Source organism: Leifsonia shinshuensis (assembly GCF_013410375.1).
In the GTDB taxonomy this organism is placed as follows: Bacteria; Actinomycetota; Actinomycetes; order Actinomycetales; family Microbacteriaceae; genus Leifsonia; species Leifsonia shinshuensis.
This window is the reverse complement of sequence record NZ_JACCFL010000001.1, coordinates 2,698,962-2,754,834: the sequence shown is the minus strand read 5'-3', so window position 1 is coordinate 2,754,834 and position 55,873 is coordinate 2,698,962. Positions and strand designations below refer to the sequence as shown.

Sequence of the window (55,873 nt, the reverse complement as noted above, 5' to 3'; positions counted from 1 at the left end):
TTCGTGAACACCGACGTGATCGGCACCGAGTTCGGCGGCGTGCTCAAGAACCTCATCGCCGTGGCGATCGGGATCGTGGACGGCGTCGGCTACGGCGAGAACACCAAGGCCTCGATCATCACCCGCGGCCTGGTCGAGATGACCGACTTCGCGGTCGCCTACGGCGCGGAGGCGGTCACGCTCTCCGGGCTCGCGGGACTCGGCGACCTGATCGCCACCTGCGAGTCGCCGCTGAGCCGCAACAACACCGCCGGGCGCCTGCTCGGGCAGGGCTACAGCTTCAACGACGTCGTCAAGCAGATGAACCAGACGGCGGAGGGCCTCGCCTCGGTCGCGCCCATCCTGCGTCTCGCCGAGGCGCGGGGCGTGGAGATGCCGATCGTCCGCCAGGTGAGCCAGGTGCTCGCCGGCACGCTCGACCCGAAGGACATCGCCCCCCATCTGACCACCGATGACGACGAACCGCAGGGAGAGAGGACAACGGATGACGGACAAGGTCGCAGTCGCACTTCTGTTTGGAGGTCGCTCAAGCGAGCATTCGATCAGCTGCGCGACGGCGGCGGGAGTACTGGCGGCGATCGATCGTGACCGGTACGACGTCATCCCCGTCGGCATCACCCACGAGGGCGCCTTCACGCTCCAGCCGGACGACGCCGCCCGCTTCGCGCTGAACACCGAGGCCCTCCCAGAGGTCGAGGACAACGGCTCCCGGATCGTCTGGCCGGAGTCGTCGACGTCGCGCGAGCTGGCCGTGGTCGCCGCCGACGGCACACGCTCGACGCTCGGCGCGGTCGACGTCGTGTTCCCGATCCTGCACGGACCGTGGGGCGAGGACGGCACCGTGCAGGGCATGCTCGAGCTGGTCGGCCTCCCGTACGTGGGCAGCGGCGTGCTCGCCAGCGCTCTCGGGATGGACAAGCACTTCACGAAGACCGTCCTGCAGCAGGCGGGCATCCCCGTCGCGCCGTGGCGGACCGTGACCGCGTACGAGTGGCGGACCGACGCCGACGCGGTGCGCCGCGAGGCGGAGGCGCTCGGCCTCCCGGCGTTCGTGAAGCCCGCCCGCGCGGGCTCCAGCGTCGGCGTGTCCAAGGTGACCTCCTGGGACGACCTCGGCGCCGCCGTCGAGACGGCCCTCGCCGAGGACGACCGCGTGCTCATCGAGTCGGCGGTCGTGGGACGCGAGGTGGAGATCGCCGTGCTGGGCGGCCGTCCGGGCGAACCGGCGCGCGGCTCCGTGGCGGGCGAGATCGTCATCAGCGGACGGGAGTTCTACGACTTCGCGGCCAAGTACCTGGACGCGCCGGGCATCGACCTGGTCTGCCCGGCCGACCTCACGGACGCCGAGCTGGCCGAGATGCGCGAGCTGGGCGTGCGGGCGTTCGACGCGATCGGCGCGGAGGGCCTCTCCCGCGTGGACTTCTTCCTCACGGCCGACGGGTTCGTCGTGAACGAGATCAACACCATGCCGGGCTTCACGCCGATCTCGATGTTCCCGCGCTGCTGGCAGGAGTCCGGCCTCGCCTACCCGGCCCTCATCACCGAGCTGCTCGAGGTCGCGCTGGCGCGCGCCTAGCACTCGCGATTCGTGCCGAATCGCGAGAACGCGCGTCCGTAACACGACATTCGTGCCGAATGTGAGCGCTGCTGCGCGACGCACATTCGTGCCGAATGTCGCGTATCGCGGCGCCTAACGCGGCATTCGTCACGAATGTGCGCAGCTGTTCACGCCGCGATTCGGGTCGAATGTCGTGAATGCGTGCGCGTAACGCGACATTCGTGCCGAATGTGCGAGGGGTCAGCGCGACGGCGTCGGCGTGGGCGCCGGCGTCGCCGTCGGAGGCGTCAGGGTCGTGTCCAGCGTGGAGAGGCACTTCTCCGTCTGCTTGACGCTCGCGATCGCCGAGGCGAACTCGGGCAGCACGGCCGCGTCCGAGGCCCCGGAGACGTGGTCGATGACGACCTCGGTCGCCGGCGTGCGACCGAAGGTCTGGTAGACCACCTGCTTGGCCGCCGGGTCCGACATCAGCACCCAGTCGATGCCGCTGACGTCGACGCACGGCTTGGTGGTCGGCCCGATCGGCGGGACGCCGCAGCGCAGCAGCACGGCGGCGGGGTCGCCCCACGCACCGGTGGCCTGCGCGTCGGTCTGCCTGCGGTCCTTGTCCGCCACCGAGTCCGGCAGCCGCACGGAGATCTCGGCGCAGCCCGGGTCGTTCGCGTCGGCCGCGGGGTCGAGGGAGACCGTGGGCGCGCACCCGGTCAGGGCGAGCGCTGCAGCGGCGAGCACGAGGGCGAGGGCGGAGCGGCGAGCGGACATCAGGATTCAGGCTACCGTTGTGAGTCATGGTGGATTCTGGGAGCGCGGCGGAGACCGTCGCCGACGCGTCGGAACGCGAGGCGCTGAAGCGCATCTTCCCGCGCCTGCCCGAGTCGTCCGCGACGATCGTGGGCCCGGGCGACGACGCGGCGGTCCTCACGGCGCCCGACGGCCGGTTCGTGGTGACCACCGACATGATGGTGCACGGCCCGGACTTCCGGCTGGCCTGGTCCACGCCGGAGGACCTCGGCTGGAAGGCCGCGGCGACCAACCTGTCCGATGTCGCGGCGATGGGCGCGGTGCCGACCGCGCTCGTGGTCGCGATCGCGGCGCCGCAGACGCTGCCGGTGTCCGCGCTGGAGCACATCGCGGACGGCTTCCGCGCGGCCTGCGCCGAGCTCGCCCCCGGCTGCGGCGTGGTCGGCGGCGACTTGTCGGCCTCCGACACGCTGACCCTCGCGGTGACCGCGTTCGGCGACCTGCAGGGGCGCGCACCGGTGCTGCGCAGCGGCGCCCGCCCGGGCGACGTCGTCGCGGTCTCCGGCGCGCTCGGGGCGGCCGCGGCGGGACTCCGGCTGCTGTTCGCGGAGGCGGTGGATGTGGACGGCGTGCCCGACCGCGTGCGCTTCGCCGCCGTCGCCGCCGCGCATCCCGACCTGGTCGGCGCCCAGCTGCGGCCCCGGCCTCCGGTCGCCGACGGCCCCCTCGCGGCGGAGGCCGGCGCCACCGCGATGCTCGACCTCAGCGACGGCCTCGCGCTCGACGCCCGCCGGGTGGCCGAGGCGAGCGGCGTCGCCATCGACCTCGACCGCACCGCCCTCGGCGACGACCCGCTCACCGCGCTGACCGGGGGAGAGGACCACGGCCTCCTCGCCTGCTTCCCACCCGGAACGCCGCTGCCCGGAGGCTTCCGCCCCGTTGGCACAGTCCGCGAGGGCGCCGGCCTCCTGGTCGACGGCCACCCCTTCGACGAGCGCGGCGGCTGGGACCCGTATCTGGAGTGGGACGGGCACAGCGGCTAACGGAGGAGATCCGATCCGACACGCCGGGCGAGAGCAGTCAGCGGAGGAGATCGGGGACAGCGGAGGGCGGAAGTCCTCCGGTGGCGACCGCGGCGGGGGCGCGGTCAGGCGGGGGACACGTAGTGCACGGCGGTCTCGCCGTAGGCGCGGGTGCGGTCCAGCGCCAGGCCCTCGGGGAGGCTCGGCACACCGTCGCGGGTGCTGCGCTCGACGCAGACCAGCGCATCCTCGGCCAGGTGCGGGACCAGCGCCGTGAGCACCGCGAGCAGCTCGCCGTCCGGGAGGTCGTAGGGCGGGTCCACGAAGACCAGGTCGAAGGCCGCCGCCGTGCCGCCGGCGAGGTACGGCTGCACCGCCGCCGCGCGCACGTCCACCTGCGGCCGGGCGTCCTTCGGCGCCGCGCGGACGACCGCCTCGGCGTTCCGGCGGCAGATCACGGCAGCGGCCGCGGACTTCTCGACCAGCACCACCCGCGCCGCGCCGCGGCTGGCGGCCTCCAGCCCGAGCGCCCCGGAGCCGGCGAACAGGTCGAGCACGTGCGCCCCGCGGACGGCGTCGCGCGCGTCCAATCCGGAGAACACGGCCTCGCGCACGCGGTCGCTGGTCGGTCGCGTGCCGCTCTTGGGCACCTGCAGCGTCAGCGAGCCGGCGAAGCCGGAGACGATTCGGGTCATAGCCATCCGAGCCTAGCGGTGCCGCCGCGCCGTCAGCAGAATAGAAGGATGGACGAACGCCTCCAGCAGGCGGAACTCGACGCCCTGTGGCGGTACGACGACCCCATCGCCTCCGCCGAACGCTTCGCGATCGCCGCTTCCGAACCCGACCGCCCCGAACTGGTGCGTGCTGAACTGGAGACCCAGCGCGCCCGCGCGCTCGGCCTGCAGGGCCGGTTCGCCGAGGCCGACGGCCTCCTCGACTCACTCGAGCCGGCGCTCGGGACGCTCGCCGTGCGCATCCTGCTGGAGCGCGGCCGGCTGCGCAACACCGAGGGCAGGCCGGCCGAGGCCGTCCCGCTGTTCGAGAGCGCTCTGCTGGCGGCGCGCCGCGACGCGGACACCTTCCTGGCGGTCGACGCCGCCCACATGCTCGCCATCGCCGACCCGGCACGCTCGGAGCAGTGGACCGAGGAAGGGCTCGTGGAGCTCGCCGGGGTCACCGACCCGCGGACCCTGCGCTGGGGCGTCGCCCTGCACAGCAATCGCGGCTGGGCGCTGTTCGAGGCCGGCCGCTCGCACGAAGCGCTCGGCTCATTCGAGGCGGCGCTGGAGGCGGCGGAGCGTTACGGCACGCTGGATCAGCAGTTCGCCGCGCGCTGGTCGCTCGCCCGCAGCCTGCGCGAGGTCGGGCGCTGGCAGGAGGCGCTCGACATCCAGCACCGGCTCGCCGCCGAGCGGCCGGGGGAGAGCGAGGTGGCCGCGGAGCTGGCGGCCCTCGCCGAGGTCGAGGCGCACGTCCGCGACGCGGCGACGGAGGCGGCCCCTACGATCGAACCATGACGACCAGCACCGCACCGGCCTCCGACGGCGCCGTCGCGCTCGAGACCCGGCTCACCGGCGTGCTGGGCGGGCGGACGGCCTCCGCGTTCGAGAAGGCGTTCGGGATGCGCACGGTCGCCGACCTGCTCGCGCACTACCCGCGCCGGTACGCGACCCGCGGCGAGCTGACCGCGCTGGCGAACCTGCCGCTGGACGAGCACGTCACGATCGTCGCCGAGGTGCTGCGGGTGCAGGAGCGCCCGATGCGCGCCAGGCGCGGCTCCATCCTGGAGGTGAAGATCTCCGACGGCGAGGGCGTCCTGACCCTCACGTTCTTCAACCAGGCCTGGCGGTCGAAGGAGCTCTCGCCCGGCGTCCGCGGCATCTTCGCCGGCAAGGTGTCCGCGTACCGCGGCGCGCTCCAGCTCGCGCACCCCGACTACGAGCTCTTCGCCGACGACGCGGAGAACGCCGTCGCGCCCGGCAGCGCCGCCGCGAAGGAGTGGGCGCAGACCCCCATCCCGATCTACCCGGCGACCGGAACGGTGGCGAGCTGGCAGGTGCAGAAGGCCGTCGGCCTCGCCCTCGACGCGCTGGGGCCGTGCCCCGACCCGGTGCCGGCCTCCGTCGTCGCCGAGCGCGGGCTGCTGCCGTTCCGCGAGGCGCTGGAGGGCATCCACCGACCGCAGAAGAACGCCCAGTGGCAGCGCGCCCGCGACGCCCTGCGCTTCCAGGAGGCGTTCGTGCTGCAGGCCGCCCTGCTGCAGCAGCGGGCCGAGGCGCGCTCGGTCGCGGCGACTCCGCGGAAGGCCGTGCCCGGCGGGCTGCTGGAGCGGTTCGACGCCATCCTGCCGTTCACCCTGACCGGCAACCAGGCCGACGTCGGCCGGGAGATCGCCCACGACCTCGGCACGGCGGAGCCGATGCACCGCCTGGTGCAGGGCGAGGTGGGCTCGGGCAAGACCCTGGTCGCGCTCCGGGCGATGCTCGCCGTGGCGGACAGCGGCGGCCAGTCGGCGCTCCTGGCGCCGACCGAGGTCCTCGCGGCGCAGCATCTCCGCTCCATCGTGGACATGCTCGGCCCCGACCTCTCCGCTGAGCTGATGCCCACTCTGTTCACCGGCCAGCTCAGCACCGCGGAGCGCAAGCGCGCGCTGCTGCGCACCGTGAGCGGCCAGTCCAGGATCGTGGTGGGGACGCACGCTCTGCTCGGCGACGCCGTCACCTTCTTCGACCTCGGCCTCGTCGTCGTCGACGAGCAGCACCGGTTCGGGGTCGAGCAGCGCGAGGCGCTGCGCGCGAAGGGCGGCACGCCTCCGCACGTGCTGGTCCTCACCGCGACGCCGATCCCGCGCACGGTCGCCATGACGGTGTTCGGCGACCTGGAGGTCTCGACCATCGCCCAGCTCCCGGCGGGGCGGCAGGGGATCGAGAGCTTCGTGGTCCCGCTCGCCGACCGGCCGGGCTGGGAGCGCCGGATCTGGGAGCGGGCGTCCGAGGAGATCGCCCGCGGCAGGCAGGTCTTCGTGGTGTGCCCGGCGATCAGCGCCAAGGAGGCCGAGGACGACGGCGAAGAGGCGCCGGCTCCCGAGGAGGACGCGGGACCTCCGCGTCCCACCGCGAACGTCGAGTCGGTCGCCGCCCAGGTGCGCGCCGACCCGCTGTTCGCGCAGACCCGCGTCGGCGTGCTGCACGGGCGGCTGTCCTCCGACGAGAAGGACGCGGTGATGCGCGCCTTCGCCGCGGGCGACCTCGACCTGCTGATCGCGACCACCGTGATCGAGGTCGGCGTCAACGTGCCGAACGCCTCCGCCATGATCGTGCTGGACGCCGACCGGTTCGGCGTCTCCCAGCTCCATCAGCTGCGCGGCCGGGTCGGCCGCGGCGACATCCCCGGGCTCTGCCTGCTGGTCACCTACGCCGAGGAGGGCTCGCTCGCGCGCGAACGGGTCGACGCGGTCGCCGCGACGCTCGACGGCTTCGAGCTCGCCAACGTCGACCTGGAGCTCCGGCGCGAGGGCGACGTGCTCGGCAGCCGGCAGTCCGGCGGCCGGTCCTCCCTCAAGCTGCTGCGCGTGGTCTCCGACGGCGAGCTCATCTCGGAGGCGCGGGTCGCCGCGGCCGAGACCCTGGACGACGGCGGCCTCGCCGCGCATCCCGCCCTGGCCGCGGCGCTCGCCCGTCGGCTCGACGAGTCCGAGCGCGCGTTCCTCGGCAAGTCCTGAGCGGGCCGCCGGGCCACGCGACACCCTGCCCTGTGAAGATAACGGATTCACAACGAATAGCCGGGAATCGCGTAATAGTCTGGTGCCCTATGAACAGGATCGCCGTAGTCCCTGGATCGTTCGACCCGGTCACTCTCGGGCATCTCGATGTCATCGAGCGGGCCGCTCGGCTGTGGGACGAGGTCCACGTGCTGGTGGTCCACAACCCGGACAAGTCGGCCCTGCTGCCCATCGCCCAGCGCGTCGCGCTGATCGAGCGGTCGATCGAGGACGCCGGGATCGAGGGCCGCATCGTGGTCGCGTCCTGGTCGGTCGGCCTCCTGGTCGACTACTGCACCGATGTCGGGGCGGACGTGCTGGTCAAGGGCATCCGCTCGCAGGTGGACGTCGCCTACGAGACCCCGATGGCGATCGTCAACCGGCACCTGGCCGACGTAGAGACGGTCTTCCTGCTTCCCGATCCGGCGAACGCGCACGTGTCGAGCTCCCTCGTGCGCCAGGTCGCCAACCTCGGCGGGGACGTGAGCCCCTACGTGCCTCCCGCCGTCTCCGAACTGCTGTCAACCACATGACCCGGGTGGAGAGATGAACAGTTACGCGACGCGCCAGCCCACGGAGTCCTCCGTCGCCCCGGAGGAGGTGGGCCTGCCCGCGCCGGGGATGGACCTGGACGAGCTGAGGGGCGCCGCGGAGCAGATCACCGCCAATGTGGAGTCCGTCATCGACGGCAAGCACGACGCGGTGCAGACGGCGCTGGTCGTCCTGCTCGCCGAGGGCCACCTCCTCATCGAGGACGTGCCGGGCGTCGGCAAGACGATGCTCGCCAAGTCGCTGGCGAAGTCGGTGGACTGCTCGGTCAGCCGCATCCAGTTCACGCCCGACCTGCTGCCCAGCGACGTCACGGGCGTCTCGGTCTACAACCAGGCGGAGCGGCGCTTCGAGTTCAAGCCGGGTGCGGTGTTCGCGAACATCGTCATCGGCGACGAGATCAACCGGGCCAGCCCGAAGACGCAGTCCGCGCTGCTGGAGTGCATGGAAGAGCGCCAGGTCACCGTCGACGGCTCGACGTACCCGCTCGCGGCCCCGTTCATCGTCGTCGCCACGCAGAACCCGGTCGAGATGGAGGGCACCTACGCGCTCCCCGAGGCGCAGCGCGACCGGTTCATGGCCCGTATCGCGATGGGCTACCCCGACGAGGACTCCGAGCTCGCGATGCTCACGACGCGCGACACCTCCAGCCCGCTCTCCCGGATCGGGCCGGTGGTCACCTCCGACGAGCTGCGCTCGATGATGACGACGGCCCGCGCGGTGTTCGCGTCGACGCCGGTCAAGCAGTACGCGGTCGACCTCGTGCGCGCGACGCGCGAGGACCGCGACCTCCGCCTGGGAGGCAGCCCGCGCGCGACGCTGCAGCTCGTCCGTGCGGCCAAGGCGATGGCGGCGCTCGACGGCCGCGACTTCGTGCTGCCGGACGACATCGACGCCCTGGCCGTCCCCGTGCTCGGCCACCGGCTGCTGCCGACCAGCCGCGCGCTCGGCCACCACCACGAGAGCGCGCCGGTGATCGCCGACATCGTCCGCCGGATCGTCGCGGCGACGCCCGTGCCCGTGGGCTCCGGCGCGATCGGCGGGGCGGCGAACGACACGCCTGCGTCCGGCCGCGGCCGCGCCGTCTCCGGAGCGGTCCGCACAGGCGGGGAGTAGGCCGTGGCAGGACGCGGGGGGCCGTCGCCCCTGAAGAAGCCGCGTCCGACTGCGCGCGGATGGACCTTCGGCGCCATCGGGGTGGTCGCGCTGGTCGCCTCCGCCTTCTTCGGGCGCACGGACGTGCTCTTCGTCGGCGTCTTCCTCACCGTGCTCCCGCTGGCGGCGATGATCTCGGTCACGCTGGACCGGCCGCGGCTGACCGTGGCCCGCAGCTTCCACCCGGATGTCGTCGCGGTGGGGGAGCAGGCGACGATCGTCACGACGGCCCGCAACCAGGCCGCCCGGCCGAGTCCGCCGGCGCGCTGGCGCGAGTACGCCCCGGCGGGGATCGACGTGCAGGGGTCGGCGCCGTTCCCGCGGCTCGGCGCGCACCAGGTCAACGTCGCCCACGGCAGGGACACCGTGGTGCTGCGGCAGGACATCGTCGCCCGCACACGCGGCTCGCACCCGGTCGGGCCGCTCATCGTCAGCCGCACCGACCCGTTCGGCATCGCGTACGCGGAGTACGCCGTCGGCCAGCCGCGGCAGTTCCTGGTGACCCCGCGGGTGGTGCCGCTGTCGAGCGGCGAGCTGGACGTCGCGCACAGCGAGGGCGCGGAGCACGAGCTGCAGCGGCACAGCATCCCGAGCGCCGACGAGCTGATCGCGCGCGAGTACCGGCCCGGCGACCCGCTGCGCCGCGTGCACTGGCGGGCGACCGCCCGCCACGACAAGCTGATGGTCCGGCAGGAGGAGCAGCGGAGCAACCCGGAGGCGTGGATCCTGATGGACACCCGGCCCGCGCCCGCGACCGCCGTCGTCATCCGGCCACCGGCCGCGCCCGGCGCCGCCGAGCCGGAGGACGCGCTGTTCGAGACGCTCGTGGAACTCGTGGCCTCCGTCGGCGTCCATCTCCTGGACGAGGGCTTCGTGCTCAGCGTGGTGGAGACCGCGCCGCGGCAGCTCTCGGGCCGCAGCGGCGCGGGCAGGACGGGCACCCTCGGATCCATCACCCCGACCTACGACCGCGGCACCGCCGACCGGCTGCTCCTCGCCGACCTGGCCGCGGTGGACGCGACGCCGGCCGCGCGCGACGACGCGGTCGCCGAGCTCGCCTCCGGCCTCCGGCGCGCCGGGCGCGCGGTCCCGATCTTCGCGGTCCTCCTCGACGGCACGCCGGAGCTCGGCTCGCTCGCCGGACTGCGCGGCATGGGCGACCCCGCCGTGGCGTTCATCGGCGCGGGCGCGGCGCCCGAGGTGGAGGAGGTCCTCGCCGACGCGGGCTGGCTGTGCGTGCCGTTCGCGGCGGGCGACGACCCCGCGGAGTGCTGGCAGCGCGCCCTGGACCGGCAGCGGACGGTGGCGGGTCATGGTTAGCGAAGCCGTCGCGCTCGGGATGACCGGCGTCCGCCGCAGGCGGCAGGCCTACTGGCGCATCACCGGTGCGCTGGTGCTGCAGGTGCTCGCGCTGAGCTTCGCGCTCGGCGGGCTCATCCAGGGGCCGACCTGGTGGTTCGCATTGATGCTGACCAGTTCCTTCCTCCTGGTGAGCGGGGCGGCCCTGCGCGCGGTCGGCGTGCACCGCCGGCTCGTCCCCGTGCTGGAGTTCGTGCTCGCCCTGATGATCATGACCGCGGCGTTCGGCAACGGCACCGGGCTGCTCGGGCTCATCCCGACGGCCGGGACCGTGCAGCGCTGGGGCGTCTACCTGCAGCAGGCGCAGCTCTCGATCTACCAGCAGGGCACGCCGGCCGAGAGCCTGCCGGAGTTCATCTTCCTGGTCGTCGCCGGCGCGTGCCTCATCGCGATCGTGCTCGACATCCTGGCCGTCGCGTTCCGGGCGCCCGCCTTCACCGCCCTCGGCGTCGTCGCGGTGCTCGTGGTGCCGGGGACGCTCCTCGGCGACGGGCTGGACCCGATCGCGCTGGCCGCGTCGGCGGTCGCGTTCCTCTGGCTGCTGCGCTGCGACGTCCGCACCCGCCGGCCCGGGTCGCCGCGCCCGGCCGCCGCACTGTCCGTCGGCGCCGCCGCCGTCGTGGTCGCCATGCTGCTGTCCGGCACGGCGCCCGGGTTCGACAAGGGCGGGGCGACCTCCTTCACGGCCGGCGGCATCTCGATCGGCGGAACGGTGACGCCGCTGATCGACCTCGGCAAGGACCTCCGCCGCCCGGCCGCGGTGCGGGCGCTGACCTACACGACGACCGCCTCGGGCGGCCCCTATCTCAAGCTCGCCTCGCTGGACCAGTTCACGGGCTCGGTCTGGAAACACAGGGAGCGCGACACCAAGCGGCTCTCCGACGGCGTCGCGATCGGACCGGTGCCCGGGCTGTCCGACGCCGTGAAGCGGTCCAAGATCACCACCTCCGTGGAGATCGACGACATGACCAGCCGCTGGCTGCCGGTGCCCGCGCCCGTGCAGTCGGTGAAGGGCCTCAACGGCACCTGGTCGTGGGATCCCGACGATCTGACCCTCGGCGGCATCAACGTCACGACCCAGGGCCAGAAGTACACCGTGACGAGCCTGACGCTCGCACCGACCGCCGACCAGCTCAAGGCGGCGGGCGGCTTCGTGCCCGCCGACATCCAGCGCGACCTGTTCCTGCCCTCCAACATGCCGGCGATCATCGGGCAGACCGCGCTGACGGCGACCGCGGGAGCGGTGTCCGAGTACGACAAGGCGGTCGCGCTGCAGGACTACTTCCGCGACAACGGCTTCGTCTACTCCACGCAGACCCCGCTCAAGCAGGGCTACGACGGCGACGGCACGCGGGTGATCGCGAAGTTCCTGCAGGTCAAGAGCGGCTACTGCGTCCACTTCGCCTCGGCGATGGCGCTGATGGCCCGCAGCCTCGGCATCCCGGCCCGGGTGGCGGAGGGCTACCTGCCCGGGACCTCCAGCGGCGGCACGGCGAACAGCCCGGGGACCTACACGGTGACCAGCGACGACCTGCACGCGTGGCCCGAGCTGTACTTCGCCGGCGTCGGCTGGGTGCCGTTCGAGCCGACGGTCGGCCGGGGCACGATCCCCAGCTACACCCGGCCGAACACCACGCCCGACCAGGTCGTCCCGACGACGGGGCCCGGCTCGTCCGCCGCGCCGAAGCGCCTGGTGCCCACCGACCAGCCCAACGTCGCGGGAGCGGCGGGGACCACACCGCCGTCGCCGCTGCAGCCGGTGCTGTCCGGGCTCGGCGTCGCGCTGCTGGTGATCGCGGTGCTCCTGACGCCGGCGGTGCTGCGCCGGATGCGGCGGCGGGCGCGTCTGAGGCGGCTCTCCGAGTCGTGGGGCGGCGCGGCGGTCGTCTGGGACGAGCTGCGGGACACCGCGCGCGACCTCGGCTGGTCCGCGCCGGACACCGAGACCCCGCGCGCCTTCGCGCGGCGGATCGCGGCGGCGGTCGAAGGGACGCCGGGGGAGGAGGCCGTGCTCCGCCTGCTCGACGTGCGCGAGCGCGACGCCTTCGGGCCGCCGACCCGCGCGGTCGCCGTCGGCCTGGCGGACGACCTCCGGCGGGTCATCGACGCGCTGGAGGCGCAGGCGGGCCGCGGGCTGCGGCTGAAGGCGGCGCTGATTCCTGTGTCGTTGCTGCCAGCCGGCTGGCGTTCGCCTGCGAGCGTCGGCGGTCCCGCGTAACATAGCCGTTCGTGAGCAGCTTCAGAACCACCCCGTACACGGTCAGTGTGTACGACCTCATGCGTCGTCCCGGCGAGATGCGCGAGCAGCACCTCAGCATCCCGGTGACGGAGAGACTGGGGGAGGGACTGCTGTCCGTGCCCGAGGGCGCGACCATCGACCTCGACCTCCGGCTGGAGTCGATGCACGAGGGCATCCTGGTCACGGCGGAGGCCGAGACCACCGCCACCGGCGTCTGCGGACGCTGCCTGATCGACATCGACCAGCCAGTCGAAGTCGATTTCCAGGAACTTTTCGCGTATCCTTCTACGGAAGCTTTTGATTATGAGGTTCACGACGACCACGTGGATCTTGAACCTCTGATCAGGGATGCGGTGGTGCTGTCACTGCCGTTTCAGCCGGTGTGCCGGCCGGACTGCCCGGGTCTCGATCCAGAGACCGGGGAGAGGCTGGCGGATGTACCGGACCGCAAGCCGAACGAGACCGTCGATCCTCGCTGGTCCGCGCTCGCGGCGTTCCAGGCTTCCGACACCGAGTCCACCAGCAACAACGCCCCGGCCGCCGGGGCTGGAGAAGAGAGATAGTCATGGCCGTTCCGAAGCGGAAGCAGTCTCGCGCCAACACCCACGCCCGCCGTTCGCAGTGGAAGGCCGAGGTCCCCACGCTCGTCAAGTCGATCGAGAACGGCAAGGTCGTCTACAGCCTCCCGCACCGTGCCAAGGTCGTCGAGGACTCCGCGGGCACCGCGCTGTTCATGGAGTACAAGGGCCGCAAGGTCGCCGACGTCTGATCCGCCCACCGGGCCGATCAGCGCACGAGGCACTGAAGTAGGGGGAAAGCAGGAACGTGGTCGGGGAGAACACTGACCACGCCGCCCTCATCGAGAAGCTCGGGGTCGACATCGACCCCGAGCTTCTCGTGCTTGCCCTGACCCATCGCTCGTACGCGTACGAGAACGGCGGAATCCCCAACAACGAGCGTCTGGAGTTCCTCGGCGACTCGATCCTGGGGCAGGCCGTCACGGTCAAGCTGTTCCGGGAGAACCCGGACCTCGACGAGGGCGAGCTCGCGAAGCGCCGGGCCAGCCTGGTCAGCTCGGTCGCGCTGGCGGAGGTCGCGCGCGGCATCGGCCTCGGCCAGTACCTGCGGCTGGGCCGCGGGGAGAACCAGAGCGGCGGCCGCGACAAGGCGTCCATCCTGGCCGACACGGTCGAGGCGCTCATCGGAGCCGCCTACCTCGACGCCGGCGGGGAGGAGGCGACGGCGCTCGTGCTGCGCCTGGTCGACCCGCTGCTCGCCGACCCCGACCGGTTCGGCGCGGCGATGGACCCCAAGACCAGCCTCCAGGAGGCGGCGGCCCATCGGGGCGCCGGCCTGCCGGTCTACACGGTGACCAATTCCGGCCCCGACCACTCCAAGACCTTCCACGCCACCGTCTCGGTCGGCGACATCGTCACCGCCACCGGCGAGGGCACGAGCAAGAAGCAGGCCGAGATGGCCGCGGCGCTCAACGCCTGGACCGAGCTGACCCGCCGCCGTGCCAGAGCTTCCCGAGGTTGAGGTCGTCCGCGCCGGGCTGGCCCCGGCGGTCACGGGCGCGACCATCCTCGGCGTCGAGGTCTTCGAGCCGCGTTCGCTGAAACGCCACGACCCGGTCGCCGGCGCGTTCGAGACGCTCCTCACCGGCCGGGTGATGGAGGAGCCCGCCCGCCGCGGCAAGTTCCTCTGGATCCCGCTGCAGGGCACGCCCCGCCGCGCGATCGTGGCCCACCTCGGGATGAGCGGGCAGATCCTGCTGCGCGAGCCGGGCTGGGACGAGCCCGGCCTGCTGCGCATCCGCCTCCACATCGAGACCGCCGCGACGCTTCCCGGCGACCACCGCGAGCTGTGGGTGCACTTTGTCGACCAGCGCATCTTCGGCTCAATGGCGGTCGACACGCTGGTCCCGACCGCGGACGGCGCCGCCGCCGGGCTGGGGACGTCGGAGCCGCTGATCCCGACCCAGGTCTCCCACATCGCCCGCGACCCGCTCGACCCGGCGTTCGACGACGCTGCGTTCTTCGCCGCGCTGACTCGCAAGAACAGCGGCATCAAACGCGTCCTCCTCGACCAGACAGTGGTCAGCGGCGTGGGCAACATCTACGCGGACGAGGCGCTCTGGGCCGCCCGCATCCACTACGAGCAGCCGGCGTCGTCGCTCAGCCGTGCGAAGGCCCGCACGCTGCTGGCGGAGGTCCGCCACGTCCTCGAGAAGGCGCTGGCCGAGGGCGGCACGAGCTTCGACGCCCAGTACGTCAACGTCAACGGCAACTCCGGCTACTTCGCCCACAGCCTCAACGCCTACGGCCAGGAGGGGAAGCCCTGCCCGCGGTGCGGGACCGCGATCGTGCGGGAACGGTTCATGAACCGGTCGTCGCACTTCTGCCCGCGGTGCCAGCGGCTGCGGTGAGTACCAATCCTTGGTAGCCAGGGCTGAATGGCCATGAACACGTCGAACAGCCTGGACGACCACTTCGCCGGTTTCCTCGCGCACGAGGTCGCGACCGGTCGCTACCGCTCCGCGAGCGAAGTGGTGCGCGCCGGGCTGCGCCTGCTGGAGGACCAGGAAACGCAGATGTCCCGCACTTCGAGCCGCGCTGGTCGCCGGCGAGGAGAGCGGAGAGCCCGAGGCGTTCGACTTCGACGCGTTCATAGCCTCCAAGAAGTCGTGACGCGGTTCCGGCTCACCCCGGCCGCGCGGCGCGATCTCTCCTCGATCTGGGACTTCGCCCAGGAGAACTGGGACGCGCGGCAAGCCGAGACAGACGTGACCGAGATCCGCGCGGCAATCGAACGCGTGGCGGACAGTCCGGCGCGTGGCCGTGCCTGCGACGACATCCGCGCGGGCTATCGACGCTACGCGATCGGCAGCCATCTGGTCTTCTACGTCGAGAACGGCGACGGCGTCGACGTCATCCGAATCCTGCATCAGCGCATGGATCCGACGCGGCACCTGTAGGCGGAGCCCCTCACCCCAGCGTCTTCTGCCAGTGCCCCGTCAGCGCGTGCAGCTGGAACCCGAACGCCCGGTTGATCGCCAGCATCGGGGCGTTCTCGTCCGCGTTCCAGGTGAGCAGGCGGTGGATGTGCGGCGCGTGCTGCGCCAGCTCGTGGATGTTCTGCAGCTTCACCAGCGTGCCCAGCCGGTGGCCGCGGTGGGGGATGGCGACGAGGGTGTCGTACTGCTCCGCCTTGTCCCCGTCGGCCGGGACGGCGATCTCGGTGTAGGCGGCCAGCTCGCCCGTGGCCAGGTGCTGGGCGGCCGTGACCAGCAGCGGCTCCCCGCGCTCGGCGAGCTCGCGCTCCTGGGCGCGCACGCGCTCGCCCGTCCACTCCTCGCGGTCGACGGCGATGCCGCTCTGCGGGATGTCGGTCGACATCCGCGCCTTCAGCGCCGCGAACCGCTCCAGGAGGTCGTCGGGGGCGTGGCCCAGCCACGACACGGCGCGGTAGCCGGTCGCGGACGCCGCCGTGCTCGCCAGCCCGGCCTCGCGCGCCCGCGGCAGCGGTAGCACCAGCTCGCTGGAGCGCTCGATCTGGCCGAGCTGGTAGCCGTGCCGGAGGGCGAAGCGGACATCGCGCGACTCCGCGGGCAGCCCGGCCGAGCCGGCACGCGCCCGGACGACCGACACGCTGTCGCCGAGCGTGCGCGCCGGATGCTCGGTGTAGGCGCTGACGACGCGCCGGCCGCCCTCCGCCGCGAGCTCCTCGCCCGCGGCGAGCAGCGCCGACCCGATGCCGCGGCCGCGTGCGGCCGGCGCGACGTCGACGAGCAGGCTCATCGTCTCGGCGCGCTCGTCGAGGGGGAAGTCCGCCTGCACGCGCCCGACGACGACTCCGTCCTCGATCGCGACCAGGATGATCTTCTCCTGATAGTCCTGCGCGCGGAAGGAGGCGAGGGCCTCCTCGGCGGTCTCCACGAAGTCGTCCGCCTGCCACAGCGCGACGCTGATGCCGTTGAGGACGCCGACCAGTTCCTCGAACACCAGCGACCCCCCGGTGCCGAGGGCGGCGGGGGGCGAGAGCCGCTCGATGCGCACCGCTGCCTCCCGCTGTCGTCGTTTCCGTAGTGCGGCGAACTACTCAATCTAACCCCGGTTCCTACGCCTGTGAAGTGCAGCGAACCGTTTGGTTTCGATCGTGTAAATCTGGGCGGAAATGTCGGGTGCAAATGCTTGCATCGCATGTAGTCTCAGCACACATATTCGTGGTGCGACGAGGCAATCACGCCGCGTTCGACACGGATTCACGTCGAGAGGCAGAAGATGCTAGGAAAGAAAGTCACGATCGGTGCGGCTGTTGCAGCGTCAGTCGCACTGTTCCTCGTTGGATGTGCCAACCAGCCGTCCACCGGAGGATCCACGAACACCAACTCGAAGGTGAACATCCCGGCGATCACCTCGGTCTCCACCCCCAAGGACGCGGTCCTCCCCGCGGGCGACGGCAAGGCCACCTGCCCCTCCGGGCTCACGATCGCGTACGTCGGAGCCGAGACCGGCCCGAACGCCCAGCTCGGTATCAACATCTTCAACGGCATCCAGCTGGCCATCAACCAGCACAACCAGGCCAACAAGGGATGCCAGGTCGGCTTCAAGAAGTTCGACACCGAGGGCGACCCGAACAAGGCGACCGGCCCGGTCACCCAGGCGGTCAACGAAGCCGACATCGTCGGGGTCGTGGGCCTGCCGTTCTCCGGCGAGTCCAAGGCGACCGGCAACATCTTCGAGCAGCAGGGCCTGGTGCACATCACCCCGTCCGCGACCAACCCGGCGCTGACCCAGAACGGCTGGAAGACCTTCTTCCGCGGCCTCGGCAACGACGCCGTCCAGGGCCCGGCGGCGGCGAAGTTCCTGACCGACAAGCTGCAGGCCAAGAAGGTCTACCTGGTCCAGGACGACTCCGACTACGGAATCGGCCTCGGCACGACGACCTCCAAGGCGCTCGGCAGCGCACTGGTCGGCACCGACAAGGTGACGACCGGCCAGAAGGACTTCTCGGCCGTGATCTCCAAGATCATCAACGCGAAGCCGGACGCCGTGTACTACTCGGGCTACTACGCCGAGGGTGCGCCGTTCGACCAGCAGCTGGTCAACAAGGGCTACACGGGCACGTTCGTCGGCCCCGACGGTGTGAAGGACGACCAGTTCATCAAGCTGGCCGGCGACGCGTCCAGCAACGCGTACTTCACCTGCCCCTGCATCCCGGGTGAGCTGATCCCGTCGTTCGAGTCCGCCTACAAGACGCTCGCCAGCGCCGAGCCGGGCACCTACTCGATCGAGGGCTACGACGCCACCACTGTCCTGCTCGCCGGCATCGACAAGGGCAACACGACCCGCGCGAAGCTCGTCGACTGGGTGAAGAACTACGACGCCGACGGCCTGAGCAAGCACTACAAGTGGGACTCCACCGGTGAGCTGCAGGCGCCGACCGTCTACGGATACAAGGTCGAGGGCGGCAAGATCGTCCCGATCGGAACCATCGGATAACGCGACACGCGAAGGTGCCGCGGGCCACCGTGGCCCGCGGCACCTTTGTTTCGACTTACGCTCGTAAGAACTGAGCCGGACCAACGACGATCCGGCACTGAACCCTGGAAGCTCGAATGCTCGAAACCCTCCTCCTCGTCCATCCGGTCCTCGACAACTCGTGGATCAACTTCGACGTCAACGCGCTCGTCCAGAACTTCTGGAGCGCCACCTTCGACGGCCTCACCTTCGGGGCCATCTACGGCCTGATCGCCGTCGGCTACACGCTCGTCTACGGCGTGCTGAACCTGATCAACTTCGCCCACTCCGAGGTCTTCATCGTCGGCGCCTACGGCGTCGTCATCACCCTCACCTCGCTCGGCTTCGGCCCGAGCGCCCCCAACCTGAGCCCGGCGGCGATCGTCGGGGACCTGGTGCTCGCCCTGCTCGTCGGCATGGTCGCGTCGGCGTTCACAGCCTGGGTGCTGGAACGCGTGGCCTACCGCCCGCTCCGAAGACGGAACGCGCCACGCCTCGTGTTCCTCATCACGGCGATCGGCGCCTCGTTCACGATCCAGTACCTGATCTTCCTGATCCGGGGCGCGAACGCGGAGCCGGCGGTGACGATGTTCATCCCGCAGCCGATCTTCGACGTGTTCGGCACCATCGTGAACAGCCAGCAGATCATCATCGTCGTCGCCTCGGTGATCCTGATGATCGCCACCGACTACTTCATCCGGCGCACCCGCACCGGGCGCGGGATCCGCGCCGTCGCGCAGGACGCCGACACGGCAACGCTGATGGGCGTGAACAAGGAGCGGATCATCCAGATCACGTTCATCACCGGCGGTGTCCTCGCCGGCGCCGCTGCACTGTTCTACGTGATGCTCGTCCCGTCCGGCGTGATCTACAACGGCGGCTTCGTGCTCGGCGTCAAAGCGTTCGCCGCGGCCGTCCTCGGCGGCATCGGCAACGTGCGCGGCGCCCTGCTCGGCGGCCTCCTGCTCGGCGTGATCGGCAACTACGGCCAGATCCTGCTGGGCGACTCGCAGTGGACCGACGTCGTCGCGTTCGTCGTGCTGGTGCTCGTGCTGCTGGTCAAGCCGACCGGCATCCTCGGCACCTCCCTCGGAAGGAGCCGCGCATGAGCACCACGGAAGGCCCCAAGGTCCTGCCCGACGGACGCTCGGAGCAGGCGGCCGACGCCCTGGAGGCGGCCCGCGCCGGCAAGAAGAAGGGACCGCTGCAGCCGCTGCGCGACTACTGGAACGGCCTCCCGCGGGCCGTGCAGTGGGCGTGGCTGCTCATCGTGGTCGCGCTGGCCTACGCGCTGCCGTACCTCAACTTCTTCCCCCTCACCACCGAGCCCGGCAACGACTGGCCGCTGGCGTGCTTCGCCATGGCCACGTACGGCCTGATCGCGGTCGGCCTGAACGTGGTGGTCGGCTACGCCGGCCTCCTCGACCTGGGCTATGTCGCGTTCTTCGCCGTCGGGTCGTACACCGCCGCGATGCTCACCAGCCCGGACTCGCCGTTCCTGAAGATCCCGTACCTGTGGACGATCCCGGTCGCCATGGCCGTGACGATGACCTTCGGCGTGATCCTCGGTGTGCCGACGCTCCGCCTCCGCGGCGACTACCTGGCCATCGTCACGCTCGGCTTCGGTGAGATCGTCCGCATCCTCGCCACGATCATCCCGGCGATGAAGGGCCAGGTCGGCTTCCAGAACGTCGGCCACCCGCCGGGGACGGACGCCAAGGGCATCCCGATCTTCTCCAACTCGAACGGCGTGCCCTGGTACTGGCTGACAGTGACGGTGATCATCATCATCCTGCTGCTGGTGGGCAACCTGGAGCGCAGCCGCGTCGGCCGCGCCTGGATCGCCATCCGCGAGGACGAGGACGCCGCCGAGATCATGGGCGTGCCCACCTTCAAGTACAAGGTGTGGGCGTTCGCGATCGGCGCCGGCGTGGGCGGCCTCTCCGGCGCGCTGTTCGCCGGGCAGGTCGGCTTCGTCAACAACCAGAAGTTCGACGTGCAGACCTCGATCCTGTTCCTCGCGGCCGTCGTGCTCGGCGGCGCGGGCAACAAGGTCGGCGCGATGATCGGTGGCGCGATCGTGGCGTACATCCCGCTGCGGTTCACGGCGATCGCCGACTACAAGTACCTGATCTTCGGCATCGCGCTCGTGCTGATCATGATCTTCCGCTCGCAGGGCCTGTTCCCCGCGCGGCAGAAGCTCCTGGCGTACGGGCGGCTCGCATACCGGAGAGTGGCCCAGACCGCGAAGGGAGGCGCGCGATGAGCGACGGACCCACCACACCCCCCACACCCCCCACCCCGTCGACCGCGGAGACGCCGGAGGAGGAGCCCGTCCTCGGCGCGAACGAGGACGAGCTGGAGGCGGCCGGCGTCGACCTGGACGTCGCCGAGGCGGCGGCCCCCGACCGGGAGATCGCGGTCGAGGTCGGCGAGAACATCGTCGAGGTGCGCAACCTCACGGTGAAGTTCGGCGGCCTGCTCGCCCTGGACGATGTCTCGTTCAACATCCGCCGTGGCGAGATCCTCGGCCTGATCGGGCCGAACGGAGCGGGCAAGACCACCTGTTTCAACGCGATGACCGGCGTCTACAAGCCGACCAGCGGCGACGTGCTGCTGGAGGGCCAGTCGATCAAGGGGCAGAAGCAGCACCGGATCACCCGGCTCGGCCTCGCCCGCACGTTCCAGAACATCCGTCTGTTCGGCGAGATGACGGCGCTCGAGAACGTCGTCGTGGGCCTGGACGCCCGGCACCGCACGTCGGTGCCCGGCGCGCTGCTGCGGCTCCCGCGGCACACCAGGGAGGAGAAGTCCTCGATCGAGCGCGGCATGGCCCTGCTCGAGTTCGTGGGCATCGCCGATCACGCCGCCGACCTCTCCCGGTCGCTGCCGTACGGCTCGCAGCGTCGCCTGGAGATCGCGCGGGCTCTGGCGACGGACCCCAAGGTGCTCTGCCTGGACGAGCCGGCCGCCGGCTTCAACCCCGCGGAGAAGGAGGACCTGATGGACCTCATCCGGACCATCCGCGCCGACGGCTACACCGTCCTCCTCATCGAACACGACATGAAGCTGGTCATGGGCGTGACGGATCGCATCGTGGTGCTGGAGTTCGGCCGCAAGCTGGCCGACGACGTGCCGCAGGAGATCCGCAACGACCCGCGCGTGATCGCCGCCTACCTCGGGGAGCCAGAAGATGACGTTGCTTGAACTGAAGAACATCAGCGTGTCCTACGGCCGCATCGAGGCGATCCACGACATGTCGTTCTCCGTCGAGGAGGGCGAGATCGTCAGCCTGATCGGCGCGAACGGCGCGGGCAAGTCGACCACGATGAAGACCATCTCGGGCATCCTGAACCCGTCGAAGGGCTCCATCCTGTTCGACGGCCAGGACATCACCAAGATGAAGGCGCACATCCGCGTCATCCGCGGCATCTCGCAGGCCCCGGAGGGCCGGGGGATCTTCCCGGGGATGACCGTGATGGAGAACCTCGACATGGGCGCCTTCGGCCGCAAGGACCGGTCCAACATGGGCCCGGACTTCGACCGGGTGTTCTCGCTGTTCCCGCGCCTCGCCGAACGCAAGACGCAGGTCGGCGGCACGATGTCCGGCGGCGAGCAGCAGATGCTCGCGATCGGGCGCGCGCTGATGTCGAGCCCGCGGCTGCTGCTGCTGGACGAGCCGTCGATGGGGCTGGCCCCGCAGTTCATCCGGCAGATCTTCTCGATCATCACGGAGATCAACAAGCAGGGCACCACCGTCCTGCTGGTGGAGCAGAACGCCAACCAGGCGCTGGCGCGCGCCCACCGCGCGTTCGTCCTGGAGACCGGCAGCATCACCCGCTCCGGCACCGGCCGCGAACTGCTCGCCGACCCCGCCATCAAGGAGGCCTACCTCGGCGTCGGCTGACGCCGGGCACCTGCCGAGTACGCGAAAAGTCCGCCGTTTCCGCCCGGAACGGCGGACTTTTCGCGTACTCGGCAGTCGCTCTGCCGGCGACTCGAGCGATTCGCGTGCATCGACGCGGCCCTCGGCACCTCCTAATATGACGACCACGCAGACGAAGGTGGCCACAGTGGCGGACAACACGAACAGACCTGTCAGGGTGGAGCCTCACCGCCGCCGCTACGGCACCGACCGGATGAAAGCCCTCAGCGACGGCGTCTTCGCGTTCGCGATCACCCTGCTCGTGCTGGACCTGGTCGTGCCCAGCGGGTCCGGGCGTGATCTGGTGGGCGCGGTCCTGCAGCTGTGGCCGCACTACTTGGCGTACGTGGTCAGCTTCGCCACGATCGGCGCCATGTGGCTGGCGCACACCGCAATCACGGATCGTCTGGACCACGCGGATTCCACCTTCATGCGGCTGAACCTCCTGCCTCTGCTGTTCGTGGCCTTCCTCCCGTTCCCCACCGGTTTCCTCGCGCAGTACGTCAACTCCGAGCAACCCGAGCGGATCGCCATCCTCCTGTACGGAGGAGCTGTCGTGCTGCTCATCGTGGCCCTGGCCGTGGTGCGCTCCTACGCCTCCCGCGAAGGCTTGTTCACCGGGGAGGCCGATGCGGGCGATCGCAACCTCGACCGTCGACTGCTCATCGGACTCGTGGGCTATCTGGTCCTGATCGGGATCGGCATGATCTTCCCGATCACCGGGGTCTTCGGGTTCCTCGCCCTGGCGGTCTTCATCATCGTTCCGCTCCGTGTCCGGCGGGCGTGAGAGAAAATCGCTTCCGGGTTGACTCCTGCACGGCTTGGGGAAAGGGGGTCGGGGCGGGCGTCGGGTAGATTCTCCACGTGTATTTGAAGAGTCTGACGCTCAAGGGCTTCAAGTCGTTCGCCACGCCGACGACTTTCGCCTTCGAGCCGGGCGTCACCTGCGTGGTCGGGCCCAACGGCTCCGGCAAGTCGAATGTGGTCGACGCCCTCGCCTGGGTGATGGGCGAGCAGGGCGCCAAGACGCTTCGCGGCGGCAAGATGGAGGACGTCATCTTCGCCGGCACCTCCACCCGCGGGCCGCTCGGCCGCGCCGAGGTGCAGCTGACGATCGACAACAGCGACGGCGCGCTCCCGATCGAGTACACCGAGGTCACCATCTCGCGCACGCTGTTCCGCAACGGCGGCAGCGAATACGCCATCAACGGCCAGTCCTGCCGGCTGCTGGACGTGCAGGAGCTGCTCAGCGACTCGGGCCTCGGCCGGGAGATGCACGTCATCGTCGGCCAGGGCCAGCTCGACGCCGTGCTGCGCGCCACTCCGGAGGAGCGCCGCGGCTTCATCGAGGAGGCCGCCGGCATCCTCAAGCACCGCCGCCGTAAGGAGAAGACCCTCCGCAAGCTGGAGGCCATGCAGACCAACCTGACCCGGCTGAGCGACCTCGCCGGGGAGGTGCGCCGCCAGCTCAAGCCGCTCGGTCACCAGGCCGAGATTGCGCGCGAGGCGCAGTCCATCGCCGCGATCGTCCGGGACGCCCGCGCGCGGCTGCTCGCCGACGACGTCGTCGGGTTGCGGCGCTCGCTGGACGACCACACCCGCACGGAGGCCGAGCGGCACAGCGAGCAGATCGTCCTCCAGGAGCAGCTGGAGCAGAAGCAGCTGCGCCGCACCAGGCTGGAGCAGGCGCAGATCGGCGACGCCGTCGACGTCGCCCGCAGCACCGCCTTCGCCCTGGAGCAGGCGCAGGACCGGCTGCGCAGTCTCTACTCGCTCGCCACGCAGAAGGTCGCGCTGCTCGGCAGCCAGGCGGACGCGACCGACGACGGTCCGCGCGTCAGCCCGCAGCAGGTGCGGGACGCGGCCGACGAGGTCGAGCGGCTGCGTGGCGCCGTCACCGAGGCCGAGGCGGCCTGGGAGGCGGCGCAGACCGCGACCCGCGGGGCGCGGGCGCGGCTGGACGCGGTGGACGACGAGATCGCGGCGCAGAGCGCGCTGGTGTCCAAGCACGACCTGGAGATCAGCAAGCTGAACGGCCAGGCCGAGGCGGCCGGGCAGCGGCTCGCCGCCGTCCGTGGCGAGGTGCTGCGGCAGCAGAACGCGCTCGACGCCGCGACGGAGCGGCTCGAGAAGGCGCGCGCCGAGTTCGCGGCCCGGGAGGCCGACGCCGCGACCACCGACCTCGGCGAGGGCGCGCTCGATGAGGCGTACGAGCTCGCCCAGGCCGACGTCTTCGAGGCAGAGGGCCTCATCGAGAAGCTGCGCGACGACCTCCACACTCTGGAGCGCGAACGCGACGCACTGGCGGCGCGCACCTCCGCGCTGTCGCTCGCTCTCGACCAGAAGGACGGGTCGGCTGCGCTGGTCGGCGCTCGGCTCTCCGGTGTCCGCGGCCTCGTCGCCGAGCACATCCGCGTGCACCCCGGCTACGAGGCGGCGATCGCCGCCGCCCTCGGCACGCTGGCCGACGCCGTGCTCGCCGAGAGCAGGGACGCCGCGTTCGATGCCGTCGCGCACGCCGCGGCCGACGACCTCGGCCGGGTGGAGGTCATCGTCGCCGACGCCGTGGCGCCCGAGGTCGACCTGACCGGCGTCGCCGGAGTCGTCCCAGCACGCTCGGTCGTGGACGCTCCGAGCGGCGTGCTCGGCCTGCTCGCGTTCACCGCCATCGCGGATGATGTGGACGCCGCGCGCGCTGCGGCGGACGCGTTCCGCTCGCGCACGCTCGGCGGCCCCGTCACCCTCATCACCCGCGCCGGCGACGTGCTGACCGAGTTCGTGCTGCGCGGCGGCTCGGGCGCGAAGCAGAGCCGCATCGAGCTGATCGCCGACCGCGACGCCGCCGAGGACCGCCTCGGCGAGGTGACGTCCCTCATCGACCGCGCCCGGTTCGCCCTCGCGGAGCAGCGTGGAGTGCTGCAGGTCGCCAAGGAGCAGTCCCAGACCGCGCTGACAGCGCTGCGCGAGTTCGACGCCCAGCTCGCCGCGCAGACCGAGCAGCTGAACCGGGTGAAGGTCCAGCTGGAGGCCTCCGTCGCCGAGTCCGACCGCCTCGGCCGCGCGCTCGAACAGGCCGCCGAACGCGTCGCCGACGCCGAGAGCGCCGCCGAAGCGGCGAAGTCGGAGCTGGAGGTGGCCCGCTCGCGGCCCCGCCCCATCCTCGACGTCTCTGCGCGCGACGCGCTGTCCGCCGAGCTGGACGCCGCGCGCGAGGCCGAGGTCGAGGCGCGCCTCGCGGTCGAGACGGCGAAGGAGCGCGTGCGCGCGGAGCAGGCCAGGGGAGAGGCCCTGGCCCGGCAGCTGGAGGCCGAGCGCGCCGCCGCGGAGGAGGCCGCCCGTCGCGCCGTGATCCGCCGCCGGCAGCTGGAGGCCGCGCAGGGCGTCCTGGACGTCCTCCCCGCGGTGCTCGCCTCCGCCGATCGCTCGGTGTCGCAGGCGCGCCTGGAACTCGCCGCCGCCGAGGCCCGACGTGCGAGCCAGAACGAGGAGCTCGCCACCGTGCGCCGCGAGGAGGCCGCTCTCCGCGAGCGCCTGCACGGCATCACCGAGTCGGTGCACGGCCTGGAGCTGCAGATCTACGAGAAGAAGCTGCACCTGTCCAGCCTGCTGGAGCGGGCGGGCAGCGAGCTCGGCCTCGTCGAGGACGTGCTGGTGGCGGAGTACGGGCCGGACGTGCCCGTGCCGCCGGACACCCGCGACGACGATGGGACGCCCGATGAGGCGTCCGACGGTGCGGAGGCCGCTGAGCGTCCCGGCACCCCGTTCGTCCGCGAGCAGCAGCAGAAGCGCCTCGCCGCCGCCGAGCGGAAGCTCGGCCAGCTCGGCCGGGTCAACCCGCTCGCGCTGGAGGAGTTCGCGGCCCTGGAACAGCGCCATAAGTTCCTCACCGAGCAGCTCACCGACCTTACCAACACGCGCAAGGACCTGGTGACGATCATCGAGGAGATCGACGACAAGATGCAGACCATCTTCGAGTCGGCCTTCGCGGACACCGAGGCCGCCTTCGAGCGGGTCTTCCCGATCCTGTTCCCCGGCGGGTCCGGCCACATCGCCCTGACGAACCCCGACGACTTGCTCACCACCGGGATCGAGGTGTCGGTCAAGCCCGCCGGCAAGAAGATCGAGCGGCTGTCGCTGCTCTCCGGCGGCGAGCGCTCGCTGGCGGCGGTCGCGCTGCTGATCGCGATCTTCAAGGCCAGGCCCAGCCCGTTCTACATCATGGACGAGGTGGAGGCGGCGCTCGACGACGCCAACCTCGGCCGGCTGCTGACGATCTTCGAGGACCTGCGCGAGAACAGCCAGCTCATCGTCATCACCCACCAGAAGCGGACGATGGAGATCGCCGACGCGCTCTACGGCGTCTCCATGCGCCAGGACGGCGTCTCGGCCGTCGTCGGCCAGCGCGTCGCGCAGGAGAAGGCCTCCGCCTAGGCGCTCGCCCCCTCGAAGGCGATCGCGGCGAGTTTGGCGTCGAGGCCGTCGAGGGCGTCCGCGGCGCGCCGCTCGCAGCGCATGGCGAGGCCGACGTGGCCGAGCTCGCGCAGCTCGTGCGCCAGCAGGAGGTCGTCGCGGTTGTCCCCGAGCGCATCCTGGGCGGCCTTCGCCGCCGAGGACAGCCGCACGGCCTGCCTGCCGAGGTCGTCGGCGACCGCGTCGGCGGCGTAGCGCACCTTTCGCGCCGCTTTGCGGGTGGCGTGGCGCTCCTCCAGGCTGTCCCCGCGCTCCCGGTGCACCTTCACCACGGCCTTCTCGAGGCCGCGTGTCGTGACGCGGCCGGGATGCTTCCGGCCCTTCCGGGAGAGCGGCGGCTCCGCCGCGAACATCTGCAGGTCGGCGAGCAGGGCGCGGACCGTCCCGCCGTGCACGTAGCGCAGCAGCGACGCCAGCGCCGCGCCGTGCTCGGCCCGGGTCGCCTCCGCCTCCGCGGTGACCGCGTCGACCACGTCCGGCGGATCGTCGACCTCCAGGAGGTCGTCGAGTGTCGTCGCCTTCACCTCCAGGTCGCGCACGGTCCCCAGCCGGTCGCCGAGCGTCTTCAGCCTCGTGCGCATGGCGAGGGCGGCTTCGGCGTCGAACGCCGCCCGGTACACCCGGAGGATGCTCCGCAGCCTCCGCACGCGGATGCGCGCCTGGTGGACCGCGTCCTCGCCGTCCTCGTCGAGCGCGACGAGCTGCTCGGCGAGCTCGGCCGACACCGCCACGAGGGAGAACATGGCGCCACCGTACCAACTAGTCTGAGTGCATGGCAGACCGTACCCCCTGGTCCTTGTCGGGCGCCCTCCGCGGGATGTTCGCCAAGAAGACCATCGACGACACCACCTGGGACGATCTGGAGACGGCGCTCATCACCGCCGACTTCGGCCCGGACGTCACCGAGGCCGTCATCGACGATCTGCGTGCCAAGGTCGAGCGCTACCACACCACCGACCCGAAGGACCTCCAGCGCATGCTGCGCGAGACGATGGAGGAGCGGCTGTCGAAGCTCGACACCACCCTCAAGCTCAGCGAGCGGCCCGCGATCGTCCTCGTGGTCGGCGTGAACGGCGTCGGCAAGACCACCACCATCGGCAAGTTCGCCAAGTTCCTGCGCACCTACGACCGCTCGGTCGTCGTCGGGGCGGCCGACACGTTCCGCGCCGCCGCGGTCGAGCAGCTGGCCACCTGGGCGGAGCGCGCGGGGGCGGAGATCGTCCGGCCGCAGCAGCAGGGCCAGGACCCGGCCTCCGTGGCGTTCCAGACCGTCGAGAAGGCCAAGCGCGACGGCACCGAGATCGTCATCATCGACACCGCCGGGCGCCTTCAGACCAAGGGCGGCCTGATGGACGAGCTGTCCAAGATCAAGCGCGTCGTCGAGAAGCAGGCGCCGATCGCCGAGGTGCTGCTGGTGCTCGACGCCACGACCGGCCAGAACGGCCTCGCGCAGGCCGAGGCGTTCCTGGAGCACGCCGGCGTGACCGGGCTGGTGCTGACCAAGCTCGACGGCTCCGCGAAGGGCGGCTTCGTGCTCGCTGTGCAGGAGCGCACCGGCCTCCCGATCAAGCTCATCGGCCAGGGTGAGGGGATCAACGACCTCACCGGCTTCACCCCGCACGTCTTCGCCCAGCAGCTGGTCGGCTAGGCGCGCCATGGCCATCGAGCACGACTACTTCGGCGTCATCGACGAGACCGCCTCCGGCGGCCTCGCGTGGAACGACACGGTGGAGCTCGCCGACCAGACCGTCGAGGTCGAGCTCCGCGCGGACGACGAGCAGGCGGTGGGCGAGTACGCGCTCGACGCGGCCGCGGCGCTCATCCAGGCGCTGGAGGGCTTCGACGCCCGGGCCAGGGACGCGCTCGTGGCCGAGCTGAGCTCGCGTCAGTCGGCGACCAGCAGCTACATCGACGAGCACGTCGACAAGCTGGGGGAGTCGCTGCTCGACCTGCTGGTCTACAACTCGGGGGACATCGCGATCGACGTGCTGCGCTCCCTGCAGCTGCTGACCGTGGCGATCCAGGCCGACCAGGCGGGCGAGGACGAGGTCTTCGCGACCTTCGACTACTCGATCAGCCCGGACGAGACCGACGCGATCCTGACGGTGTCGTTCGACGTGCGCGGCGACGTCGTCGCGGTCGAGACCCAGGGCTGAGCCGGGAAGGCTTCCGCCTGCGGTTCCGCCCTGCGCGGACACGGCGCACGCTCGGCGGGCGCCCGGTGTCGCCCGGTAGACTTGCACGATCATGGCTACTTTCGGCTCGCTGTCCGACCGTCTCACGGACACCTTCAAGAACCTGCGCACCAAGGGCAAGCTCTCCCCGTCCGACGTGGACGGCACCGTGCGCGAGATCCGCCGCGCGCTGCTCGACGCCGACGTGGCGCTGGACGTCGTCAAGGACTTCACCGGCAAGGTGCGCGAGCGCGCCCTCTCCGACGAGGTCAACAAGGCTCTGAACCCGGCGCAGCAGGTCGTCCAGATCGTCAACGAGGAGCTCGTCGCCATCCTCGGCGGCCAGCAGCGCCGCCTCCAGTTCGCCAAGAAGCCGCCGACGGTCATCATGCTCGCCGGCCTCCAGGGCGCCGGAAAGACCACCCTCGCGGGCAAGCTCGGCAAGTGGCTGGCGAAGGACGGCCACACGCCGCTCCTGGTCGCCGCCGACCTCCAGCGCCCCAACGCCGTCACGCAGCTACAGATCGTCGGCGAGCAGGCCGGCGTCCCGGTCTACGCGCCGGAGCCCGGCAACGGCGTCGGCAACCCGGTGAAGGTGGCCAAGGACGCGATGACGTTCGCCGAGACCAAGCAGTACGACACGGTCGTCATCGACACCGCCGGTCGCCTCGGCGTCGACGCCGAGCTCATGAAGCAGGCCGCCGACATCCGCAAAGCCACCGATCCGGACGAGGTGCTGTTCGTGATCGACGCCATGATCGGTCAGGACGCGGTCGCGACCGCCAAGGCGTTCCAGGACGGCGTCGACTTCACCGGCGTGGTCCTCTCCAAGCTCGACGGCGACGCGCGGGGCGGCGCGGCCCTCTCGGTGGCATCGATCACCGGCCGCCCGATCATCTTCGCCTCCACCGGTGAGGGCCTGGACGACTTCGAACCGTTCCACCCCGACCGCATGGCGTCGCGCATCCTCGACCTCGGCGACATCCTCACCCTCATCGAGCAGGCCCAGGAGGCCTTCGACGAGGAGGAGGCGCGCAAGGTCGCCGAGAAGTTCGCGACCGACAGTTTCACGCTCGACGACTTCCTCAAGCAGATGCAGCAGCTGCGCAACATGGGCTCCATCAAGAAGATGATGGGCATGCTCCCGGGCGCGGGACAGATGAAGCAGCAGCTCGACAACTTCGACGAGCGCGAGATCGTGCGCACCGAGGCGATCATCCAGTCGATGACCAAGGCCGAGCGCACCACTCCGAAGCTGCTCAACGGCTCGCGCCGCCTGCGCATCGCCAAGGGCTCCGGCACGACGGTCACCGAGGTGAACCAGCTCGTCAACCGGTTCGAGCAGGCCGCCAAGATGATGAAGACCGTCGCTAAGGGCGGCGTCCCGAACGTCCCGGGCATGGGGCCGATCCCCGGCGCCGGCTACGCGGGCCGCGGCAAGCAGCAGCCCAAGAAGAAGGGCTCGCGGTCCGGCAACCCGGCCAAGCGCGCCGCGGAGAACGCGGCCCTCGCCGCCGGCGTCAAGCCGGGAGCGACGGGCGCGCCCGCGGGCACCGGCTTCGGCCTCGGCTCCGGCAGCAAGGCGAAGGCCGGAGGCCCCACCGAGGAGGAGCTGGCCGCCCTGCAGAAGTTCATGGGCCGCTGAGGCCTGACGCTGTCCGAGACCGCTAGGACGTCACGCCGAGCGGAGCCAGCCGGTCCTCGATGACCTTCGCGACGGCGCGTTCCCCGGCCGCGTTGGGGTGGATGCCGTCCGCCTGCACCAGCTCCGGGCGCCCTGCGAGCGGGTAGCCGATGTCGAGGAAGGTGCCGCCGACGCCGGTGACCGCCCGCTCCACGATGCCGTTGACCGTCGCGACCGTCGCCGGGGGAGCGTCGGCGCCCCACACGGTCGTGATGCCGATGATTCTGGCGCGCGGGAAGGTGTCGTGCAGCTCACCCAGCAGCTCATCCGCCGAGGAGGCGACGAGGGCCGGGTCCTGCGTGCGGTCGTTGCGGGTGGCCGCGATCAGGATGTAGTCGGGGTGCAGGCCGAGCGCGGTGGCCACCTGGTCGCGGTAGGTGTCGCCGTTCCAACCCGGCTTGACGAACCCGGACCCGGAGACGGCGAGATCGGTGAGCGCCCAGCCGTGCTGCGCCGCGACGAGCGCCGGCCACGCCTGATCGGGGCGGACGCCCTTGCCGAACGCGATCGAGTCGCCGATCGCGACGACCTGCGGCTTCGAGCGCGCCGCAGGGGCGGCGACCGCAGACCCGTCCGCGGCGACCGGGCGCGCGGCGACGGCCGAGGAGCAGCCCGCGAGGACGACGGCGGCGACGGCGGTCGCGACGACGGCGATCAGGCGGACACGGGTGGGCACGGAGTGAGGGTAGACCGCCGAGACTGACAGATCGCTGTGGAGGCGGCCCGGGCGTGGCCGCTGCCGTGACGGGCGGTCAGCTCTGGGCCGGACCCGGCTCGATCCGGGCGTGCGCGATCGCGTCGGCGACCGCCTTCGCGAGCAGCAACTGGCCCGCGCTGTTCGGGTGGATCCCGTCTCCCTGCAACAGGTCGGGGTGCCCGAGGAAGGTCTGGCCGAGACTGAGCCAGTGGCCGCCCGCCGCGAGCACGGCGTCCTTCAGAGCGCCGTCGAGCACGTTCGCGGCGGCAGGTGCCGGCGTCGCGCCCCAGACCGAGCCGAGACCGATGATCGTGCTGTCGGGGAGCGCTGTGGCCAGCCGGTCGATCGCCGCCCGGGTGGCCTGCCTCACCGTCGATGGAGCCGCTGCCGCGGTCGCGGCGTCGTTGCGGGTCGCGGCGATGACGACGACCTGCGGGCGCAGCCGGATCGCCGCGCTCACCTGGTCGTCGAACTCGTGGCTGTTGACGCCGGGCTTGGTGAACCCGGCGCCGCCCTCGGCGAGGTCGGTGAGGTTCCAGCCCAGCCGGCCCGCCGCGAGGAGCGGCCAGGCGTCGTCGGCCGGGACGCCGAACCCGATCGCGATGGAGTCGCCGATCGCGACCGCGGTCGGCTGCGTCGGCGTGGCGGTCGCCGTCGGCCGGGCCGCGGGCGCCGCCTCCGAGAACGCGGAGCAGCCGGTCAGCGCGAGCGCCGAGGCGACCGCCACGGCGGCCGCGAAACGGCGCGCACGACCGTCACGTCGTGACGGAGCCGTCATACGATCCCGTCGAGGCGGGACAGCACGACCGATGCGATCGCCTGCTGGCCTTCGAGCGTGGGATGCTCGCCGTCGTCCTGCACCAGGCCGAGCTGGCCGCGGTACGGCTGGCCGAGGTCGATCCACGTGCCGCCCGCCGCGGTCACGGCCTGCTTCAGGGCGTCGTTGAGGGGAGCGAGGTCGCTGTCGCTGGCTTCGCCGGTGAGGGCGTTGTAGCCGACCAGGTGGGCCTTCGGCAGCGCGTCGCTGAGGCGTTCGACCGCTGCCGACATCGCCTTGGCGACGGTGGCGGTGTCCTGGCCGAGGTCGTTGTCGGACGCGCCGATCAGCACGACGTTCGCCTTTGCGGCGATCGCCTGATCGATCTGGCCGTTGAAGTCGGTGTTGCTCGCGCCGATCGCGACGAAGCCGGCTCCCGGCTCGCTGAAGTTCTCCAGGCCCCAGCGCCGGTCGACGGCGACGAGGGCGGGCCAGGCCTCGAACGGCTCCAGGCCCATCCCGGACTCGATGGAGTCGCCGACGATCGCGACGACGGGGTGCTTGCCGGCCGGGACGGTGGCGCCGACCGAGAGTTGCGAGGAGGCGGACGCGCATCCGCTCAGGGCGACCGTCCCGAGCAGCAGCGCGGCGAGCGCTGTGGCGACGGTGGCGAGGGGCCTGTGGTGGAACATGCCTCCGAGCCTAGGGGAGAAGTCTATGGATGCCCTATGCACGCTTATGAGCCTCCTGCGCCTGTCGAGTTTCCCGTACCCACTGCGTCTCCCGGGCCGGACCCCCGCGGTGTCCGGTCCAGCCCGCTGCGCAGCTCGTGGGTGAGCGAGCTCACCACGGCCTGCAGGCTGCCGCCGTTCGCCTCCGCCACGGCGAGCTGCCGCTGGTAGCTCGCCCCGGCGTCCAGCACGTCGGCGACGGCCGCGAGCTCGGCCGCGCAGCCCAGCCGCTCGGCCGTGTCGCCGAGCTCGTCCACGAGCTGGAGGAGCTGGTCGCGCACCAGGCGCTCCGTCCCGTCCGGGGCGACGATGATCTCGGCGTCGAGCCCGTAGCGCGCCGCGCGCCACTTGTTCTCGCGCACGAACCAGGGCTGCAGTGTGACGGGCTCCACGCCGTCGTCCAGGTCGCCGGACATCCGGTCCGTCAGGCAGTGGATCAGCGCGCCGACCGCCCCCACCTCGTCGGCGGTCGACAGCCCGTCGCAGGCGCGCATCTCGACGGTGCCCCAGCGCGGCGACGGCCGGATGTCCCAGCGCACCTCCGAGTGATCCTCCACCACGCCGGTGGTGACGAGGTCCTGCACGTACTCCTCGTAGTTCGCCCAGGTGCCGAACTGCCAGGGCAGGCCTGCGGTCGGCAGCTGCTGGAACATCAGCGCGCGGTTCGACGCGTAGCCGGTGCGCGCCCCCGCCCAGAACGGGCTGGACGCGCTCAGCGCCTGCAGGTGCGGGTAGTAGGTGAGCAGGCCGTTCACGATCGGGAGCGCCTTCTCTCGGTCGTCGATCCCGACGTGCACGTGAATGCCCCAGATCATCATCTGCCTGCCCCACCACTGCGTGCGGTCGAGCAGCCGGTCGTAGCGCTCGTTCGGGGTGACCTTCTGGTCGTACCACTGGGCGAAGGGATGCGTCCCCGCGCACATCAGCTCCACACCGAGCGGGTCGGTGACCTCGCGGGTCAGCGCCATCAGCTCCTGGAGATCGGTGATGGCGGCCGGCACCGTGCGGTGGACGCGGCTCACCAGCTCGATCGTGTTGAGCAGCAGCTCGTGCGTGATCTGCGGGTGCTCCCGGCCGTCCGGCGTGCCGAGCTCGCGCAGCACCTCGTCGGCGATCTGCACCAGGTCGCCCGTCGCGCCGTCGACCAGCGCCAGCTCCCACTCGATCCCGACAGTGGAGCGCTCGGACTCTGCGAATTGGATCTGCATCCTGGTGACCCCGTCCGTCCGATTGTTCATTGCGAGCGCTTTTCTGACAGAATATCTAGTTGAGTTCGACGTGCCCGACCCTCTATCCGGCACGGCGGACGAACAATAGACCTCCTGCCGCGTGTGCCCCCACGCCCACGGCAGTCAGTTCGACAACGAATCCACCGGAACCCCAGCGGGGTCCCGGACGTCAACACAGGAGAATTGTGGCTGTCAAAATCCGTCTGAAGCGCCTGGGCAAGATCCGCGCTCCGTACTACCGCATCGTCGTCGCCGACTCGCGCACCAAGCGCGACGGCCGCGTGATCGAGGAGATCGGTCTGTACCACCCGACCGAGGAGCCCTCGCGCATCGAGGTCGACTCCGAGCGCGCGCAGTACTGGCTCGGCGTCGGCGCCCAGCCGTCCGAGCAGGTGCTCGTGCTGCTGAAGCTCACCGGCGACTGGGGCAAGTTCAAGGGCGACAAGGACGCCGTCTCGACCGTGAAGACGGCCGAGGCCAAGGAGACCTTCGTCGCCGACGAGAAGAAGAAGCCGGTCCTCAAGCCGAAGAAGGACGAGACCGTCGCCAAGGCGGAGGCCGTCGTCGAGGCCGAGGTCGAGGCCGAGGTCGAGGCCGAGGAGGCCGCTGAGGCCGAGGTCGTCGCCGAGGCGGAAGAGATCACCGAAGAGGCCGCAGAGGCCGACGGCGAGAACGCGTAACACCGTGCTCGCTCCCGCTCTCACGCACCTGGTCAAGGGCATCGTCGACCACCCGGACGACGTGCACGTCGTGGCCAAGGGTTCGCCGCGTGGCGAGGTCCTCGAGGTTCGAGTGAACCCCGAGGACCTCGGGCGGGTCATCGGCCGCTCCGGCCGGACCGCCAAGGCCCTCCGCACCATCGTGGCAGCGCTGGCCGACGGCCGCCGCGTCCGCGTCGACGTCGTCGACGACTGAGGTGGCGGACCACAAGCTGCCCCGCAAGGAGGTCGCTCCGCGGCCGGGTCAGACCGAGCTGCGCGTGGGCCGGCTGACCAAGGCGCACGGCCTGAAGGGCGCTCTCAAGCTCGAGCTGTTCACGGACGAGCCGGAGCGCCGCTTCATTCCCGGCGCTGTGTTCACCCTCCAGGTGCCCACGGCCTCAAAATGGCACGGCAAGACCATCGAGCTCACCGAGCTCCGCTGGTACAACGGTCACCCGGTCGGCTTCTTCGCCGGCGTGGACGACCGCACCGAGGCCGAGACGCTGGTCAAGGCCATCCTCTGGGTGAGCCAGGACTCCAAGCAGCTCCCCGAGGAGGAGGACGCCTGGTACGACCACCAGCTGGTCGGCCTGAGCGCGCGCCGCGACGGCGTGGAGGTCGGCACCGTGGCACGGGTCGACCACCTGCCCGCACAGGACCTGCTGGTCGTCCGCACCTCTGACGGGGAGGTCCTCGTGCCGTTCGTGAAGGCGATCGTCCCCGAGGTGGACATCGCCGCCGGGACCGTCACCCTCACCCCGCCTGCCGGGCTGTTCGAGGAGCTGCCCGACGACGACGAGCCTGCTCCCGGGGACGCGGCCGAACCGGCCGAGTCGGCCGAGCCGGCTGCCGATCAGGAGACCGACGAGGACTGATCGTGGCGCACTACGTGATCGACGCCTCCGCCGCCCTCGAGCTGGCGGAGGCCGGTTTCGTCCCGGCGGCCGGCGACGAGCTCCTGGCGCCCACGCTGCTGCGCTCCCAGGTCCTCGCGCTGCTGCGCGCGTCCGTCGTGTCCGGCGACCGCGACGACCGCGCGGCCCGCACGCTGATCGCGGCCGTCGACCGGCTCCCGATCCGGCTCCTCGGCGACCGCGTGCTGCGCAAGACCGCCTGGCGGCTGGCCGCGGAGCTCGACCTGCCGGACACCTATGCCGCCGAGTACCTCGCGCTCACCGTCCTGCACGGCGACGCGCTCGTCACCGACGTGCCGGAGGTCTACGTCGGCGCGACCGTGCCGCTGCGCACCGGGGCGGACCTGCTGCGCTCCTAGCGCTGTCGCGCCTACCGTTGTGGCATGCCCTTCGCGCGCAACGGCGGCGTCCGCATCCACTTCGAGGTGAGCGGTTCGGGGAGACCGCTGCTCCTTCTCCTCGGTCTGGGGGTGTCGATCGCCGACGCGGCTCCATTCATCGAGGCCTTCGCCGAGCGCTTCGCCGTGATCGCGGTCGACAACCGGGGCGCCGGGCTCAGCGACAAGCCCGACGAGCCCTACTCCATCCCCGTCCTCGCGGAGGACGCCGCGGCCGTCGCGGAGGCCGCCGGCGTCGTGCCGGTCGACGTGCTCGGCTACTCGCTCGGCGGCAGGATCGCGCTGCAGCTCGCGCTGGACAGGCCTTCTGCGGTGCGGAGCCTCGTGCTGCTGGCGACCGGCGCGCGCCCGCCGGAGCGGCGGCGCTCCCTCCTGATGGCGGTCGCACCGTACCTCCCGGTCGGTCCGAAGCCCCGGCAGCCTGCGTTCGCGTTCCGGCGTCAGCGCGCCGCGTCGCGCGGCTATGATGCGCGCGGGAGGCTTGCCGAGGTGCGGGCGCCGACACTCGTACTGGCCGGCCGGGCCGACACGGTCGCCACGCCGGCGCTGGTGGAGGAGCTGCGCGCGGGGATCCGCGGCTCGCGGCTCGACTGGTTTCCCGGCGGCCATCGGGCCCCGCTGACGTCGGCGCGTGCGGTGGTCGCCGACCGGGTCGCGGCGTTCCTGGCCGAGGTCGGCTGAGGCCCGGGCTCCCCGCCTGCGCGCTACTCCGCCCGCGGGCCCACGATCGCGAGCCCGCGCGCCCGCAGCAGCCGGGCGTCCGCGTCCAGGGCCGCCAGCAACCGCTCGTGCGTCCCGACGATGTGCCGGTGGATGCTGTCCGCTGCGGCGTCGGCGTCCCGCGCCGCGAGCTGGTCGACGATCGTGCGGTGCTCCTCCCGCGCCGTGCGCCTGGCGTCCGCCGTGCGGACCTCCAGCCACCGGGTGCGGGCGAGCCGGGTCATCGCGGACGAAACCGTGTCGGCGAAGAAGTGGTTGCCGCTGAGGGCGGCGAGGCGCACGTGGAAGTCCGCCCCCGCGCCGACGGCGTCCTCGTTGCGCCGGTCCGGGTCATAGGCGCCGAGGTCGTCGCGCAGTGCCCGCAGTGCGTCGTCCGACGCCCGGGCGGCGCTGAGCCGCACCGCCGCGCTCTCGACCGCGTCGCGGAGCTCGCTCAGCCGGGCGATCTCGCCGAGGTCGATGGGGGAGACCTCCCAGGCGCGGCCGTCGCGCCGCACCAGCCCCTCGGTCTCGAGCCGCATCAGCGCCGCGCGCAGCGGGGTGCGGGAGGCGCCGAACTCGGCCTCCAGTCCGCGCTCGGTGATGCGGGAGCCGGGCACGCGCTCCAGGTCGAGGATCGCGGAGCGGAGGCGCTCGTAGACGTGGGGCTGCTCGGGCATCGGGCTCCTTCGTTGGTATACCAAGCCGGTATACCGTTAGGGTATACCGCATGAGCCGAAATGTGCGAGAAGAGACCGAGCAGCCGACCAGGACACCCCGCCCGTGGCTCATGCTCGCTCTCGGCGTGCTCGGCCAGGCGAGCTCGACGGTGTTCGTCTCGACCCCCGCCTTCCTGATCCCGCTGCTGCACACCGAGCGCGGGCTCAGCCTCGCCCAGGCCGGGCTGCTGGCCTCCGCGCCGACGCTCGGGCTGGTGCTCGCCCTGATCGCCTGGGGAGCGCTCAGCGACCGGATCGGCGAGCGCTGGGTGATCGCCTCCGGCCTCGCGCTGACGGCGGCCGCCGCGGTCGGCGCCATGTTCGTCTCGTCCTACCTCGCGCTCGGCGCCCTGTTCCTCGTCGGCGGGATGGCCGCCGCCAGCCCCAACGCGGCGAGCGGCCGCGTCGTCATCGGCTGGTTCCCCAAGGAGCGGCGCGGCCTGGCGATGGGCATCCGGCAGATGTGCCAGCCGCTGGGCGTCGCCATCGCCGCGATCAGCGTCCCGCTGCTGGCCGCCTCCGCCGGGATCGCGGCGGCACTCGCCGTCCCCGCCGTGCTGTGCGGTGTCTCGGCCGTGCTCTGCGCGGTCGGGATCGTCGACCCGCCCCGGCCGCCGCGGCGTGCCGCTGAGGGGGAGGAGACGCACCCGCAGGCCGCATGGCGGCCGTACCGCGAGACCTCCCTGCTCTGGCGGATCCACGTTGTGTCGATGCTCCTGGTCGTGCCGCAGTTCACGGTGTCCACGTTCGGGCTGGTCTGGCTGGTCACCGAGCTGCACTTCGGCTCGCTCGCCGCCGGCGTCGTCATCGCGGTCAGCCAGTTCGCCGGGGCGCTCGGCCGGATCGGGATCGGCGTGCTGAGCGACCGGGTCGGCTCGCACCTCGTTCCGCTGCGCTGGGTCTCGGTCGCCGCCGTCGCGGTCATGCTGTTGATGGGCGCCGCCTCCGCGCTCGGATCGGTGGCCGCCGCGGTCATTCTGATCGTCGCCGCCGTCGTGACCGTCGCCGACAACGGCCTCGCCTACACCTCGGTCGCGGAGATCGCCGGGCCGTTCTGGTCCGGACGGGCGCTCGGCGCGCAGAACACCGGACAGTTCCTCGCGGCGTCGGTCGTCGGACCGGCCGTGGGCGCGCTCATCGGCTGGATCGGCTTCCCGCTCGCGTTCGCCGCGGTCGCCGTGTGCCCTGCGATCGCGGCCCCGCTGGTCCCGCGCGATCGGGAGCTCGCGGTCGTCCCCGAATAGAATTCCCTCCATGCGCATCGACATCGTCACGATCTTCCCGACCTTCTTCGATGTGCTGGACATCTCGCTGCTCGGCAAGGCGCGGCAGGCGGGCATCATCACGCTCGGCGTGCACGACCTGCGCGACCACACCCACGACCGGCACCGCACCGTGGACGACACCCCGTACGGTGGCGGCGCCGGCATGGTCATGAAGCCGGAGCCCTGGGGCGAGGCGCTGGACGGGATCCTCGACGGCGCCGACGACCCGGTGCTGGTGTTCCCGTCGCCGGCCGGCGAGGTCTTCACCCAGGCGACCGCCCGCGAGCTCGCGGCGGAGTCCCACCTCGTGTTCGGCTGCGGCCGCTACGAGGGCATCGACCAGCGGGTGTTCGACGAGTACGCCGGCCGAGCGCGGGTGCGGCTGGTGAGCATCGGCGACTACGTCCTCAACGGCGGCGAGGTGGCCACGATGGCGATGATCGAGGCGATCGGGAGGCTCATCCCCGGCGTCGTGGGCAACCCGGAGAGCCTGGTCCAGGAGTCGCACGAGGACGGCCTGCTGGAGTACCCGTCGTACACCAAGCCGGCGCAGTGGCGCGGCCACGAGGTCCCGCCGGTCCTGCTCTCCGGCAACCACGGCGCGATCGAGGCCTGGCGCCGCGAGCAGTCCGTCGCCCGCACCGCCCGCGTCCGCCCCGACCTCCTCCCGTAGTCAACCGCCGAGTACGCAGATTATCCGCGTACTCGAGCGTTTTCGCCTGATTTCGGGCGTACTCGGCGGGTGATCAGGGGGCGCTGAGGATGAGCGGACCCGACTCGGTGATGGCGACGGTGTGCTCGGAGTGGGCGCCGCGCGAGCCGTCGGCGGAGCGCAGGGTCCAGCCGTCGGGGTCGGTGAAGATCTCGTCGGTGGTCTCCAGGAACCACGGCTCGATCGCGATGACGAGCCCGGGCCGCAGCGGGAAGCCGCGGCCGGCGCGGCCGTCGTTCGGGATGTGCGGGTCGCCGTGCATCGTCCGGCCGACGCCGTGGCCGCCGAACTGCGTGTTCACCGAGTACCCCTCGGAGTGCGCCACGGCGGCGATCGCCGCCGAGATGTCGCCCACCCGGCCGCCGGGCTGCGCCGCGGCGATCCCCGCGGTCAGCGCGCGCCGGGTGGTGTCGATCAGGCGCAGGTCCTCGTCGCGCGCGGAGCCGACGACGAGGCTCACCGCGGAGTCGGCCACCCAGCCGTCCACGCTCGCCGCGAAGTCCAGGCTGAGCAGGTCGCCGTCGCGCAGGCGGTAGTCGTGCGGGAGGCCGTGCAGCACGGCGTCGTTGACCGACGTGCAGATCACCTTGCCGAACGGGCTCGCACCGAACGACGGGTGGTAGTCGATGTAGCAGGACTCGGCGCCGCGGCTGCGGATCAGCTCGTGCGCGATGCGGTCCAGCTCCAGGAGGTTCACGCCGACCTTCGCCGCCGCGGCGGTCTCGGCCAGCACCTCCGCCACGAAACGGCCGGCCGGCCGCATCTGCTCGATCTCGGCGGGGGTCCTCAGCTCGATCACGGGGAGTCCTCTTCTCTGGTGGGGTGTGTCCAGTCTTCCATGCGGCGGCGGCGTTCAGTCCGCCGTGGGCGAACCCCTAGCCGCCGCACAGCCGCGCGCGGTTACGCTGGTCGCGTGTTCATCCGCAAGGCGTTCTACTGGTGGCTCTTCCCGTCCGCCGTCGTCCTGCCGGTCTGGCTGCTGATCGGCTGGGCCGCGTTCCACTCGGGCAGCGGCTGGACGTTCGTCGGGCTGCTCGTGCTGTGCCCCATCCTGTTCGTCGCGCTGCTCGCCATCGGCGGCATCCTGATGGCGCGCAAGAGCGTCAGGGACAGGCGCGCGGTCTCCTGGTACGACACCGGGCTCCTCGCCGGGTGGAGCGCCTCCATCATCGCCTTCGGGTTCTTCCCGCCCGGCGCCACGGGCTGGCTCGCGGTGCTCGGCGTGCTGTTCTTCCTCGGGCTGTTCTGGGTCGGGCTGTGGGAGCTGGTCACCGAGACGCGCGACCGCGTCGCGGTCACCTACGCCGCCTACCAGCAGGTCGCGCAGCCGTCGCAGGTGCGCCGTCCCGAAGGCCCGGTCGTGGACGACGCGGACGTCATCGTCATCGAGGAGCACCGCGAGGACTGACCCTCCGCGCGCCGTCACCGCCGCGCTTTGGCAATAGGGCCTCGCGCGTGGCAGAATGGTTGTTCGTGCCGCCGCCCGGCTCTGCCGCAGGGGAGCCAGCAAATCGAGCGAGCACACCCAATCGAATCCCGGTCGTCCGTCCGTGTGCGCAGCGCGCATGCGCCCGGTGGCCCCGAATCCGTCCCCGACCTGCCGGCGGGTACAGAGAGCGAACAGCAATGCACATCCTCGATCAGGTGGACGCCGCGTCCCTCAAGTCGGACATCCCCGCGTTCCGTGCCGGCGACACCGTCAAGGTGCACGTCAACATCATCGAGGGCAGCCGCTCTCGTATCCAGGTCTTCCAGGGCGTCGTGATCGGCCGCTCGGGCGAAGGCGTCCGCGAGACCTTCACGGTCCGCAAGGTCAGCTTCCAGGTCGGCGTCGAGCGCACCTTCCCGGTGCACTCCCCGGTCATCGACCACATCGAGGTCGTCACCCGCGGTGACGTCCGTCGCGCCAAGCTGTACTACCTCCGCGAGCTGCGCGGCAAGAAGGCGAAGATCAAGGAGAAGCGCGAGAACTGAGCGTTTCGCGCGCGACTCATCCTGAGCTCCCGGACCTACACTGGACCGGGAGCTCAGGCGGTTAACGAGGCCAGGCGGGTTGGATGACGGACGAGACACTGCCCACGCGATCCGACCGGGTGGCGGGCGGAGCGCGCGGCAGGCGCAGCGGCCTGCTGTTCGCGCGCGACGTGCTCGTCGTCGTCGTCATCGCATTGCTGGTCGCGTTCCTGGTGAAGACGTTCGTGGTGCGGTCGTTCTACATCCCGTCGGGGTCGATGGAGAACACCCTCCAGATCAACGACAAGATCCTCGTCAACGAGCTCCAGCCATCGGTGTTCCCGCTGAGCCGCGGCGACGTCGTCGTGTTCCGCGACCCGGGCGGTTGGCTGCCGAAGTCGCCGCCGGTGGCGCGCAATCCGCTGGCCCAGGCGGCGGACACGGCGCTGACGTTCGTCGGGCTGTCCGCCTCCGACAGCGACGACCACCTGGTCAAGCGGCTCATCGGACTTCCGGGCGACCACGTCGTCTGTTGCGACGCCTCCGGCCGGATCACGGTGAACGGGACGGCGATCGTCGAGCCCTACATCGTGCTCCCGCCCGGCCAGAAGAACGCCGCCACCCTCGCGTTCGACGTCACGGTGCCGAAGGGGCGCATCTGGGTGATGGGGGACAACCGCTACGACTCGCAGGACTCCTCGCGCAACCAGGCGCTGCCCGGTCACGGCTTCGTGCCCCTCGACCACGTGGTCGGCCGGGCGGCAGTGATCAGCTGGCCGGTGGGCAGATGGACATGGCTGACGGATTATCCTGAAGTCTTCAGAGGCGTGGAGGAGAAGAAGGAATGATGACCCCGGTCACGCCGACGCTGCGCTTCGAGAAGGCGCTGTACCGCGACGGCGTCACCTCGATCGTGGCGGTCGACGAGGTCGGCCGCGGGGCCCTCGCCGGCCCGGTCGCGGTCGGCATGGTGGTCATCGACACCGGCGTCAAGCGCATCCCGCCGGGGCTGCGCGATTCCAAGCTGCTGCCGGAGCCGGTCCGCGAGGCGCTCGAGCCGGCCTGCCGGAGGTGGTCGCTCTTCCACGCCGTGGGTCTCGCCTCCGCCGAGGAGGTCGACTCCCTCGGCATCATGCGGTGCCTCGGCCTCGCCGGCGCACGCGCGCTCGCGGCTCTGGAGGAGCAGGGCGCCGAGGTGCGCGACAGCACGCTCATCCTCGACGGCAACTACGACTACCTCAACCCGGCGCTGATGCGTCCGGCGCGGGTCGTCACCCGGATCAAGGCCGACCGGGACTGCGCGTCGGTGGCCGCGGCGTCCGTGATCGCCAAGGTGCACCGGGACCGCCTGATGATCGGCCACGACGTGGACTACCCGGGCTACGGCTGGGTGAGCAACAAGGGGTACTCGACGCCGGAGCACTTCGCCGCGATCGCCGAGCTCGGGCCGAGCGCGCTGCACCGGCTGACCTGGCTGAAAGACCTCGCGACCCTCGACATGCCGACCTGAGGCGTCACGGCTAGACTTGTCGAACGATGGATGAGGACGAGTTCGACGACTACGACCGCGAGGTCGAGCTGGCTTTGTATCGCGAATACCGGGACGTCGTCTCGCAGTTCAAATACGTGATCGAGACCGAGCGCCGCTTCTACCTCGCGAACGAGGTGGAGTTCGTGCGCCGCGACACGGAGCACGACTTCTACTTCGAGCTGACGATGAACGACGTCTGGGTGTGGGATGTCTACCGCGCCGACCGGTTCGTGAAGTCCGTTCGCGTGCTCACGTTCAAGGATGTGAACATCGAGGAGCTCTCCAGCAAGGAGTTCGAGCTGCCGAAGGAGCTCGCGCTCGACGAGTGAGTTCGGGGCGGGTAGTGCCGGTTTCTGCGCCGGCCGCTGCCGGTTGTCTGCGCTGGCTGCTGTGCTGATTTTCTGCACCGTTTTCTGAGCCGGCGACTTCTCCACAGATTCTCGCGCGGGCGTCTCCGCGGTCCCCTCTCCGACGAGTCTGGTCGCGGGAGGAATCATGGCAGAGAAGGACCGACTGGGCCGCCGCGGCGAGGACGTGGCGGCGGACTGGCTCGAAGATCAGGGCTTCACGCTGCTGCACCGCAACTGGCGCTGCGCGGAGGGTGAGCTCGACCTGATCGCGCGCCGCGCGCGCCTGACGGTGTTCGTGGAGGTCAAGACCCGCAGTTCGACCGCGTTCGGGCATCCGTTCGAGGCGATCACGGGGGAGAAGGCGGCACGGCTGCGCCGTCTCGTCGCCGAATGGTGTCGCGCCTACGGGCCGGTCCGCGGCGAGACCAGGATCGACGCGATCGCCGTGCTCGACGCCTGGAACGTCACACCGTCCATCGAGCACCTCGCCGGGGTGGTGTGATGACCGTCGCACGCACCTTCGCCGTGGCGCTCACGGGCGTGCGCGGCGACATCGTGGAGGTCGAGGCCGACATCTCGGCCGGGCTCCCGGCGTTCGTGCTGATCGGGCTCCCCGACGCCGCCCTGGGTGAGTCCCGCAAGCGCGTGTCGTCCGCCGCGGCCAACGCCGGCTGCGCGCTCACCCAGCGCAAGCTGACCGTGAACCTGTCGCCCGCGTCGCTGCGCAAGCAGGGCTCCGGCTTCGATCTCGCGATCGCGGTGGCGGCGCTGGCCGCGTCCGGCGAGATCCCTGCCGGCTCTGCGGCGGCGGCCGTCCACCTCGGCGAGCTCGGCCTCGACGGCCGGCTCCGGCCGGTGCCCGGCGTGCTGCCTGCGGTGCTCGCCGCGCGGGACGCCGGCTTCGCCCGGGTCCTGGTGCCGACCGCCAACGCCGAGGAGGCAGAGCTGGTCGACGGCATCGAGGTGGTGCCGGTCGTCGGGCTGCGCGCCGCCGCGATCGCCCACGGAGCCGAGCTCGACCCGGTCGACGAGGAGCCTGTCCCCGTCGCCGACGAGACCGGGCCGCCGCTGGACGAGCCGGACATGGCCGACGTCGCCGGCAACGACGACGCCGTCGACGCGTTCGTCGCCGCGGCCGCCGGCGGCCACAACGTCTCGATGGTCGGGCCTCCCGGCGCCGGCAAGACCATGCTGGCTCGCCGCCTCCCGTCTCTGCTGCCGGACCTCACCGTCGAGCAGTCCTTGGAGTCGACGTCCATCCAGTCCCTCGCGGGCAGGGGAGTCGGCGGCGGCCTCGTCCGCCGGCCGCCGTTCGAGGCGCCCCACCACACCGCGTCCACCGCCGCCCTCGTCGGCGGCGGGAGCGCCCGGCTCGTCCCCGGCGCCATCGCGCGCGCGAGCAACGGCGTCCTCTTCCTGGACGAAGCCGCCGAGTTCCCGCCGCGCGTGCTCGACGCCCTGCGCCAGCCCCTGGAGTCCGGGTCGATCGTCGTCCACCGCTCGATCGGGGCCGCCACCTTTCCGGCCCGCTTCCAGCTCGTCCTCGCCTCCAACCCGTGCCCGTGCGGCCGCCACGGCTCGGCCGACGAGGAGTGCAGCTGCACCCCCGCCGCCCGCCGCCGCTACTTCGCCCGACTTTCCGGCCCCCTTCTGGACCGCGTCGACATCCACCTCACCGTGCGCCGCCTCGGGCTGGGCGCGCTGCGGGTGGCCTCCCACGAGCCCGGCCGGGCTCGCGCGAGTGCCGACCTCCGCCACCACGTGGAACAGGCCCGCGCCGCCGCCCGCGCCCGCCTGGCCGGCACCGGCTGGACGCTCAACTCCCAGGCCGCCGGCTCCTGGCTCCGCGCCCCCGAACGCCACGTCCCCGCGCACGCCCGCGCCGCCCTCGACCGAGCCCTGGAACGCGGCGCCCTCACCATGCGCGGCTACGACCGCACCCTCCGCCTCGCCTGGACCCTCGCCGACCTCGACGGCGCCACCAGCCCGATCGCGGACCACCTCGGACGGGCGCTCTACCTGAGACGGGGCGTCGGGGCGTGAGCGGGGTGGCGAGGTGTTTTGGCTTCTGCGTGGGAGCGCGTGGAGCGCGTAGGGCACTAGGTGCGTGCGCGGGAGGCTTCTGCGCCGGAACACGCGATACCGCGGGCGCGGGCGCGGGCGCGGGACGCGGTTGCGCGGGATGTTCCCACACCGGACCGGGCGACACACGAGGCGTTCGCGCAGGAGGCGGTCGCGCACGAGGTCCCAGCACCGGAGCACGCGACACAGCACGCGCGTGCGCGGGAGTTTCGTGCACCGGACCGCGTGACACACGAGGCGTTCACGCAGGAGGCGGTCGCGCAGGAGGTCCCAGCACCGGAGCACGCGACGCAGCAGGCGCGTGTGCGGGAGGTTCGCGCACCGGACCGCGTGACACACCAGCCGTATGTGCCGCGAGCGGTTGCGCGGGGGGTCCCTGCGCCGGAGCAGGCAGAACACCAGGTGCCTGCGCGGGAGGCGGTTGCGCCCGTAGCTCCTCCGCCGGTGCACGCAGCACACCAGGCGTATCTGACGCCAGCCGTCATGCGGGAGGTTCCGGCCCCGGGCCGCGCGACGCGCCCGGCGTATATGAGGAGGGCTGGGGGCGCGAGGTTCCTGCACCGGGGGTCGCAGCACACCGGGTGTGCGGGCGGGAGGCGGATGCGCGGGAGGTTCCTGCACCGGACCGCGCGACGCACCAGGCGTGTATGCGGGGAGCGGTTGCGCGGGAGGTACGTGCGCAGGAGCGCGCGACGGACCAGGCGTCTACGCCGGAGGTGCTTGCGCACCAGGTTCCTGCCTCCGAACCCGCAGGGCAGGAGACATGCACACAGAACTTTCGTGCGCCAGTACGTTCCCGACGCGGACCGTACTGACGCCCACCGACGACACACAACAGGACGGTCGCGACCCTCGCGATCGTGAGTACCCAGGGGAGGGGCACGTGGAGCACAACGAGGATTCGAGAGCGGACTTCCCGCACGGCGAGAAGTCGGCAATCCGTCGACGCCGCGGTCACGGAGGCGAACGAGGACGAGGCACTCAGCCAGACACGGATGGAGCTGATGGCCACCCCAGCCGCATTCGCGCCGAGGTCTCGTACGTGGGCGGAGGTGACGATCCGGCGCGCCCACGAGTATGGGAAGGACTGTTGAACCGTGACGCCGACGACCGGCGGGACGACCGCGACCGGCCGGGAACGATGAGAGCGGGGACGTGCGACCGTTGCGCGGTGTGGCAGCTGACGCGTGGCGGTCCGCGTGCCGGGGACGGCGACGGCAACGCCGAACCACCACCCGGCGCGGACCAGGACGCGCAGCCTCTCGTGTTCATGCGCGACCGCGTGCGCGAACTGCGACGTACTCTCGGCGCTGCCGGCCCAGACGCTTCCGGTGGTGGCCACCGTGGACGAGCCGCGGCTCACCTCGACAGCATGCGCAGGCGTCGACGCGACGGCGTTCGCATCCAGCTTCGCGAACGAGGTGAAACCCCGTCTCCGAGTGCGTCGGAAAGCCATCCACGCGAAGCGGTCGGCTCGCCCGACACCACAGCAAGACGCGGGTCGAACCCCGCGGAACGAGCCGACGAGGCGCGCGTTTCGGCGCGGCCCCCTGTCCCTAACGGCGATCGCACCCCGGAGAACGTTATCGACTTCCGCGCCTCGGGACGTTCGCCCGAGGCCGGTGCTGACGACCGCTCGGGTACGGAAATCGACTTTCACTCGTCGGGTTGTTCGCCTGCAGCCGGTGCTGACGACCGTTCGGGTACTGTCATCGACCTCTACGGCTCGAGACGCTCGCCCGGGGCGGGGATCGGTCGCCTGGAGGCGAAGGTCACCGACCTCCGCGATTTCGGTCGCGCTCGCGAGAGCAGCATCGAACGCACTCCAGCGAACGTCATCGACCTCCGCGGTTCAGCTCGCTCACCCGGTGCCGAGGCCGTGCGCACCTCCGGGACCGTCATCCACCTCCGCGACCTCAAGGCCGGCCGATGATCTCCGACACGATTCCCGGGCTGAGCTCCCGCGAACTCAGCCGCCTGATCGGCGCGGTCTCCGACGGACTCCCGTTCCCGGACGAGCACGCGGCGGTCGCGGCTGTCGCCCGCACCGCCCTGTCGGCGGCGTGCGAGCCGGGGGACACCGACGCAGCGCTGCTCGTCTCGAGGCTCGGCGCGGCACGCACCCTGAGCGCGGTGACCGGCGACGCCACGCCGCAGGCCGTGCGCCGTGCGCTCCTGGAGGCGGACACGTCCGCGGTCGTTCCGTCCGAACGGATCCGGGACGCGCTGGAGCGCTGGCGCGGACGCCTCCCGCGGGGATCGCTGCACGCTCCGCTGCAACGGGCGGCCCGCCTCGGCGCCCGACTGGTCACGCCGGAGCATCCGGCCTGGCCGTCCTCGCTGGACGACCTCGAGTTCGGGATGCCGCTCACCCTGTGGATCCGCGGCGATCCCGCCCGGCTCTCCCGCCTGGAGCGTTCCGTCGCCCTGGTGGGCGCGCGGGCGGCGAGCGGCTACGGCGAGCATGTCGCACTCGAGAGCGCGGCGGGGCTGAGCGACCGCGGGTTCGCGATCGTGTCGGGCGGCGCGTACGGCGTCGACGCCGCGGCGCACCGGGCGACGCTGGCCAGCGACCAGGTCACCGTCGCCTTCCTGGCCGGCGGCGTCGACCGGCTGTACCCGGCCGGGAACGACGACCTGCTGCGCAGGATCGCCCGGGACGGGCTCCTGGTCGCCGAACTGCCACCCGGCTCGACCCCGACCCGCTGGCGCTTCCTCATGCGCAACCGGCTGATCGCCGCCGTCGGCACCGCGACCGTCGTCGTGGAGGCCGGCGCGCGCTCCGGCTCGCTCAACACCGCGGGCCACGCCGCCCAGCTCGGTCGCCCGCTCGGCGCCGTTCCTGGACCCATCACCTCGGCGTCCTCGGCGGGCTGCCACCGGCTGATCCGGGAGTACGGCGCGATCTGCGTCACCACCCCCGACGAGATGGCCGAACTGGCCGAGCCGATGGGTGCCCGGCTCGGACCGGCCGAGGGCGACGAGGACGACGACACAGCCGAGGAGATCGAGCGCGGGCCGCCCGGGAAGCAGGTGCAGTGGAGCGGCTGTTGGTGTTCGGCTGGGCGGGTCGTCCGTCGCCACTGCAGGGGTGGCGCGCGGACGGCCCGCCGGGCTCCACGCCGCGTTCGCAACCCGCCCCGCGGTCGGTGCTCAAGTCGGCGCCGCGCTTGCCTGCCCTCCGCCACGCGAGTCCGCGCGGCGGGCCGGCTGGCGGCTCAGGTCACGTGACGCCCCCATCCGCGCCGCCGTCGCGACTGGGCTGCCGCCCAGCGCCCGAGCTCACGTCGCGCGCGGCCGCCCGCCGCCTCACGCGTCCGAGTCCGCGTTGTGCTCGCGATCTGCCACGGCGGCCCCGATCCACGCCGCCGTCGCCACTCGCCCCGCTGTCCGGCGCTCAACTCCACGTCGCGCTCGCTCCATGCCCAGGCCACGCAGTGCTTGCGATCGGGCCGCCGCCCGTGGCCCATGCCACGCAGCGTTCGCGGCCCGCCTCACAGTCAACGGCCGAGTCCGTACCGCCCTCGCGACCCGCATCCGCATCGCGTCACCCGACTCCGTGCCGAGCTCGCGTGCCGCCCACCGCCCGTCACCCGAATCCACGCCGTCCGGTGCGTCCCGCCGCGCGCGCCGGCGCGGATGGCGGATGCTGGGGGAGTGAACCTCCGGCTCGCCGTCGACGGCTACCTGCGCCACCTGGCGGTGGAGCGCGGGTACTCGCAGCAGACGGTGCGGGCCTACCGGTCGGATCTCGCGCAGTTCGAGCGGTTCGCCGCTGCGCGCGGGGTGACGGGGACGGACGAGCTCAGCCTCGACCTGTTTCGGGACTGGTTATGGGAGGGGGCGCAGCAGGAGCTCGCGAAGGCCACGCTCGCCCGGCGGTCGGCGGCGGTGCGGGGGTTCAGCGGGTGGAACGCCCAGAGTTCGGACGTCGCCGGGGCGGCGCCGGGAGCGGCCGACCCTGCGGCGCGGCTGCGCGCGCCGAAAGCCGACAAGCATCTGCCGCGGGTCATCACGCGCGCGCAGATCGACTCCCTCCTCGACGGGCTCGCGGCGCGGGCGGAGGACGGCGACCCGGGCGCGATCCGGGACGTGGTGGTCATCGAGCTGCTCTACGCGGCGGGGATCCGGGTGAGCGAGCTCACCGGGCTCGATGTCGACGACGTCGATGTCGAGCGGCTGACGCTGCGCGTCGTCGGAAAGGGCGACAAGGAGCGGGTCGTCCCATTCGGCGTGCCCGCGCTGCGCGCCGTCGGCCGCTACCTGGCGGTCGCACGGCCGGCGCTGGCGACCGAGCGCTCGGGGCCGGCGCTGCTGCTCGGCGCACGCGGCGGCCGGCTCGGGACGCGCGCGGTCTACCAGCTGGTCGCCTCACTGCTCGTCGATCTCCCCGGAGGCGGGCCGGCCGGGCCGCACACGCTCCGGCACACGGCCGCCACCCACCTGCTCGACGGGGGCGCCGACCTCCGTGCGGTGCAGGAGATCCTCGGGCACGCCAGCCTCGGCACGACCCAGATCTACACGCACGTCTCCAGCGAGCGCCTCAAGGAGACCTACCGCATCGCCCACCCGCGCGCCTGAGCGATCGCCACCCGCTCGGATGAGCGACGGCGGGAAACCGCGCCGCGACGCGCCGGTTCATCGCCGCCCGAGCGGCAGCAGCACCGAGTGCGGCACCCGGTCGAAGAACAGCAGCGGGGACACATACTCCCCGTTCACGCGGACGCCGACGTGCAGGCACACCCCCGAGCAGTGCGCCCCCTCGCCGACGATGCCCAGCACGGCCCCGCGCGCGACCTGGTCTCCCTCCGCCAGGCCCTCGGCCGCGAGAGGTTCATAGGAGGACAGCACGCCGGAACCGTGGTCCAGGGTGAGCACGGGCCGGTCCACCACCACGCCAACGAAGTGGACAGTCGCGTCGGAAGGCGCCGTGACCGTGGTCCCCGGAAGAGCCGCCAGATCGATCCCGCGATGGCCTGCGGCGTACGGCGACGGTGGAGCCGCGTACGCCTCGGTCACACGGACCGGCGTGACCGGCCAGGACCAGCGCGCCGACGCCCGCGCCCGGTCGTCGGGCGCGGCGCGCTCGACCCCGGTAGCGTCCGACACCGCCGCCACGGAGGCGGACGCTGGCGGGAGACCGCCTCCGAGTACCCTCGCCGGGGGAGCGACATCGAGCACACCTGCCGGGGGTCCGGCTCTGAGCGCTGCCGATGCGGGACCACCTTCACGCACCGTTGTCGGGGGAGCGGCGGTGCTCGCGGCTGGCGGAGCCGCTCCGAGCACCGCCGCCGGGGAACCGCCTCCGAGCACCGCCGCCAGCACCCCTGCTGACGCCGCGACCGCGAGCGCCTCCGCCCTGCGCCGCCGTTTCGAGGGACCGTGCCCAGCCCTCGCAGGAGTGCACCACCGGGATCGGCTCCGTCGAAGACTGTCTGCCTCGTCGACTGGAGCGCACCCGCCGGTCCGGCCCTTGACGTTCTCGCTTCCGATCACCGGCACATTCCCTCCGCTGCCGCGGCGATCACGCGCTGGACCGCCCGCCACCGAGCGCACGCTGTCCATTCCGCTCGACACTCAGCCCGCTCGGCGCCCATTCCGCTCGACGCCCATTCCGCTCGACGCCCATCCCGCTCGACGCCCATCCCGCTCGACGCCCATCCCGCTCGACACTCGTTCCGCTCGACACTCGTTTCGCTCGACACTCGTTCGCTCGACGCTCGTTCCGCTCGACGCTCGTTCCGCTCGACACTCGTTCCGCTCGACGCCCATCCCGCTCGACACCCATCCCGCTCGACACTCGTTCCGATCGACGCCTGGTCCGCTCGACACCCGTCCCGCTCGACACCCGTCCCGCTCGACACCCATCCCGCTCCACATCCACTCCGCCAACCCCCCAACCCTCCCGCGCCACCCCACCTCCGACCCCCACCGCAACCAAACCCGTGCAAACCCCCTCCCACCCCCGCCGCTGTGGAGGAGTCCTTATGCGCGCGCGGGATGCGGCGTACCGTGACCAGCGCACGTTCCGCCGTCCGCGTACCGCGGGCGCCGGACAATCGAGGAGGGGTCCCATGTCCGATCAACGCAGCTCACGGTCAGAACGAGAGGACGAGTCCGTTCCTCAGCCCACGGCGGCCATGCGGCGCAAAGTCGTCGGGCTCGCGACCGCGGCGGCGGTCGGCGGGTTCCTGTTCGGTTTCGACTCGTCCGTCATCAACGGGGCCGTCGACTCCATCCAGCACCACTTCGCTCTGAACGCGTTCGTCACCGGTTTCATCGTCGCCATCGCCCTGCTCGGCTGCGCGGTCGGCGCCTACGTCGCCGGGCGCCTCGCCGACCGGTGGGGCCGCATCCGGGTGATGCTCATCGGCGCGGTCCTCTTCCTCGCGAGCTCGATCGGTGCCGGTCTCTCCTTCTCCGTCTGGGATCTCGGCTTCTGGCGCATCATCGGCGGTCTCGGGATCGGCATCGCGTCCGTGGTGGCGCCGGCGTACATCGCCGAGATCGCGCCGAAGCAGCGCCGCGGCGGACTGGCATCGCTGCAGCAGCTCGCCATCACGATCGGTATCTTCGTGGCGCTGCTGTCGGACGCGCTGCTCGCCGGCGCGGCGGGCGCCGCAGCCAACCAGCTCTGGCTGGGGCTGGAAGCGTGGCGGTGGATGTTCCTCGTCGGCGTGATCCCGTCCGTCGTCTACGGCATCCTGGCGCTGATCCTGCCGGAGTCGCCGCGGTACCTGCTCTCCACCGGCCGGCACGACGAGGCGCGGGCGATCTTCGCCACGCTCGTCCCCGAGGAGGACGTCGACCGGCAGGTGCGCGACATCGAGCAGGCCATCGAGGAGGACAAGGAGGGCGCGAAGGGCACGCTGCGCGGCAACCGCTTCGGGCTGAAACCGATCGTCTGGATCGGCATCATCCTGTCCGTGTTCCAGCAGTTCGTCGGCATCAACGTGATCTTCTACTACTCGACCACGCTCTGGAAGGCGGTCGGCTTCACCGAGAGCAACTCGCTGCTCATCACCGTCATCACCTCGGTCACCAATGTGGTGGTCACGATCGTGGCCATCCTGCTGGTGGACCGGGTGGGACGGCGGCCGATCCTGCTCACCGGCTCGGTCGGCATGGCGATCTCGCTGGCGGTGATGGCGCTCTCGTTCAGCTTCGCGCACAAGGCCGCGGGCGCGGTCACCCTCCCGAACCCGTGGGGCCCGATCGCGCTCATCGCGGCGAACGTGTTCGTGATCTGCTTCGGCGCGTCCTGGGGCCCGCTGGTGTGGGTGCTTCTCGGCGAGATCTTCCCGCCGCGCATCCGCGGTGCCGCGCTCGGCGTCGCGGCATCCGCCCAGTGGATCGCGAACTTCCTCGTCACGGTCTCCTTCCCGCCGATGTCGGACTTCTCGCTCCCGTTCACCTACGGGATGTACGCCGTCTTCGCGGCCCTCTCGTTCTTCTTCGTCTTCTTCAAGGTGCCGGAGACGAACGGGATGGCGCTGGAGCACGCCGAGACGCTGTTCGCCAACGCCGGGCGCAGCCGCGGGCCGCAGGTGCGCTCGTCGGGAGACACCGTCCCGCGCGCCTGAGCCTGTCGATGCCCCCGCCGCCGCACCGGCGGGGGCCGGGTTCCTGCTAGGATGTCTTCTGCACTCCGCATGTCGGAGTGACTACGCGTGTCCGGAACATCCTCTCCCGAGGGTGTGCGCTTCTCCACCGGTCTCCCGCCCTCCACCACGGTCAGCCGTGCGGAGCCGCGGGTGCGGAGCGGCGCGGGGCACCAGGAGCGGCGACCGACCGGCCGTCGCTGGACAACCGAGAGTCGCGACCCCGCCGTGAGGCCGGGCGCGCAAGACAGGAGTACGGCAATGGCCGTCGTCACCATGCGCCAGCTGCTCGACAGCGGCGTCCACTTCGGACACCAGACCCGCCGCTGGAACCCGAAGATGAAGCGCTTCATCCTCACCGAGCGCTCGGGCAGCTACATCATCGACCTGCAGCAGTCGCTCGCCTACATCGACAAGACCTACGAGTTCGTGCGCGAGACCGTCGCCCACGGCGGCACCATCCTCTTCGTCGGCACCAAGAAGCAGGCGCAGCAGGCGATCGCCGAGCAGGCGACCCGCGTGGGCCAGCCCTACGTGAACCAGCGCTGGCTGGGCGGTCTGCTGACCAACTTCCAGACCGTGTCCAAGCGCCTCGCCCGCATGAAGGAGCTCGAGGAGCTCGACTTCGAGGGCACCACCAGCGGCTTCACCAAGAAGGAGCTGCTGATCAAGAAGCGCGAGCTGGACAAGCTCCACAAGTCGCTCGGCGGCATCCGCAACCTGGCCAAGACCCCGAGCGCCATCTGGGTCGTGGACACCAAGAAGGAGCACCTCGCGATCGACGAGGCGAAGAAGCTGGGCATCCCGGTCATCGCCATCCTCGACACGAACTGCGACCCGGACGAGGTCCAGTACCCGATCCCGGGCAACGACGACGCCATCCGCTCCGTCACGCTCCTCACCCGCATCGTCGCCGACGCCGCGGCCGAGGGCCTCATCCAGCGTCACCAGAAGCCGGAAGAGGGCTCCGAGCAGGCCGAGCCGCTGGCCGAGTGGGAGCAGGAGCTCCTCGCGCAGTCCACCGATAGCGCGGCGCAGGACGAGGTCCAGGCGTCCGCCGAGACCGAGAAGGCGGCCGACGCCGACCTCGCCGAGGCCAAGGCGGACTCCGCCGAGGTCGTGGCCGAGGGCGAGGCGGACGCCGACGCGGACGCCGAGGCCAAGTAACCACCTCCCTCACCAACAACTTCGAGTCAGAAGGTTCCAGTCAGAACATGGCAAACATCAGCATCGCTGACATCAAGGCCCTGCGCGAGCAGCTCGGCACCGGAATGGTCGACACCAAGAAGGCCCTCGAGGAGGCCGGTGGCGACATCGAGAAGGCGACCGAGATCCTCCGCCTCAAGGGCGCCAAGGGCAACGCGAAGCGCGCCGACCGCTCCACCTCCGAGGGCCTCGTGGCCGCGAAGGAGAACGGCAACGGCACCGCGACGATGATCGAGCTCGCCTGCGAGACCGACTTCGTCGCGAAGGGCGAGAAGTTCATCGCCCTCGCCGACAAGGTGCTCGACGCGGCCGCCGCCGCGGGCGCCACCACCGTCGAGGAGGCGCTGGCCGCCCCCGCCGGGTCGCAGACCGTCGCCGAGCTCATCGGTGACGAGGCCGCGATCCTCGGCGAGAAGGTGGAGCTCCGCCGCATCGCCGTCGTCTCGGGCGAGAACTTCGCGATCTACCTGCACAAGACCTCCAAGGACCTGCCCCCGCAGGTCGGCGTGGTCGTGGGCTACGCCGGCGCCGACGCGGAGACCGCCCGCAGCATCGCGCAGCACATCTCCTTCGCGAACCCGACCTACCTCACCCGTGAGGACGTCCCGGCCGAAGAGGTCGAGAACGAGCGTCGCATCGTCGAGGAGATCTCGCGCAACGAGGGCAAGCCGGAGGCCGCCCTGCCGAAGATCATCGAGGGTCGCCTCGGCGCCTACTTCAAGCAGGTCGCCCTGCTCGAGCAGGAGTACGCCCGCGACAACAAGCTGACCATCGCCCAGGTCCTCAAGGACTCGGGTCTGACCATCTCGGGCTTCGCCCGCTTCAAGGTCGGCGCCTGACCCAGGCATGAAGGAGTCCGGATCGTGGTTCACGATCCGGACTCCTTTTCTGTGCCTGCCTTTTTCTGTGCCCGCCGTCCCTGTTCAGGCGGTGGGGCACGCATTAGCGTTAACGACACACACGGAAGGACTCCTACACACATGACGGCAGCCACTCACAGACGCAGGGTCCTTCTGAAACTCTCCGGTGAGGCTTTCGGCGGCGGTCAGCTCGGGGTCAACCCCGACATCGTCAGCAGCATCGCCCGCGAGATCGCCCAGGCGGCGGAGGATGTGGAGATCGCGATCGTGGTGGGCGGAGGCAACTTCTTCCGCGGCGCCGAGCTGTCGCAGCGCGGCATGGACCGCGGGCGCGCCGACTACATGGGCATGCTCGGCACCGTCATGAACTCGCTGGCCCTGCAGGACTTCCTCGAGCAGGCGGGAGCGGAGACCCGGGTGCAGTCCGCGATCGCGATGACCCAGGTGGCGGAGCCCTACATCCCGCGCCGCGCGGAGCGCCACCTCGAGAAGGGCCGCGTCGTCATCTTCGGCGCCGGCGCCGGCCTGCCCTACTTCTCCACCGACACGGTGGCCGCGCAGCGCGCGCTGGAGATCAGCGCCGACGTGGTGCTGGTCGCCAAGAACGGTGTGGACGGCATGTACGACGCCGACCCGCGCACCAACCCGGACGCGCGCAAGATCGACCAGATCAGCCACCAGGACGCCCTGCAGCAGGGCCTCAAGGCGGTCGACTCGACGGCGCTCAGCCTGTGCATGGACAACGGCATGCCGATGCGCATCTTCGGCATCGAGCCGGCCGGCAACGTCACCGCCGCGCTGCTCGGCGCCGAGATCGGCACGCTGCTCGGCTGACGCGGGCGCGCCCGCGGTGCCGGGGTGCCCTGCGGTGCACGGGCCGCCGGGCGGCCTGGCCCTAGACTAGACACCGACCCACCGATCTGAAGGAGAAACCGTGATCGCCGATGTGATTTCCGACGCCCGCCAGCGCATGGCCAAGACCGTGGACGCGGCCCGGGACGACTTCGGCACGGTGAGCGCGGGGCGTGCGAACCCGGCCCTCTTCCAGAAGGTGCTCGTGGACTACTACGGCTCGCCGACCCCGCTGGCCCAGCTCGCCGGCCTCCAGAACCCGGAGGCCAGGGTCCTGCTCGTGACGCCCTACGACAAGTCCGCCCTCAAGGACATCGAGAAGGCGATCGTCAACATGCCGAACCTGTCGGCGAACGTCGGCAACGACGGCGAGATCGTCCGCGTCACGCTCCCCGAGCTGACCGAGGACCGCCGCAAGGAGTTCGTCAAGATCGTCCGAGGCAAGGGCGAGGACGCCA

57 protein-coding genes (2 of these 57 only partly in view) are annotated in these 55,873 nt (G+C 71.5%); 46 read left to right on the top strand and 11 right to left on the bottom strand.

All coding sequences use genetic code 11. The annotated features are described in order from the left end of the window. Together HNR13_RS13360 and HNR13_RS13355 are read left to right on the top strand one after the other, a co-directional pair. A protein-coding gene (locus HNR13_RS13360; RefSeq protein ID WP_246312764.1) for an NAD(P)H-dependent glycerol-3-phosphate dehydrogenase crosses the window boundary here: on the top strand, positions 1–588 show its 3' portion. 570 nt of this gene lie to the left of the window's left edge; only the last 588 of its 1,158 coding nucleotides appear in the window; its start codon lies beyond the left edge, outside the window; its stop codon occupies positions 586–588. Continuing rightward, a complete protein-coding gene (locus HNR13_RS13355; protein ID WP_246312763.1) occupies positions 485–1,576 on the top strand; it encodes a D-alanine--D-alanine ligase family protein in 1,092 nt (363 codons plus the stop codon). Before HNR13_RS13360 ends, HNR13_RS13355 begins: the two co-directional genes overlap by 104 nt. Positions 1,577–1,798: 222 nt before the next feature. On the opposite strand, the gene HNR13_RS13350 is transcribed toward HNR13_RS13355, so the two are convergent. Then, complete coding sequence (locus HNR13_RS13350) at positions 1,799–2,320, bottom strand: DUF3515 family protein (protein WP_179606481.1); 522 nt, start codon at positions 2,318–2,320, stop codon at positions 1,799–1,801. Between the two features lie 26 nt (positions 2,321–2,346). On the opposite strand from HNR13_RS13350, the gene HNR13_RS13345 reads away from it, so the two are divergent. Further along, a complete protein-coding gene (locus HNR13_RS13345) occupies positions 2,347–3,342 on the top strand; it encodes a thiamine-phosphate kinase (RefSeq protein WP_179606479.1) in 996 nt (331 codons plus the stop codon). 104 nt (positions 3,343–3,446) lie between these two features. Here HNR13_RS13345 and rsmD read toward each other — a convergent pair whose 3' ends face one another. Beyond that, the gene (gene rsmD, locus HNR13_RS13340) at positions 3,447–4,016 is read right to left on the bottom strand and encodes a 16S rRNA (guanine(966)-N(2))-methyltransferase RsmD (protein WP_179606477.1); all 570 of its coding nucleotides are present in this window, start codon (positions 4,014–4,016) and stop codon (positions 3,447–3,449) included. Positions 4,017–4,064: 48 nt separating this feature from the next. Here rsmD and HNR13_RS13335 point away from each other — a divergent pair, with 48 nt between their 5' ends. The 11 genes from HNR13_RS13335 to HNR13_RS21620 all read left to right on the top strand — a co-directional run bounded on the left by HNR13_RS13335 (position 4,065) and on the right by HNR13_RS21620 (position 15,360). Next, on the top strand, positions 4,065–4,838 hold the full coding sequence (locus HNR13_RS13335; RefSeq protein ID WP_179606475.1) for a tetratricopeptide repeat protein: 774 nt from the start codon (positions 4,065–4,067) through the stop codon (positions 4,836–4,838). Continuing rightward, positions 4,835–7,042, top strand: coding sequence for an ATP-dependent DNA helicase RecG (locus HNR13_RS13330; RefSeq protein WP_179606473.1), 2,208 nt, complete (start codon positions 4,835–4,837; stop codon positions 7,040–7,042). The genes HNR13_RS13335 and HNR13_RS13330 overlap by 4 nt, the downstream gene beginning before the upstream one ends. Before the next feature lie 89 nt (positions 7,043–7,131). Continuing rightward, positions 7,132–7,614 carry a pantetheine-phosphate adenylyltransferase gene (coaD, locus tag HNR13_RS13325; RefSeq protein ID WP_179606471.1) on the top strand — a complete coding sequence of 161 codons (483 nt, stop codon included), beginning with the start codon at positions 7,132–7,134 and terminating at the stop codon, positions 7,612–7,614. A 13-nt stretch (positions 7,615–7,627) separates the two neighbouring features. Further along, a complete protein-coding gene (locus HNR13_RS13320; protein WP_246312762.1) occupies positions 7,628–8,746 on the top strand; it encodes an AAA family ATPase in 1,119 nt (372 codons plus the stop codon). A 3-nt stretch (positions 8,747–8,749) separates the two neighbouring features. Continuing rightward, positions 8,750–10,105: a DUF58 domain-containing protein gene (locus tag HNR13_RS13315; protein WP_179606469.1), complete on the top strand. Its 1,356-nt coding sequence runs from the start codon at positions 8,750–8,752 to the stop codon at positions 10,103–10,105. Next, positions 10,098–12,362 (top strand): transglutaminase TgpA family protein, encoded by a 2,265-nt coding sequence (locus HNR13_RS13310; RefSeq protein WP_179606467.1) that lies wholly within the window; start codon positions 10,098–10,100, stop codon positions 12,360–12,362. The genes HNR13_RS13315 and HNR13_RS13310 overlap by 8 nt, the downstream gene beginning before the upstream one ends. Before the next feature lie 77 nt (positions 12,363–12,439). Continuing rightward, positions 12,440–12,946 (top strand): YceD family protein, encoded by a 507-nt coding sequence (locus tag HNR13_RS13305; RefSeq protein ID WP_382312733.1) that lies wholly within the window; start codon positions 12,440–12,442, stop codon positions 12,944–12,946. 2 nt (positions 12,947–12,948) lie between these two features. Then, entirely contained in the window at positions 12,949–13,152 is a 204-nt protein-coding gene (gene rpmF, locus HNR13_RS13300; RefSeq protein ID WP_055919953.1) for a 50S ribosomal protein L32, read from the top strand. A 56-nt stretch (positions 13,153–13,208) separates the two neighbouring features. Then, positions 13,209–13,922: a ribonuclease III gene (gene rnc / locus HNR13_RS13295; RefSeq protein ID WP_179606465.1), complete on the top strand. Its 714-nt coding sequence runs from the start codon at positions 13,209–13,211 to the stop codon at positions 13,920–13,922. Further along, positions 13,900–14,811 (top strand): bifunctional DNA-formamidopyrimidine glycosylase/DNA-(apurinic or apyrimidinic site) lyase, encoded by a 912-nt coding sequence (mutM, locus tag HNR13_RS13290; RefSeq protein ID WP_179606463.1) that lies wholly within the window; start codon positions 13,900–13,902, stop codon positions 14,809–14,811. The genes rnc and mutM overlap by 23 nt, the downstream gene beginning before the upstream one ends. A 27-nt stretch (positions 14,812–14,838) precedes the next feature. Further along, on the top strand, positions 14,839–15,360 hold the full coding sequence (locus tag HNR13_RS21620; RefSeq protein WP_246312761.1) for a type II toxin-antitoxin system ParD family antitoxin: 522 nt from the start codon (positions 14,839–14,841) through the stop codon (positions 15,358–15,360). A gap of 10 nt (positions 15,361–15,370) precedes the next feature. On the opposite strand, the gene HNR13_RS13275 is transcribed toward HNR13_RS21620, so the two are convergent. Continuing rightward, positions 15,371–16,441, bottom strand: a complete 1,071-nt coding sequence (locus HNR13_RS13275) for a GNAT family N-acetyltransferase (protein ID WP_179606459.1) — start codon at positions 16,439–16,441, stop codon at positions 15,371–15,373. Positions 16,442–16,780: 339 nt separating this feature from the next. On the opposite strand from HNR13_RS13275, the gene HNR13_RS13270 reads away from it, so the two are divergent. The 7 genes from HNR13_RS13270 to smc all read left to right on the top strand — a co-directional run bounded on the left by HNR13_RS13270 (position 16,781) and on the right by smc (position 26,261). After that, the gene (locus tag HNR13_RS13270) at positions 16,781–17,887 is read left to right on the top strand and encodes a branched-chain amino acid ABC transporter substrate-binding protein (protein ID WP_343063552.1); all 1,107 of its coding nucleotides are present in this window, start codon (positions 16,781–16,783) and stop codon (positions 17,885–17,887) included. Positions 17,888–18,003: 116 nt separating this feature from the next. Further along, a complete protein-coding gene (locus tag HNR13_RS13265) occupies positions 18,004–19,014 on the top strand; it encodes a branched-chain amino acid ABC transporter permease (RefSeq protein ID WP_179606455.1) in 1,011 nt (336 codons plus the stop codon). Next, complete coding sequence (locus HNR13_RS13260; protein WP_179606453.1) at positions 19,011–20,171, top strand: branched-chain amino acid ABC transporter permease; 1,161 nt, start codon at positions 19,011–19,013, stop codon at positions 20,169–20,171. Before HNR13_RS13265 ends, HNR13_RS13260 begins: the two co-directional genes overlap by 4 nt. Further along, positions 20,168–21,112, top strand: a complete 945-nt coding sequence (locus HNR13_RS13255) for an ABC transporter ATP-binding protein (protein WP_179606451.1) — start codon at positions 20,168–20,170, stop codon at positions 21,110–21,112. Before HNR13_RS13260 ends, HNR13_RS13255 begins: the two co-directional genes overlap by 4 nt. Continuing rightward, positions 21,099–21,812 carry an ABC transporter ATP-binding protein gene (locus HNR13_RS13250; RefSeq protein ID WP_179606449.1) on the top strand — a complete coding sequence of 238 codons (714 nt, stop codon included), beginning with the start codon at positions 21,099–21,101 and terminating at the stop codon, positions 21,810–21,812. Before HNR13_RS13255 ends, HNR13_RS13250 begins: the two co-directional genes overlap by 14 nt. A gap of 136 nt (positions 21,813–21,948) precedes the next feature. Beyond that, complete coding sequence (locus tag HNR13_RS13245) at positions 21,949–22,617, top strand: TMEM175 family protein (RefSeq protein WP_179606447.1); 669 nt, start codon at positions 21,949–21,951, stop codon at positions 22,615–22,617. 77 nt (positions 22,618–22,694) lie between these two features. Further along, positions 22,695–26,261, top strand: a complete 3,567-nt coding sequence (smc, locus tag HNR13_RS13240; RefSeq protein WP_179606445.1) for a chromosome segregation protein SMC — start codon at positions 22,695–22,697, stop codon at positions 26,259–26,261. Here the strand turns inward: smc and HNR13_RS13235 are convergent. Beyond that, the gene (locus HNR13_RS13235; protein WP_179606443.1) at positions 26,258–27,043 is read right to left on the bottom strand and encodes a CHAD domain-containing protein; all 786 of its coding nucleotides are present in this window, start codon (positions 27,041–27,043) and stop codon (positions 26,258–26,260) included. The genes smc and HNR13_RS13235 overlap by 4 nt on opposite strands. Before the next feature lie 29 nt (positions 27,044–27,072). Between HNR13_RS13235 and ftsY the strand changes: the two genes are divergently transcribed. The 3 genes from ftsY (at position 27,073) to ffh (ending at position 30,119) form a co-directional block, all read left to right on the top strand. After that, positions 27,073–27,948: a signal recognition particle-docking protein FtsY gene (gene ftsY, locus HNR13_RS13230; protein ID WP_179606441.1), complete on the top strand. Its 876-nt coding sequence runs from the start codon at positions 27,073–27,075 to the stop codon at positions 27,946–27,948. Between the two features lie 7 nt (positions 27,949–27,955). Continuing rightward, positions 27,956–28,456, top strand: coding sequence for a DUF2004 domain-containing protein (locus HNR13_RS13225; RefSeq protein WP_179606439.1), 501 nt, complete (start codon positions 27,956–27,958; stop codon positions 28,454–28,456). A gap of 91 nt (positions 28,457–28,547) precedes the next feature. Continuing rightward, complete coding sequence (ffh, locus tag HNR13_RS13220; RefSeq protein WP_179606437.1) at positions 28,548–30,119, top strand: signal recognition particle protein; 1,572 nt, start codon at positions 28,548–28,550, stop codon at positions 30,117–30,119. Positions 30,120–30,141: 22 nt separating this feature from the next. Here the strand turns inward: ffh and HNR13_RS13215 are convergent, their stop codons facing one another. The 4 genes from HNR13_RS13215 to HNR13_RS13200 form a co-directional block, all read right to left on the bottom strand. Next, positions 30,142–30,834, bottom strand: coding sequence for an SGNH/GDSL hydrolase family protein (locus HNR13_RS13215; protein WP_343063551.1), 693 nt, complete (start codon positions 30,832–30,834; stop codon positions 30,142–30,144). Positions 30,835–30,910: 76 nt separating this feature from the next. Then, on the bottom strand, positions 30,911–31,582 hold the full coding sequence (locus HNR13_RS13210; RefSeq protein ID WP_343063550.1) for an SGNH/GDSL hydrolase family protein: 672 nt from the start codon (positions 31,580–31,582) through the stop codon (positions 30,911–30,913). A 47-nt stretch (positions 31,583–31,629) separates the two neighbouring features. Next, positions 31,630–32,304 (bottom strand): SGNH/GDSL hydrolase family protein, encoded by a 675-nt coding sequence (locus tag HNR13_RS13205; RefSeq protein ID WP_179606433.1) that lies wholly within the window; start codon positions 32,302–32,304, stop codon positions 31,630–31,632. A 44-nt stretch (positions 32,305–32,348) separates the two neighbouring features. Next, positions 32,349–33,551: a glutamate--cysteine ligase gene (locus HNR13_RS13200; RefSeq protein WP_179609457.1), complete on the bottom strand. Its 1,203-nt coding sequence runs from the start codon at positions 33,549–33,551 to the stop codon at positions 32,349–32,351. 206 nt (positions 33,552–33,757) lie between these two features. On the opposite strand from HNR13_RS13200, the gene rpsP reads away from it, so the two are divergent. The 5 genes from rpsP to HNR13_RS13175 are packed head-to-tail and all read left to right on the top strand — an operon-like array spanning position 33,758 to position 36,266. Beyond that, a complete protein-coding gene (gene rpsP / locus HNR13_RS13195; RefSeq protein ID WP_179606431.1) occupies positions 33,758–34,252 on the top strand; it encodes a 30S ribosomal protein S16 in 495 nt (164 codons plus the stop codon). A gap of 4 nt (positions 34,253–34,256) precedes the next feature. Then, positions 34,257–34,487, top strand: a complete 231-nt coding sequence (locus tag HNR13_RS13190) for an RNA-binding protein (RefSeq protein WP_179606430.1) — start codon at positions 34,257–34,259, stop codon at positions 34,485–34,487. Position 34,488: 1 nt separating this feature from the next. Continuing rightward, positions 34,489–35,148, top strand: coding sequence for a ribosome maturation factor RimM (rimM, locus tag HNR13_RS13185; RefSeq protein WP_179606428.1), 660 nt, complete (start codon positions 34,489–34,491; stop codon positions 35,146–35,148). A 2-nt stretch (positions 35,149–35,150) separates the two neighbouring features. After that, positions 35,151–35,546, top strand: a complete 396-nt coding sequence (locus tag HNR13_RS13180; RefSeq protein WP_179606426.1) for a hypothetical protein — start codon at positions 35,151–35,153, stop codon at positions 35,544–35,546. A gap of 24 nt (positions 35,547–35,570) precedes the next feature. Further along, complete coding sequence (locus tag HNR13_RS13175) at positions 35,571–36,266, top strand: alpha/beta fold hydrolase (RefSeq protein ID WP_179606424.1); 696 nt, start codon at positions 35,571–35,573, stop codon at positions 36,264–36,266. Positions 36,267–36,289: 23 nt separating this feature from the next. Here the strand turns inward: HNR13_RS13175 and HNR13_RS13170 are convergent, their stop codons facing one another. Further along, positions 36,290–36,964 (bottom strand): GntR family transcriptional regulator, encoded by a 675-nt coding sequence (locus HNR13_RS13170; RefSeq protein WP_179606422.1) that lies wholly within the window; start codon positions 36,962–36,964, stop codon positions 36,290–36,292. 50 nt (positions 36,965–37,014) lie between these two features. Here HNR13_RS13170 and HNR13_RS13165 point away from each other — a divergent pair, with 50 nt between their 5' ends. Both HNR13_RS13165 and trmD read left to right on the top strand, forming a co-directional pair. Then, positions 37,015–38,247: an MFS transporter gene (locus HNR13_RS13165; RefSeq protein ID WP_179606420.1), complete on the top strand. Its 1,233-nt coding sequence runs from the start codon at positions 37,015–37,017 to the stop codon at positions 38,245–38,247. Positions 38,248–38,257: 10 nt separating this feature from the next. Further along, positions 38,258–38,941: a tRNA (guanosine(37)-N1)-methyltransferase TrmD gene (gene trmD / locus HNR13_RS13160; protein WP_179606418.1), complete on the top strand. Its 684-nt coding sequence runs from the start codon at positions 38,258–38,260 to the stop codon at positions 38,939–38,941. 73 nt (positions 38,942–39,014) lie between these two features. On the opposite strand, the gene map is transcribed toward trmD, so the two are convergent. Further along, positions 39,015–39,779: a type I methionyl aminopeptidase gene (gene map / locus HNR13_RS13155; RefSeq protein WP_179606416.1), complete on the bottom strand. Its 765-nt coding sequence runs from the start codon at positions 39,777–39,779 to the stop codon at positions 39,015–39,017. Between the two features lie 114 nt (positions 39,780–39,893). Here map and HNR13_RS13150 point away from each other — a divergent pair, with 114 nt between their 5' ends. The 10 genes from HNR13_RS13150 to HNR13_RS13105 all read left to right on the top strand — a co-directional run bounded on the left by HNR13_RS13150 (position 39,894) and on the right by HNR13_RS13105 (position 49,477). Further along, positions 39,894–40,388, top strand: coding sequence for a hypothetical protein (locus HNR13_RS13150; protein ID WP_179606414.1), 495 nt, complete (start codon positions 39,894–39,896; stop codon positions 40,386–40,388). A gap of 218 nt (positions 40,389–40,606) precedes the next feature. Beyond that, the gene (gene rplS / locus HNR13_RS13145; RefSeq protein WP_179606412.1) at positions 40,607–40,954 is read left to right on the top strand and encodes a 50S ribosomal protein L19; all 348 of its coding nucleotides are present in this window, start codon (positions 40,607–40,609) and stop codon (positions 40,952–40,954) included. Positions 40,955–41,037: 83 nt separating this feature from the next. Further along, positions 41,038–41,781: a signal peptidase I gene (gene lepB, locus HNR13_RS13140; RefSeq protein ID WP_179606410.1), complete on the top strand. Its 744-nt coding sequence runs from the start codon at positions 41,038–41,040 to the stop codon at positions 41,779–41,781. Further along, the gene (locus HNR13_RS13135; RefSeq protein ID WP_179609455.1) at positions 41,781–42,443 is read left to right on the top strand and encodes a ribonuclease HII; all 663 of its coding nucleotides are present in this window, start codon (positions 41,781–41,783) and stop codon (positions 42,441–42,443) included. The genes lepB and HNR13_RS13135 overlap by 1 nt, the downstream gene beginning before the upstream one ends. Positions 42,444–42,469: 26 nt before the next feature. Then, positions 42,470–42,793: a DUF2469 family protein gene (locus tag HNR13_RS13130; protein ID WP_018190696.1), complete on the top strand. Its 324-nt coding sequence runs from the start codon at positions 42,470–42,472 to the stop codon at positions 42,791–42,793. Positions 42,794–42,959: 166 nt separating this feature from the next. After that, the gene (locus HNR13_RS13125) at positions 42,960–43,316 is read left to right on the top strand and encodes a YraN family protein (protein WP_179606408.1); all 357 of its coding nucleotides are present in this window, start codon (positions 42,960–42,962) and stop codon (positions 43,314–43,316) included. After that, entirely contained in the window at positions 43,316–44,857 is a 1,542-nt protein-coding gene (locus HNR13_RS13120; RefSeq protein WP_179606405.1) for a YifB family Mg chelatase-like AAA ATPase, read from the top strand. Before HNR13_RS13125 ends, HNR13_RS13120 begins: the two co-directional genes overlap by 1 nt. Before the next feature lie 1,210 nt (positions 44,858–46,067). Beyond that, positions 46,068–46,829, top strand: a complete 762-nt coding sequence (locus HNR13_RS13115; protein ID WP_179606403.1) for a hypothetical protein — start codon at positions 46,068–46,070, stop codon at positions 46,827–46,829. After that, positions 46,826–48,127 (top strand): DNA-processing protein DprA, encoded by a 1,302-nt coding sequence (gene dprA / locus HNR13_RS13110; RefSeq protein WP_179606401.1) that lies wholly within the window; start codon positions 46,826–46,828, stop codon positions 48,125–48,127. The genes HNR13_RS13115 and dprA overlap by 4 nt, the downstream gene beginning before the upstream one ends. Before the next feature lie 426 nt (positions 48,128–48,553). Continuing rightward, complete coding sequence (locus HNR13_RS13105) at positions 48,554–49,477, top strand: tyrosine recombinase XerC (RefSeq protein WP_343063549.1); 924 nt, start codon at positions 48,554–48,556, stop codon at positions 49,475–49,477. A 57-nt stretch (positions 49,478–49,534) separates the two neighbouring features. On the opposite strand, the gene HNR13_RS22045 is transcribed toward HNR13_RS13105, so the two are convergent. Beyond that, positions 49,535–50,005 (bottom strand): murein hydrolase activator EnvC family protein, encoded by a 471-nt coding sequence (locus HNR13_RS22045; protein ID WP_343063548.1) that lies wholly within the window; start codon positions 50,003–50,005, stop codon positions 49,535–49,537. A 965-nt stretch (positions 50,006–50,970) separates the two neighbouring features. On the opposite strand from HNR13_RS22045, the gene HNR13_RS13095 reads away from it, so the two are divergent. From HNR13_RS13095 to frr, 5 genes are all read left to right on the top strand, one after another. Continuing rightward, a complete protein-coding gene (locus HNR13_RS13095; RefSeq protein ID WP_179606396.1) occupies positions 50,971–52,479 on the top strand; it encodes a sugar porter family MFS transporter in 1,509 nt (502 codons plus the stop codon). A gap of 279 nt (positions 52,480–52,758) precedes the next feature. Next, positions 52,759–53,664 carry a 30S ribosomal protein S2 gene (rpsB, locus tag HNR13_RS13090; protein WP_179606394.1) on the top strand — a complete coding sequence of 302 codons (906 nt, stop codon included), beginning with the start codon at positions 52,759–52,761 and terminating at the stop codon, positions 53,662–53,664. 47 nt (positions 53,665–53,711) lie between these two features. Next, on the top strand, positions 53,712–54,542 hold the full coding sequence (tsf, locus tag HNR13_RS13085) for a translation elongation factor Ts (RefSeq protein ID WP_179606392.1): 831 nt from the start codon (positions 53,712–53,714) through the stop codon (positions 54,540–54,542). A gap of 141 nt (positions 54,543–54,683) precedes the next feature. After that, a complete protein-coding gene (pyrH, locus tag HNR13_RS13080; RefSeq protein WP_179606390.1) occupies positions 54,684–55,397 on the top strand; it encodes a UMP kinase in 714 nt (237 codons plus the stop codon). A gap of 100 nt (positions 55,398–55,497) precedes the next feature. After that, positions 55,498–55,873 carry the 5' portion of a ribosome recycling factor gene (frr, locus tag HNR13_RS13075; RefSeq protein WP_179606387.1) on the top strand. It continues 179 nt past the right edge of the window, so the window shows 376 of its 555 coding nt (coding positions 1–376); it begins with the start codon at positions 55,498–55,500; its stop codon lies beyond the right edge, outside the window.

Excerpts from the sequence above, each read along its gene's own strand:
- HNR13_RS13355 (WP_246312763.1), top strand. The coding sequence starts at position 485 with ATGACGGACAAGGTCGCAGTCGCACTTCTGTTTGGAGGTCGCTCAAGC.
- HNR13_RS13350 (WP_179606481.1), bottom strand. The coding sequence starts at position 2,320 with ATGTCCGCTCGCCGCTCCGCCCTCGCCCTCGTGCTCGCCGCTGCAGCG.
- HNR13_RS13345 (WP_179606479.1), top strand. The coding sequence starts at position 2,347 with ATGGTGGATTCTGGGAGCGCGGCGGAGACCGTCGCCGACGCGTCGGAA.
- rsmD (WP_179606477.1), bottom strand. The coding sequence starts at position 4,016 with ATGACCCGAATCGTCTCCGGCTTCGCCGGCTCGCTGACGCTGCAGGTG.
- HNR13_RS13335 (WP_179606475.1), top strand. The coding sequence starts at position 4,065 with ATGGACGAACGCCTCCAGCAGGCGGAACTCGACGCCCTGTGGCGGTAC.
- HNR13_RS13330 (WP_179606473.1), top strand. The coding sequence starts at position 4,835 with ATGACGACCAGCACCGCACCGGCCTCCGACGGCGCCGTCGCGCTCGAG.
- coaD (WP_179606471.1), top strand. The coding sequence starts at position 7,132 with ATGAACAGGATCGCCGTAGTCCCTGGATCGTTCGACCCGGTCACTCTC.
- HNR13_RS13320 (WP_246312762.1), top strand. The coding sequence starts at position 7,628 with ATGAACAGTTACGCGACGCGCCAGCCCACGGAGTCCTCCGTCGCCCCG.
- HNR13_RS13310 (WP_179606467.1), top strand. The coding sequence starts at position 10,098 with ATGGTTAGCGAAGCCGTCGCGCTCGGGATGACCGGCGTCCGCCGCAGG.
- HNR13_RS13305 (WP_382312733.1), top strand. The coding sequence starts at position 12,440 with ATGCGCGAGCAGCACCTCAGCATCCCGGTGACGGAGAGACTGGGGGAG.
- rpmF (WP_055919953.1), top strand. The coding sequence starts at position 12,949 with ATGGCCGTTCCGAAGCGGAAGCAGTCTCGCGCCAACACCCACGCCCGC.
- HNR13_RS21620 (WP_246312761.1), top strand. The coding sequence starts at position 14,839 with ATGGCCATGAACACGTCGAACAGCCTGGACGACCACTTCGCCGGTTTC.
- HNR13_RS13265 (WP_179606455.1), top strand. The coding sequence starts at position 18,004 with ATGCTCGAAACCCTCCTCCTCGTCCATCCGGTCCTCGACAACTCGTGG.
- HNR13_RS13260 (WP_179606453.1), top strand. The coding sequence starts at position 19,011 with ATGAGCACCACGGAAGGCCCCAAGGTCCTGCCCGACGGACGCTCGGAG.
- HNR13_RS13255 (WP_179606451.1), top strand. The coding sequence starts at position 20,168 with ATGAGCGACGGACCCACCACACCCCCCACACCCCCCACCCCGTCGACC.
- HNR13_RS13250 (WP_179606449.1), top strand. The coding sequence starts at position 21,099 with ATGACGTTGCTTGAACTGAAGAACATCAGCGTGTCCTACGGCCGCATC.
- HNR13_RS13245 (WP_179606447.1), top strand. The coding sequence starts at position 21,949 with ATGACGACCACGCAGACGAAGGTGGCCACAGTGGCGGACAACACGAAC.
- HNR13_RS13235 (WP_179606443.1), bottom strand. The coding sequence starts at position 27,043 with ATGTTCTCCCTCGTGGCGGTGTCGGCCGAGCTCGCCGAGCAGCTCGTC.
- ftsY (WP_179606441.1), top strand. The coding sequence starts at position 27,073 with ATGGCAGACCGTACCCCCTGGTCCTTGTCGGGCGCCCTCCGCGGGATG.
- HNR13_RS13225 (WP_179606439.1), top strand. The coding sequence starts at position 27,956 with ATGGCCATCGAGCACGACTACTTCGGCGTCATCGACGAGACCGCCTCC.
- ffh (WP_179606437.1), top strand. The coding sequence starts at position 28,548 with ATGGCTACTTTCGGCTCGCTGTCCGACCGTCTCACGGACACCTTCAAG.
- HNR13_RS13205 (WP_179606433.1), bottom strand. The coding sequence starts at position 32,304 with ATGTTCCACCACAGGCCCCTCGCCACCGTCGCCACAGCGCTCGCCGCG.
- HNR13_RS13200 (WP_179609457.1), bottom strand. The coding sequence starts at position 33,551 with ATGCAGATCCAATTCGCAGAGTCCGAGCGCTCCACTGTCGGGATCGAG.
- HNR13_RS13175 (WP_179606424.1), top strand. The coding sequence starts at position 35,571 with ATGCCCTTCGCGCGCAACGGCGGCGTCCGCATCCACTTCGAGGTGAGC.
- HNR13_RS13170 (WP_179606422.1), bottom strand. The coding sequence starts at position 36,964 with ATGCCCGAGCAGCCCCACGTCTACGAGCGCCTCCGCTCCGCGATCCTC.
- HNR13_RS13165 (WP_179606420.1), top strand. The coding sequence starts at position 37,015 with ATGAGCCGAAATGTGCGAGAAGAGACCGAGCAGCCGACCAGGACACCC.
- trmD (WP_179606418.1), top strand. The coding sequence starts at position 38,258 with ATGCGCATCGACATCGTCACGATCTTCCCGACCTTCTTCGATGTGCTG.
- rplS (WP_179606412.1), top strand. The coding sequence starts at position 40,607 with ATGCACATCCTCGATCAGGTGGACGCCGCGTCCCTCAAGTCGGACATC.
- lepB (WP_179606410.1), top strand. The coding sequence starts at position 41,038 with ATGACGGACGAGACACTGCCCACGCGATCCGACCGGGTGGCGGGCGGA.
- HNR13_RS13135 (WP_179609455.1), top strand. The coding sequence starts at position 41,781 with ATGACCCCGGTCACGCCGACGCTGCGCTTCGAGAAGGCGCTGTACCGC.
- HNR13_RS13130 (WP_018190696.1), top strand. The coding sequence starts at position 42,470 with ATGGATGAGGACGAGTTCGACGACTACGACCGCGAGGTCGAGCTGGCT.
- HNR13_RS13125 (WP_179606408.1), top strand. The coding sequence starts at position 42,960 with ATGGCAGAGAAGGACCGACTGGGCCGCCGCGGCGAGGACGTGGCGGCG.
- HNR13_RS13120 (WP_179606405.1), top strand. The coding sequence starts at position 43,316 with ATGACCGTCGCACGCACCTTCGCCGTGGCGCTCACGGGCGTGCGCGGC.
- dprA (WP_179606401.1), top strand. The coding sequence starts at position 46,826 with ATGATCTCCGACACGATTCCCGGGCTGAGCTCCCGCGAACTCAGCCGC.
- HNR13_RS13095 (WP_179606396.1), top strand. The coding sequence starts at position 50,971 with ATGTCCGATCAACGCAGCTCACGGTCAGAACGAGAGGACGAGTCCGTT.
- rpsB (WP_179606394.1), top strand. The coding sequence starts at position 52,759 with ATGGCCGTCGTCACCATGCGCCAGCTGCTCGACAGCGGCGTCCACTTC.
- tsf (WP_179606392.1), top strand. The coding sequence starts at position 53,712 with ATGGCAAACATCAGCATCGCTGACATCAAGGCCCTGCGCGAGCAGCTC.
- pyrH (WP_179606390.1), top strand. The coding sequence starts at position 54,684 with ATGACGGCAGCCACTCACAGACGCAGGGTCCTTCTGAAACTCTCCGGT.